Source organism: Mesorhizobium sp. J8, assembly GCF_016591715.1.
Lineage (GTDB): Bacteria > Pseudomonadota > Alphaproteobacteria > Rhizobiales > Rhizobiaceae > Mesorhizobium.
In genome coordinates this window covers 4,675,782-4,731,919 of the sequence record NZ_AP024109.1, presented here as the reverse complement: position 1 = coordinate 4,731,919, position 56,138 = coordinate 4,675,782, and the positions used below count along the sequence as shown (strand labels likewise).

54 protein-coding genes (2 of these 54 cut by a window edge) are annotated in these 56,138 nt (G+C 64.3%); 33 read left to right on the top strand and 21 right to left on the bottom strand.

What is annotated here, in order from left to right:
- Positions 1-597 carry the 5' portion of an ABC transporter substrate-binding protein gene (locus MJ8_RS22645; protein WP_201410941.1) on the bottom strand. Its footprint begins 393 nt before the window's first position, so only the first 597 of its 990 coding nucleotides appear in the window; the start codon lies at positions 595-597; its stop codon lies off the left edge, out of view.
- 37 nt (positions 598-634) lie between these two features.
- Entirely contained in the window at positions 635-844 is a 210-nt protein-coding gene (locus tag MJ8_RS22640; protein ID WP_201410940.1) for a hypothetical protein, read from the bottom strand.
- Between the two features lie 290 nt (positions 845-1,134).
- Here MJ8_RS22640 and MJ8_RS22635 point away from each other — a divergent pair, with 290 nt between their 5' ends.
- Positions 1,135-1,515: a c-type cytochrome gene (locus MJ8_RS22635; RefSeq protein WP_201410939.1), complete on the top strand. Its 381-nt coding sequence runs from the start codon at positions 1,135-1,137 to the stop codon at positions 1,513-1,515.
- Between the two features lie 139 nt (positions 1,516-1,654).
- Here the strand turns inward: MJ8_RS22635 and MJ8_RS22630 are convergent, their stop codons facing one another.
- Positions 1,655-1,831, bottom strand: a complete 177-nt coding sequence (locus tag MJ8_RS22630) for an HAD hydrolase-like protein (RefSeq protein ID WP_263649707.1) — start codon at positions 1,829-1,831, stop codon at positions 1,655-1,657.
- An 89-nt stretch (positions 1,832-1,920) separates the two neighbouring features.
- Here MJ8_RS22630 and MJ8_RS22625 point away from each other — a divergent pair, with 89 nt between their 5' ends.
- Together MJ8_RS22625 and MJ8_RS22620 are read left to right on the top strand one after the other, a co-directional pair.
- A complete protein-coding gene (locus MJ8_RS22625; RefSeq protein ID WP_225247995.1) occupies positions 1,921-2,118 on the top strand; it encodes a hypothetical protein in 198 nt (65 codons plus the stop codon).
- A 226-nt stretch (positions 2,119-2,344) separates the two neighbouring features.
- Entirely contained in the window at positions 2,345-2,545 is a 201-nt protein-coding gene (locus MJ8_RS22620; protein ID WP_140755991.1) for a hypothetical protein, read from the top strand.
- 45 nt (positions 2,546-2,590) lie between these two features.
- On the opposite strand, the gene MJ8_RS22615 is transcribed toward MJ8_RS22620, so the two are convergent.
- The 6 genes from MJ8_RS22615 to MJ8_RS22590 form a co-directional block, all read right to left on the bottom strand.
- Entirely contained in the window at positions 2,591-3,220 is a 630-nt protein-coding gene (locus MJ8_RS22615) for a hypothetical protein (protein ID WP_201410938.1), read from the bottom strand.
- Positions 3,220-4,080, bottom strand: a complete 861-nt coding sequence (locus MJ8_RS22610) for an ABC transporter permease (protein ID WP_201415537.1) — start codon at positions 4,078-4,080, stop codon at positions 3,220-3,222. The genes MJ8_RS22615 and MJ8_RS22610 overlap by 1 nt, the downstream gene beginning before the upstream one ends.
- An 11-nt stretch (positions 4,081-4,091) precedes the next feature.
- Positions 4,092-4,844: an ATP-binding cassette domain-containing protein gene (locus MJ8_RS22605; protein WP_225247994.1), complete on the bottom strand. Its 753-nt coding sequence runs from the start codon at positions 4,842-4,844 to the stop codon at positions 4,092-4,094.
- A 111-nt stretch (positions 4,845-4,955) separates the two neighbouring features.
- Positions 4,956-5,396, bottom strand: a complete 441-nt coding sequence (locus MJ8_RS22600; protein WP_201410936.1) for a hypothetical protein — start codon at positions 5,394-5,396, stop codon at positions 4,956-4,958.
- A gap of 32 nt (positions 5,397-5,428) precedes the next feature.
- Positions 5,429-6,355 (bottom strand): YVTN family beta-propeller repeat protein, encoded by a 927-nt coding sequence (locus tag MJ8_RS22595; RefSeq protein ID WP_201415536.1) that lies wholly within the window; start codon positions 6,353-6,355, stop codon positions 5,429-5,431.
- A gap of 67 nt (positions 6,356-6,422) precedes the next feature.
- On the bottom strand, positions 6,423-7,670 hold the full coding sequence (locus MJ8_RS22590) for an ABC transporter substrate-binding protein (RefSeq protein WP_201415535.1): 1,248 nt from the start codon (positions 7,668-7,670) through the stop codon (positions 6,423-6,425).
- Between the two features lie 400 nt (positions 7,671-8,070).
- On the opposite strand from MJ8_RS22590, the gene MJ8_RS22585 reads away from it, so the two are divergent.
- The 5 genes from MJ8_RS22585 (at position 8,071) to MJ8_RS22565 (ending at position 13,074) form a co-directional block, all read left to right on the top strand.
- Entirely contained in the window at positions 8,071-9,198 is a 1,128-nt protein-coding gene (locus tag MJ8_RS22585) for an S-(hydroxymethyl)glutathione dehydrogenase/class III alcohol dehydrogenase (RefSeq protein ID WP_201410339.1), read from the top strand.
- A 68-nt stretch (positions 9,199-9,266) separates the two neighbouring features.
- The gene (gene gfa, locus MJ8_RS22580; protein ID WP_201410935.1) at positions 9,267-9,836 is read left to right on the top strand and encodes an S-(hydroxymethyl)glutathione synthase; all 570 of its coding nucleotides are present in this window, start codon (positions 9,267-9,269) and stop codon (positions 9,834-9,836) included.
- 478 nt (positions 9,837-10,314) lie between these two features.
- Positions 10,315-11,298 carry an ABC transporter substrate-binding protein gene (locus MJ8_RS22575; protein WP_201410934.1) on the top strand — a complete coding sequence of 328 codons (984 nt, stop codon included), beginning with the start codon at positions 10,315-10,317 and terminating at the stop codon, positions 11,296-11,298.
- 91 nt (positions 11,299-11,389) lie between these two features.
- Positions 11,390-12,193, top strand: a complete 804-nt coding sequence (locus MJ8_RS22570) for an ABC transporter permease (protein WP_201410933.1) — start codon at positions 11,390-11,392, stop codon at positions 12,191-12,193.
- A gap of 122 nt (positions 12,194-12,315) precedes the next feature.
- Positions 12,316-13,074, top strand: coding sequence for an ABC transporter ATP-binding protein (locus MJ8_RS22565; protein WP_201415534.1), 759 nt, complete (start codon positions 12,316-12,318; stop codon positions 13,072-13,074).
- 81 nt (positions 13,075-13,155) lie between these two features.
- On the opposite strand, the gene MJ8_RS22560 is transcribed toward MJ8_RS22565, so the two are convergent.
- Entirely contained in the window at positions 13,156-14,775 is a 1,620-nt protein-coding gene (locus MJ8_RS22560) for a GMC family oxidoreductase (RefSeq protein ID WP_201410932.1), read from the bottom strand.
- Positions 14,776-14,794: 19 nt separating this feature from the next.
- A complete protein-coding gene (locus tag MJ8_RS22555) occupies positions 14,795-16,426 on the bottom strand; it encodes an amidohydrolase (RefSeq protein ID WP_201410931.1) in 1,632 nt (543 codons plus the stop codon).
- Between the two features lie 307 nt (positions 16,427-16,733).
- Here MJ8_RS22555 and MJ8_RS22550 point away from each other — a divergent pair, with 307 nt between their 5' ends.
- The 5 genes from MJ8_RS22550 to MJ8_RS22530 are packed head-to-tail and all read left to right on the top strand — an operon-like array spanning position 16,734 to position 21,630.
- Entirely contained in the window at positions 16,734-18,005 is a 1,272-nt protein-coding gene (locus MJ8_RS22550) for a flavin-containing monooxygenase (RefSeq protein WP_201410930.1), read from the top strand.
- A gap of 35 nt (positions 18,006-18,040) precedes the next feature.
- Positions 18,041-18,457 (top strand): RidA family protein, encoded by a 417-nt coding sequence (locus MJ8_RS22545; protein WP_201410929.1) that lies wholly within the window; start codon positions 18,041-18,043, stop codon positions 18,455-18,457.
- A gap of 6 nt (positions 18,458-18,463) precedes the next feature.
- Entirely contained in the window at positions 18,464-19,138 is a 675-nt protein-coding gene (locus MJ8_RS22540) for a DUF1028 domain-containing protein (RefSeq protein WP_201410928.1), read from the top strand.
- A 21-nt stretch (positions 19,139-19,159) separates the two neighbouring features.
- A complete protein-coding gene (locus MJ8_RS22535; protein WP_201410927.1) occupies positions 19,160-20,650 on the top strand; it encodes an aldehyde dehydrogenase in 1,491 nt (496 codons plus the stop codon).
- Positions 20,651-20,700: 50 nt separating this feature from the next.
- A complete protein-coding gene (locus MJ8_RS22530) occupies positions 20,701-21,630 on the top strand; it encodes a LysR family transcriptional regulator (protein WP_140751585.1) in 930 nt (309 codons plus the stop codon).
- Positions 21,631-21,633: 3 nt separating this feature from the next.
- Here the strand turns inward: MJ8_RS22530 and argE are convergent, their stop codons facing one another.
- Entirely contained in the window at positions 21,634-22,791 is a 1,158-nt protein-coding gene (gene argE / locus MJ8_RS22525) for an acetylornithine deacetylase (RefSeq protein ID WP_201410926.1), read from the bottom strand.
- Between the two features lie 278 nt (positions 22,792-23,069).
- On the opposite strand from argE, the gene MJ8_RS22520 reads away from it, so the two are divergent.
- From MJ8_RS22520 to MJ8_RS22490, 7 genes are all read left to right on the top strand, one after another.
- The gene (locus MJ8_RS22520) at positions 23,070-25,139 is read left to right on the top strand and encodes an NAD(P)-binding protein (protein WP_201415533.1); all 2,070 of its coding nucleotides are present in this window, start codon (positions 23,070-23,072) and stop codon (positions 25,137-25,139) included.
- Positions 25,140-25,301: 162 nt separating this feature from the next.
- A complete protein-coding gene (locus MJ8_RS22515; RefSeq protein WP_201410925.1) occupies positions 25,302-26,342 on the top strand; it encodes a proline racemase family protein in 1,041 nt (346 codons plus the stop codon).
- Between the two features lie 223 nt (positions 26,343-26,565).
- Complete coding sequence (ftsZ, locus tag MJ8_RS22510) at positions 26,566-27,558, top strand: cell division protein FtsZ (protein ID WP_201410924.1); 993 nt, start codon at positions 26,566-26,568, stop codon at positions 27,556-27,558.
- Between the two features lie 219 nt (positions 27,559-27,777).
- Positions 27,778-28,065 carry a YciI family protein gene (locus MJ8_RS22505; RefSeq protein WP_201410923.1) on the top strand — a complete coding sequence of 96 codons (288 nt, stop codon included), beginning with the start codon at positions 27,778-27,780 and terminating at the stop codon, positions 28,063-28,065.
- Positions 28,066-28,079: 14 nt separating this feature from the next.
- A complete protein-coding gene (locus MJ8_RS22500) occupies positions 28,080-29,141 on the top strand; it encodes a maleylacetate reductase (RefSeq protein WP_201410922.1) in 1,062 nt (353 codons plus the stop codon).
- A gap of 32 nt (positions 29,142-29,173) precedes the next feature.
- Positions 29,174-30,082: an intradiol ring-cleavage dioxygenase gene (locus MJ8_RS22495; RefSeq protein WP_201410921.1), complete on the top strand. Its 909-nt coding sequence runs from the start codon at positions 29,174-29,176 to the stop codon at positions 30,080-30,082.
- 87 nt (positions 30,083-30,169) lie between these two features.
- A complete protein-coding gene (locus MJ8_RS22490; RefSeq protein ID WP_201410920.1) occupies positions 30,170-31,861 on the top strand; it encodes an extracellular solute-binding protein in 1,692 nt (563 codons plus the stop codon).
- A gap of 118 nt (positions 31,862-31,979) precedes the next feature.
- Here MJ8_RS22490 and MJ8_RS22485 read toward each other — a convergent pair whose 3' ends face one another.
- The 7 genes from MJ8_RS22485 to MJ8_RS22455 form a co-directional block, all read right to left on the bottom strand.
- Positions 31,980-32,786 (bottom strand): SDR family NAD(P)-dependent oxidoreductase, encoded by an 807-nt coding sequence (locus MJ8_RS22485; protein WP_201410919.1) that lies wholly within the window; start codon positions 32,784-32,786, stop codon positions 31,980-31,982.
- Positions 32,787-32,796: 10 nt separating this feature from the next.
- On the bottom strand, positions 32,797-33,654 hold the full coding sequence (locus MJ8_RS22480) for a sugar phosphate isomerase/epimerase family protein (RefSeq protein WP_201410918.1): 858 nt from the start codon (positions 33,652-33,654) through the stop codon (positions 32,797-32,799).
- 11 nt (positions 33,655-33,665) lie between these two features.
- Positions 33,666-34,463, bottom strand: coding sequence for an SDR family NAD(P)-dependent oxidoreductase (locus MJ8_RS22475; RefSeq protein WP_201410917.1), 798 nt, complete (start codon positions 34,461-34,463; stop codon positions 33,666-33,668).
- 71 nt (positions 34,464-34,534) lie between these two features.
- On the bottom strand, positions 34,535-35,512 hold the full coding sequence (locus tag MJ8_RS22470) for a sugar ABC transporter substrate-binding protein (RefSeq protein WP_225247992.1): 978 nt from the start codon (positions 35,510-35,512) through the stop codon (positions 34,535-34,537).
- Positions 35,513-35,599: 87 nt separating this feature from the next.
- Entirely contained in the window at positions 35,600-36,583 is a 984-nt protein-coding gene (locus tag MJ8_RS22465) for an ABC transporter permease (protein WP_201410916.1), read from the bottom strand.
- 4 nt (positions 36,584-36,587) lie between these two features.
- Positions 36,588-37,553, bottom strand: a complete 966-nt coding sequence (locus MJ8_RS22460) for an ABC transporter permease (protein WP_225247991.1) — start codon at positions 37,551-37,553, stop codon at positions 36,588-36,590.
- Between the two features lie 35 nt (positions 37,554-37,588).
- The gene (locus MJ8_RS22455; RefSeq protein ID WP_201410914.1) at positions 37,589-39,091 is read right to left on the bottom strand and encodes a sugar ABC transporter ATP-binding protein; all 1,503 of its coding nucleotides are present in this window, start codon (positions 39,089-39,091) and stop codon (positions 37,589-37,591) included.
- A 322-nt stretch (positions 39,092-39,413) separates the two neighbouring features.
- On the opposite strand from MJ8_RS22455, the gene MJ8_RS22450 reads away from it, so the two are divergent.
- The 6 genes from MJ8_RS22450 to MJ8_RS22425 all read left to right on the top strand — a co-directional run bounded on the left by MJ8_RS22450 (position 39,414) and on the right by MJ8_RS22425 (position 47,197).
- A complete protein-coding gene (locus MJ8_RS22450; RefSeq protein WP_201410913.1) occupies positions 39,414-40,412 on the top strand; it encodes an ABC transporter permease in 999 nt (332 codons plus the stop codon).
- 37 nt (positions 40,413-40,449) lie between these two features.
- A complete protein-coding gene (locus tag MJ8_RS22445; RefSeq protein WP_201410912.1) occupies positions 40,450-41,466 on the top strand; it encodes a sugar ABC transporter substrate-binding protein in 1,017 nt (338 codons plus the stop codon).
- Positions 41,467-41,478: 12 nt separating this feature from the next.
- A complete protein-coding gene (locus MJ8_RS22440) occupies positions 41,479-43,596 on the top strand; it encodes an ABC transporter permease (RefSeq protein WP_201410911.1) in 2,118 nt (705 codons plus the stop codon).
- Positions 43,593-44,687 carry a strictosidine synthase gene (locus MJ8_RS22435; protein WP_201410910.1) on the top strand — a complete coding sequence of 365 codons (1,095 nt, stop codon included), beginning with the start codon at positions 43,593-43,595 and terminating at the stop codon, positions 44,685-44,687. Before MJ8_RS22440 ends, MJ8_RS22435 begins: the two co-directional genes overlap by 4 nt.
- Positions 44,688-44,690: 3 nt before the next feature.
- Positions 44,691-46,187, top strand: a complete 1,497-nt coding sequence (locus MJ8_RS22430; RefSeq protein ID WP_201410909.1) for a sugar ABC transporter ATP-binding protein — start codon at positions 44,691-44,693, stop codon at positions 46,185-46,187.
- A 113-nt stretch (positions 46,188-46,300) separates the two neighbouring features.
- Positions 46,301-47,197, top strand: coding sequence for a LysR family transcriptional regulator (locus MJ8_RS22425; RefSeq protein WP_201410908.1), 897 nt, complete (start codon positions 46,301-46,303; stop codon positions 47,195-47,197).
- 15 nt (positions 47,198-47,212) lie between these two features.
- Here MJ8_RS22425 and MJ8_RS22420 read toward each other — a convergent pair whose 3' ends face one another.
- On the bottom strand, positions 47,213-48,709 hold the full coding sequence (locus MJ8_RS22420; protein WP_201410907.1) for an aldehyde dehydrogenase family protein: 1,497 nt from the start codon (positions 48,707-48,709) through the stop codon (positions 47,213-47,215).
- A gap of 142 nt (positions 48,710-48,851) precedes the next feature.
- Between MJ8_RS22420 and MJ8_RS22415 the strand changes: the two genes are divergently transcribed.
- The 6 genes from MJ8_RS22415 to MJ8_RS22390 all read left to right on the top strand — a co-directional run bounded on the left by MJ8_RS22415 (position 48,852) and on the right by MJ8_RS22390 (position 54,764).
- Positions 48,852-49,595, top strand: coding sequence for a glucose 1-dehydrogenase (locus MJ8_RS22415; RefSeq protein ID WP_201410906.1), 744 nt, complete (start codon positions 48,852-48,854; stop codon positions 49,593-49,595).
- A gap of 28 nt (positions 49,596-49,623) precedes the next feature.
- Entirely contained in the window at positions 49,624-50,715 is a 1,092-nt protein-coding gene (locus MJ8_RS22410; protein WP_201410905.1) for an isocitrate/isopropylmalate dehydrogenase family protein, read from the top strand.
- A 4-nt stretch (positions 50,716-50,719) separates the two neighbouring features.
- Positions 50,720-51,868 carry an alpha-hydroxy acid oxidase gene (locus MJ8_RS22405; RefSeq protein ID WP_201410904.1) on the top strand — a complete coding sequence of 383 codons (1,149 nt, stop codon included), beginning with the start codon at positions 50,720-50,722 and terminating at the stop codon, positions 51,866-51,868.
- A gap of 110 nt (positions 51,869-51,978) precedes the next feature.
- Positions 51,979-52,812: an S-formylglutathione hydrolase gene (gene fghA / locus MJ8_RS22400; RefSeq protein WP_201410903.1), complete on the top strand. Its 834-nt coding sequence runs from the start codon at positions 51,979-51,981 to the stop codon at positions 52,810-52,812.
- Positions 52,813-52,978: 166 nt separating this feature from the next.
- Entirely contained in the window at positions 52,979-53,431 is a 453-nt protein-coding gene (locus tag MJ8_RS22395; RefSeq protein WP_201410902.1) for a DUF2231 domain-containing protein, read from the top strand.
- Positions 53,418-54,764, top strand: coding sequence for a PQQ-dependent sugar dehydrogenase (locus MJ8_RS22390; RefSeq protein WP_201410901.1), 1,347 nt, complete (start codon positions 53,418-53,420; stop codon positions 54,762-54,764). The genes MJ8_RS22395 and MJ8_RS22390 overlap by 14 nt, the downstream gene beginning before the upstream one ends.
- Before the next feature lie 9 nt (positions 54,765-54,773).
- Here MJ8_RS22390 and MJ8_RS22385 read toward each other — a convergent pair whose 3' ends face one another.
- Positions 54,774-55,643: a LysR substrate-binding domain-containing protein gene (locus MJ8_RS22385; RefSeq protein WP_201410900.1), complete on the bottom strand. Its 870-nt coding sequence runs from the start codon at positions 55,641-55,643 to the stop codon at positions 54,774-54,776.
- Positions 55,644-55,793: 150 nt separating this feature from the next.
- Between MJ8_RS22385 and MJ8_RS22380 the strand changes: the two genes are divergently transcribed.
- On the top strand, positions 55,794-56,138 hold the 5' end (the start) of the coding sequence (locus MJ8_RS22380; RefSeq protein ID WP_201410899.1) for a 2-aminoethylphosphonate--pyruvate transaminase. Its footprint extends 858 nt past the window's final position; the window shows 345 of its 1,203 coding nt (coding positions 1-345); the start codon lies at positions 55,794-55,796; its stop codon lies off the right edge, out of view.

Here is a 56,138-nt window from a genome sequence, read left to right as displayed (position 1 = left end):
GCCGCCGGCCTCGAGCCGGGCGCAGAAATGCCAGAAGTTGAGCGCCGCATCGAGTTCGCCCTGGATGGCCTTTTGCGAAATTAGCGGCGGCGCGCCAAACACGACGTCGGTCACCGCCGGCAGGTCGAGGCCGTGATCGCGCCTGGCCAGCGCCTGTATCAGCAGCCAGCTCTTGTCGAGCGCCCCGCCGGCGACGCCGATCTTCTTTCCCTTGAGGTCGGCGATCGTGCGGATCGGCGATGCGTCCTCCACCATGATCGCGCCGACGGAAGTCGAATAGGGGGCCAATGTCACGTCGCCGCCCTCCGAACGCTGGCGCGACACCCACAGCCAATCGGTCACGATGATGTCGATCGCGCCTGCCAGCATCGCCACGTTGGTCGCATCCTCGCCGGCGAAATTGACGACGTCCAAATCGATCCCGTTGGCCGCGTCGAAACTATGTTGCTTCAGCGTATCAAGCTCCCAGCTTACCGTGCCGAACTTCAGCACGCCGATGCGGACCTTGGACGCGGCGGCGGCAATGGACTGTGCGCCGAGAACCGCCGCCGTTCCAAGAGCCGCCAAACGAAGCGTTTCCCGCCGCGAAATCATCATGCGTTCTCCCGGGGTTGGAACAAACCAGCGGCGCCGGTCAGATCGCCCGGTCCTTCGTCGGGAAAGCGCATTTCCAACGCCTGACCTTCAAGGCCGGGTGTTCCTGCGACCATTTCGCGATTTCGCTGGGCGCCAGCATCATGCATTGGAACAGGGAGCCGCGGCTTTCAAAATAGAGATGCTCGTCCCGGCAAGCGCCGGGATTGGCACTCAGGCAAACCGTCAAGATGAGGTCGACCATGTTCATTCAGCACCTCTCGCGCGCGACGACGCCCGCTCCAGCGAAATGCCGCCTACCCCATTGCCTGGGCAAATCTCAGCCTGGATCGAGCCAGCCTGACCGATGTCCCGAGGTGCCCTTGGAAATCCAACAACGATCCGAGGCTACGCGCTCGTCCCGGGACCGTCAACAAAGGCGAAAGTACAGGATCGACTCGGTCGAATGCCGGAGACTGGACCTTCGTACGATTGACTTCCGCCTGCCTCCGGTTAGCTTTTTGCGGGCGCCGGGCATTTGACGATTAATGAGGAATTGCCATGCGCGTTATCGCATTTTTCGCCGCCATTTTCCTGGTTACTTTCATCACGGACGAATCCTATGCGCAGGACGCGGCGGCCGGTGAGAAGGTCTTCACCAAATGCAAGGTCTGCCACGTCGCGGACAAGGACCAGAACAAGGTCGGTCCGTCGTTGAACGGCGTCATCGGCCGCACGGCCGGCACGCATCCGGGTTTCAGCTATTCCCAGGCCATGGTCGCGGCTGGAAAGTCCGGCGTCAAATGGGACGAACCGACGCTGACGACCTATCTCCACGATCCAAAGGCCATGGTTAAGGGCACGAAGATGGCGTTTGTCGGCCTCAAGGACGACAAGGACGTGGCCAACGTCATCGCCTATCTCAAGCAGTTCTCAAAGTAGGGCAGTTCTCAAAGCAGGGGCAATTCTCAAAGCAGGGCAGTTCTCAAGTCGAGGCAGCTCTCGAAGTGACGGCTTCGCCGGTGGTTCGCTTTTTCGATCGGCTAGTTTAGGCGACTGGCTGGGTAATCGACACCGCCTGTCAGGCCGCGGCTTGCAGCCTCTGCATGGCGGAGGGCAGATCGAGCAGGCTGTCGCAGACAAGATCCGCGTCCAGCTCTTCTACGGGCACATGGGTGTAGCCACCGCGCAGCAGAGCGATCGGCATGCTGGCCGCGCGCGCCGCGCCGACATCGCTGATGCTGTCTCCAACCATCAGCGCTTCGTGCGGTTCGACCTGAAGTCTCCGCCCGCACGATCGCAGCGGAAACGGGAACCGGCCGGCTCGTCATCCTCGACGTGGCCGGCATGCCGATCCGCCGTCAATGGTTTTCGGTGATGCGAACCGATCACGTGATGTCGCCGGCCATGGCGACCTTCAACGATTTCCTGATGCGCAAAGGTGCGACTTACCTGCCCCTACTCGGCAAGCTGTATCCACGCGCCGAAGCGGATGAAGCAGCACGGACGCAACAGGCGAGGGCACCCGGAACGCGGCGCGGGTGAAGCACCTTACATATCCGCCGTCGAGGTCGTGCGAAAAGGTCCGGAAGGGGGTGGACAACCGGGTCGCCGCAGATGGTGACTCCCAAGCTCGCATGTTATGCTGCGACGCGGGAAGGGCAGGGGCAGTCGCTTCACACTCGCGGTAAGACGGAAGGGCAGCCAAACCCTGCAGGCAAATCGCCTTGCGTCCCGGCGTGGGGTTCGGGATTTCGAAGGGGAAGGGGCAATGCTTTATACAATCGTGATGATGGTCTGCATGTCAGCCGTGCCGCAGACATGCGAGCAACGCGAGGAAATGGCGGACGGCTTAGCCATGAATCCCGGAGTGGCCTTCATGCAGGCGCAGCCGCTGGTCGCGCATTGGCTGGAGACGCATCCCGGCTACTTCGTGCAGCGCTGGCGCGTGCTGCCCGGCCGCAGCAGCTGACGGGACGCGTTTTTCGAGACCGGTGTGCGTTTGGGGGGCCATGCGTTATTTCTTCGCCGCAAGCGTCTCCGAGACGGTCTTGGCCAGCTGGTAAAGCCGCTGCTCGATGATGTTCGGCACGTCGCAGACGTAAGTCAGCGATTGCGCGCGCTCGGTGAAGATCCGCGTCGCGAAATTCAACTGGTCGGTCCGGCGCTCGACCTCGTCGGGATCCGCGCCGGGCTTTGCGCGCAACGCATCGACATCGGACGCTTGCTTGCGCAAGTCGGCGGCCATTTCGAGCTGCCTGTGGGCATAGCGAGCGATGCCGGCAATCACGTGCGAGCGCTCGGCGTCCATGTGGTCGAACATGCCCTGCACGACCATCGCCATTTTCGGCGCAAGCTGCTCGGCCGGCAGGGACGCCGCGAAATCCCTGATCTTCTTCTGGGCGTCGGCGAGCGGCAGCCGCCGTGCCGCGACGTCCTCGACAAGGGCGGAGACCGACGCGTCGTCTGACCAGTCCTTGGCCGACGGCGGAAGGTCTGGCCCGTTCCAGACCTGGCCGAGCGACAATTGCGGCACCTTGCGCTGGACGCATGGCCAGTCCGGATCGGCGGTCGCCGCGCCGGCGTTTGTTGCCGGCGCGAACAGGCCAACCATAACCACGCTGACAGCAAAGGCTGTTCTCGCCATCAGGCATTTCCTCCCGTGTCCTGCTTGCGGGTCATCAGCCCGCGCGAGGGGTCGTAGGCGATGATGGCTCCGGCCAGAAACAGCAGCGTGCATCCGGCGACCACGCCCAGCGACACCCAATCGACCTGCCCGTAAAAGGCAAAACGGATCAGCTCGACGGCATAGGTGAACGGATTGACGAGACAGATCTTGTAGAGGAGAGGGCTGGCTTCCTGGATGCGCCACAACGGATACAGGGCGGGTGAGGCGAAATAGCCGGGAAAGATGACGAAGTTCATGATGCCGGCGAAGTTTTCGAGCTGCTTGATCATCGAGGACAAAAGCATTCCGAGGGCGCAAAGCATCATGCCCGACAAGAACAGCGCCGGCAGCACGAACAGGTAGCCGAGGGGCGGCGCCTTGACGCCCCAGAACCACGCCACGATCAGGAACGCATAGACCTGGGCGATCGATACGGCGACGCCGGCGAGCATCTTCGACACCAACAGGAACCAGCGCGGAAACGGGCTGACGAGCAGGATGCGCATATTGCCCATCTCGCGGTCGTAGACCATCGACAGCGAGGACTGCATGCCGGAGAACAAAAGGATCATGCCGCACAGGCCGGGCGTGATGTAGACCTCGTAGAGCACGTAGGTCTTGTAGGGTGGGATGATCGAGACGCCGAGCACCTGGCGAAAGCCGGCGGCGAAGATGAACAGCCAGACGAGCGGCCTGACCAGCGAGGAGACGAAGCGCTCGCGTTGATGCAGGAAACGCAGGCACTCGCGCAGGACGACGCCCTTGAGGCAGATGAGATAGTGACGGAGGCCGAATGCGCCGGACCGCACCGGTGTGATGGAGGCGACCTTCTGCGGCATCGCGGACGTGCTCATGGCGAAATCCCTGCAATGCCGGCCGTCTCGGCCCGGTTGAGCTTCGAGAAGGCGTCGCGGATCGAATCGGCGCCGCTGGCATGGATGAGATCGGAGACCGTGCCGCTGGCGACGAGGTTTCCCTGCCGCAGCACGACGGCATGGTCGCCGTCGTCGACCTCGTCGATCAGGTGCGTGGCCCACAAAACGCCGATGCCTTCGGTGTCGACGAGCCGGCGGATGGTGGCGAGGATGCCGGCGCGCGACTGGATGTCGAGGCCGACCGTCGCCTCGTCGAGCAGCAGCAGGGCGGGGCGGTGCAGCAGCGCCCTGGCGATTTCGATCCGTCGCATCTGGCCGCCGGAGAGGGAGCGGGCCTTGTCATGGTCACGGCCCTGCATATCGACCGTTTCGAGCAGGGTGGCGATGCGCTGCCGGGCCTCACGTCCACCGATACCGTGCAGCGAGGCGTGGTAGGAAAGGTTCTGGTGCACGCTGAGGTCAAGGTCGAGGGTGCGTGCCTGGAACACGATGCCGACGCATCTGAGCGCTTCGCCGGAAGCGCGGCGGATGTCATGGCCGAAGATGCGGATCGATCCGTGGCGCGTGTCGTAAAGACGGCTGATCAGCGAAAACAAGGTTGTCTTGCCGGCGCCGTTGAGGCCGAGCAGGACGGTGAAAGTCGCCGGCGCGATCGAGAAGGATACGTTGTTCAGCGCCCGTTTGGGACCGTAGGAATGGCTGACGCCGGCGACGTCGAGCGCCGCCACCTCATTTCCCGAACCGCCTGTCCGCAGATGCCGCACGCCGATCACCCTGTCCTCATGTGTGCGCCGGTTTCATTCGCCCGCTCTCGTTTGCCAGGTCTCATTTGCCAGCTCTCATTTGATCGTGATCTTTCCCTTGAGACCCTTGTCGGCAAGATCGGGGACGGACCAGCTGTACTCGCCGGGGCGCACGGTGTGGAACTGAACCAATATGGTTCCCGCGTCGTCGAATTCGAGCCAGGCCGGCGCGCCGGCCATGTGCACTTCGAGATCGTTTATCACGATCTGGTCGATCCAGACGTTTCGCCAGAGATCGGTCATGAATTTGTATTCGAAGCCGCCGTGAGACGTGATCTTCCAGCGATAGCCCTGGCCGGCGATCAGCTCGAAATCCGTCCGGTTGACGTCGTAGCTGGATTGGTCCGAGCCCAGGACCAGCTCAGGGAGGGTCTTGCTGGATCGCGTCACCTTCGGCGCATCGTCGGCGCTGGCCCTGAGCGGAGCAACCGTCAGTCCGGCCAGAACGGCGACGGCAATCGTTCGGTTGATCGTCATGGAATGAACCTCCCGATCTGCTTGGGACATCGCTAGTTGGGCGATATGGCCACGCCCCACGGCTGCTGGCCGACGGTGAGCGACTGGACCGGTTCATCGGTCGCCGTATCGATGAAGGTGATGTCGTTCGAATTGCCGTTCGTGGTGATCAGCGTCTTCTGGTCCGGGGTGAAGGCCAGGTGCCAGACGCGCTGGCCGACGAGGATGTATTTCTCCACTTCATAGGTTTCGGTGTTGACCACCGCGACATGGTTCGCCGGACCGAGCGCGACATAGGCCTTCTTGCCGTCTACGGTTATGGCAATGCCCACAGGTTGGATGGTTTCAGCCCGCAATCCATTGATCGCGAACTGGATTTTCTTCACCACCTGGCGCTTGGCGTTGTCGATGACGCTGACCGTGCCGCCGACCTCGGCGCTGACCCAGACCTGGGAGCCATCGGGCTTGAATTCGGCGAAGCGGGGGCGCGTATCGACGAGCACGTTGTCGGTCACCTCATGGCTTTGGGTGTCGATGAAATGCGCCATGCTGGTGGTTTCGGAGGTGTTGACCATGGTCTTGCCGTCAGGGCTGACGCCCATGCCTTCCGGCTCGACGCCGACCGGGATCTCCGAAAGCACCGCCTTGCTCGCGACATCGACGACGGTGACCAGATTGTCGTCCTCGTTGGCGATATAAAGCGTCTTGCCGTCGGGCGAGAGCACGAACAATTCGGGATCCGGTCCCGAGGGCAGATCGCCAACGACCTCAAGGCTCGACGTATCGATGATCTGCACCGTGTCGTCGTCGCTGGCGCACAGATAGACGAACTTGCCGTCGGGCGAAATCGTGATGCCGCGCGGCCTCTGCCCGACATCGACGGTCTTGATCACCTTCATCGTCGCCGTGTCGACGACGGTCATGGTGTTGTCCTTCTCGTTGGAGACATAGGCCGTATAGGCCGATGCCGGACCGACCATGAGGCCGGTCGCGAGAATGGCGAGTGCACAAGCTCGTCCTTGCACCGAAACTCCTCCCGATTGCTTGCTACTTAAGGGCGCATTTGGTCTCCGGTTGGTCGACGCCGAGCGTGTCGAGCTCGGAAACCTGGTGGAGATAGCCCTCCTGCGGCGAGGTCGAGACGACCGACTTGGCGTCGCTGAGCAGGATCGGCTGGCGCAACTGCAGGTTCCATTTGCGGAAGGTCAGCTTCTGGCCCTTGAAGGCGGCGACCGAGAAATCGTCCGAGCGGATGTAGTCGCTGATCTTTTTCGGATCGTCGCCATTGGTCCGCGTGGTGGCTTCGCCGACGGCCCGCACGGCCGTCCAGGCCGACATGTCCTTGGACAACATCTGCCGGCCCGTCGTCCTCAGGAAGCGGCTCTGCATCTGGATGCCGCCCCACTGTTCGCTCGAGGGATGCCATGACGAGGCGACAAGTCCGGCCGTGCCCGCGACCGGCCGCGGCGTCCAGGTGCGGTAGGGCACATAGGTGCCGAATACCTCGCTCTCGTCGGCGACCAGCACCACGTCGTGCTCCGGCAGGTCCTGCGTGAATACGGAAATCTGCTGCTGGATCTGCGTGGCGCCCGTGTCGGTGCGCCTGGCGGTGCCGTTGTCCTTGAACTCCTTCTCCGCCACGATCTGGCCGCCGAAACGGGCGGCCGCGCGGCGCAGCGCATCGGCGTAGAGATGGTCCTGCTCATGCGAGCCGTAGAGCAGCACCCAGTTCGGCCATTTCTTCACCATGAGGTACTGCGCCAGCGCGTCCGCCAGCATGCTGCGCGTCGGCGCGATGTGGAAGACGTTTATGCGGCAGTCCTCCTCGCGCAGGCTGTCGTCGGTGGCGCCGATGTTGAAGATCAGCACGCCCTTGTCGCGGGCAATGTCGGCAATGGACAGCAACTGCTTGGCCGAGAGGTCGGCGACCACATAGCGGTCGCCCTTGGCGATCAGGCCGTCGAATGCCTGGACCGCGTCGGAGTCGGGCTTCATTTCGGTGATGTCGAGGCTGAACTTCTGGCCGAGGAACGCTCCCGTCGTGTTGTTGTCGCCGATCGCCACCTTGGCGCCGGCAACACCCTCGTCCCTCGGCGGCTGGTCGAGCAAGGAAAGCGTCAGTTGCGGCGCATATGCCCGCAAATAGCCTATCTTGATTTCTGTGATCTTCTTCTCAGGCTTGGCCGTTGCAGCCGGCTGCTTGCTCGCTTCCTCGGCTGCCACACCGCAAAAACTGGCGGTTAGGAAAAGAAAGCACAAAAAGGACCTGAGAGTGCTCGGCACCGCGCTTGCCATCGACAACATTACCCACTCTCGCGTCGCGTCCAATCGTGCCGGACCAGCGCCAAGCCAAGGTGCCCCGCGGAAAACTTAGCGGACGTGTTGGATTTATCAAACCCCGTGGGCCGACCTGTCGCTTCTGCTTTAGTCCTACTTGCCAGCAGCAGGAGACTGGCGATCAAGCGGATTACGACATGCCGAAAACTGTGCGGAAATTCCCGGTCGATCCCTCGATATCAGCCAATACATCTATCCGGGTGGTGAGGGGTGGGGGGACCTTGGTAGAATAGACTTATGAGGGAGACCGTTCGATTATTGCGACCTCACTGCGGCTTGGAAACGGTATTTTTGTTGCCCGGCGGACTTCAAGTCCGCCGGAACATAGGTTTTTCGACTGCCTTGGGAGGAGTGCCTCATGAAGACCCGTGCCGCCGTTGCTGTTGGTGCCGGAAAGCCGCTGGAGATCATGGAGGTGGACCTGGAAGGCCCGCGCGAGGGCGAGGTGCTGGTCGAGGTCAAGGCGACCGGCATCTGCCACACCGACGAGTTCACGCTGTCGGGCGCCGATCCGGAAGGCATCTTTCCGGCGATCCTCGGCCATGAGGGCGCCGGCATCGTCGTCGATGTCGGCAAGGGCGTGACCTCGGTCAAAAAGGGCGACCATGTCATCCCGCTCTACACGCCCGAATGCCGGCAGTGCCCGTCATGCCTGTCGCGCAAGACCAACCTGTGCACCGCCATCCGCGCCACGCAGGGGCAAGGATTGATGCCCGACGGCACCTCGCGCTTCTCGGTCGGCGGCGAGAAGCTGTTCCACTATATGGGCTGCTCGACCTTCTCCAACTTCACCGTGCTGCCGGAGATCGCGGTCGCCAAGGTCAATCCCGACGCGCCCTTCGACAAGATCTGCTACATCGGCTGCGGCGTCACCACCGGCATCGGCGCCGTCATCAACACGGCCAAGGTCGAGCAGGGCGCCACCGCTGTCGTCTTCGGCCTCGGCGGCATCGGTTTGAACGTCATCCAGGGTCTTCGCCTTGCCGGCGCCGACATGATCATCGGCGTCGATGTGAACAACGACAAGAAGGCCTGGGGCGAGAAGTTCGGCATGACGCATTTCGTCAATCCGAAGGAGATCGACGGCGACATCGTGCCTTACCTGGTCAACATGACCAAGCGCGGCGCCGACCAGATCGGCGGCGCCGACTACACCTTCGACTGCACCGGCAACACCAAGGTGATGCGCCAGGCGCTCGAAGCATCGCATCGCGGCTGGGGCAAGTCGGTCATCATCGGCGTTGCCGGCGCCGGCCAGGAGATCTCCACACGCCCGTTCCAGCTGGTCACCGGCCGCACCTGGATGGGCACCGCCTTCGGCGGCGCGCGCGGCCGCACCGATGTGCCGCGCATCGTCGACTGGTACATGGAAAAGAAGATCCAGATCGATCCGATGATCACCCACACGCTGAAGCTCGAAGACATCAACAAGGGTTTCGAACTCATGCACGAGGGCAAGTCGATCAGGAGCGTCGTGGTTTACTGAAGCAAACCCATCGGGCCGCAGGCCAGCAAGCCCGCGACCTCTGTGGTCAAACATGGGAGGAAGTGTAAATGGCCGAGAAACTGCATCCGAAGATCGACAATGGCCTGCCGAAGGAGAGCGCATCCTTTGCCGGCGGCACGCTGGTCTGCCTGTGCGCCAGCAAGCCGGTGAAGGTGAAGGTCAAGGGCCAGATCGCCCACAACCATGCCTGCGGCTGCACCAAGTGCTGGAAGCCGGAAGGCGCCATCTTCTCGGTCGTGGCCGTTGCCGGCAGCGGCGACGTCACCGTCACCGAGAACGGCGACAAGCTCAAGGTGGTCGATCCAAGCGCGCTGATCCAGCGCCATGCCTGCACCGGCTGCGGCGTCCACATGTACGGCCCGGTCGAGCGCGACCATCCCTTCAAGGGCCTGTCCTTCATCCATCCCGAACGCTTCGAGGAGGACGGCTGGTCGCCGCCGGGCTTTGCCGCTTTCGTCTCCTCGATCATCGAATCCGGCGTCGACCCGGACCGCATGGCCGGCATTCGCGGCCAGCTGAAGTCGATCGGGCTGGAGCCCTATGACTGCCTCAGCCCCGGCCTGATGGACTATATCGCCACCTGGACCGCGAAGAAGTCGGGCGCCTTGGCGGCCTAGTCCGCCCTGCCGCGCCGAGGAGCGCGGCTTGCGCCGAAATCCGGGATGCGGCCGATGAGGCCGCATCCCTTGCCGACCCCTCGAAGCGCCCAGTTTGCCATTCGTCCTCGCGCGGCCGTCGATTTTCCCGACGGCTCGGGAAACACCTCCGGTTGGGCAAACCATCCTCCAGAATCCCTCGGCCAGCCAGCCGTCCACGGTCACCGGCGCATCTGTCGGCGCCACCGGAACCGCTGTCGCCCGGCGCACCGGTTCAGGCGCATCAGCCGGAGCTCTGCCCGCTGCTTCGGTTTCAGCGAAGCAAAGGACAGAAAAAGACTTCTTTTTGCGATCCGGCCCGGATGCTCTGTTGCAAGCCTAGAACACACTAGGCCCGCCCGGGAGGCGACGCATAACAAGAGAGCGGCTGCCAAACGCCGCTTGGCATAGGCCGTTTGAATGGGGCCGATGCCGGCAACAGCCATGGGGAACCACGACAATGAAGACATTCCGAAACTGCCTGATGACCGCGGTCAGCGCAGGCCTGCTCAGCCTGGGGCTTGCCGCTCCCGCCGACGCCGGCGCCATCCGCCTCGGCATGACCACCTGGGTAGGCTACGGGCCGCTGTTCCTTGCCCGTGACCTCGGCTACTTCAAGGAAGCCGGCGTCGATGTCGACCTGAAGATCATCGAGGAATCAGCGCTCTACATGGCGGCGGTTGCCGGCGGCGACCTCGACGGCGCAGCGTCCACCGTCGACGAGCTGATGAAGTACCGCTCCGACGAGCTCTGTTTCAAATATGTCGTCGCGCTCGACGACAGCCACGGCGGCGACGGCGTCGTCACCCAGGCCGACGTCAAGTCGCTCAAGGATTTGAAGGGCCAGCCCGTCGCCCTGAACGAGGGCTCCGTTTCCGAATTCTGGTTCAACGTGCTCCTGAAGAAGGAAGGCATGACGGAAGACGATGTCAGCGTCACCAACATGACCGCCGACGATGCGGCGACCGCCTTCATCGCCGGCCAGGTTCCCGCCGCGGTGACCTGGGAGCCGCATCTCACCGAAGTCCGCAAGGGCGGCAAGGGCAAGGTGCTGATCGATTCCACGACCACGCCCGGCCTGATCGTCGATGTGATCGCGCTCAAATGCGACCTGATCGAGAAGCACCCCGAAGACGTGAAGGCCCTCATCAAGGGCTATTACAAGGCGGTCGACTACATCAAGGCCAATCCGGACAAGGCCTATGAGATCATGGCCAAGGGCATTGGCGGCTATCTCGAGAAGCCCGAGGATTTCGCGGCCGGCGCCAAGGGCGTGCGCTACTACGACCGCGCCCGCAACCTGGAATTCTTCGGCACGCCGGAGAAGAGCGAAGCGGCCGACCTGGTGAACTTCGCGCAGGACATCTGGGGCAAGGCCGGCAAGCTCAAGATGACGATCGACTCGAAAACCATCCTCGACACAGACTTCATCAAGGAACAGTAAGCCTTCGGGATCGTCGGGGTCGGTCAATCCGGGCCGACCCCGTTTTTCTCCAAGCCAGGTTTTCGCGTTTAGATTCTACGGAGGCCATCCTATGGCACAGAGGCGGACGGCGTGGACACGCCTGACGACCCCATTCGCCAACATTCCCGCCAGCACCGCAACCACGCTCGCGCTGGCGATGTGGGTAGCCGTGATCGGCGGATGGGCTCTTCTGTCCTACGGCCGCGTCGTGCCGAACATGTTCCTGCCGACGCCGGGAACCGTGCTGCAGACCGCCTATCGCATGTCGCTCGACGGCAGTCTTTTCTATCACACGTTCACCAGCGCCAAGGTAGTGATCCTGGGCTTCATCGTGTCCTCGCTGATCGCGGTGCCGCTAGGGCTTTGGATGGGCACCTACCGGGCGGTGCAGGCGCCGCTGGAACCGCTGGTCAATTTCATCCGCTATCTGCCTGTCACCTCTTTCGTGCCGCTGTTCATCCTTTGGATCGGCATCGGCATCGAGCAGCGCATAGCGGTGATCTTCTTCGGCACCTTCTTCCAGCAACTGGTGATGATCTCCGATTGCGCGCGCAGCGTCTCCAGGGATCTGGTCAACGCCTCCTACACTCTGGGCACCAAGCGCTCGGAAGCCGTGTGGCATGTCATTTTCCCCGCCGCGCTTCCCTCGATACTCGATACGCTTCGCGTCACCATGGGCTGGGCCTGGACTTATCTGGTCGTGGCCGAGCTCGTCGCCGCGTCTAGCGGCCTCGGCTATATCAGTCTCAAGGCGATGCGCGGCTTCCAGGTCGACGTGATCTTCATGGCCATCGCCGCGATCGGACTTCTCGGCCTGATCACCGACACGGCATTCCGCATTCTCCGGGCAAGGGTCGCGCCATGGGCACCTTGATCTTGAACGCCTCCTCGCCAACCGCAGCCGGATCAAGGGTAGTGATGACCGAAACCGTCCAGGCGAACAATCCGGCCGGCAAGGCCCATACGGCAAGCGATGCCCGTTCGGCCGGCACCACCATGGCCATAGAGGACGTGACACTGCGCTATGGCGATGCCAATGGCGTGCTGGCGCTGGACGATGTGTCGCTCGAGGTGGCGAAGAACGAATTCTGCGTCATCGTCGGCCCGTCGGGATGCGGCAAATCCAGCCTGCTCTACCTCGCCGCCGGCCTCAATGACGCGACCTCGGGCATCATCAAGGTCGACGGCAGGGAAGTCATCGAACCGGGTCCCGACAGGGGCATGGTGTTCCAGAGCTACACCTTGTTTCCATGGCTCACCGTGCGCGCCAACATCGAATATGGCCCGAAGCGTAAGGGTCTTCCCGCGGAGCAGCGCCGGCAGATCGTTGATCAGTATCTGAACGAGGTCGGCCTCACGCCTTTCGCAGACCACTATCCCGCCCAGCTTTCCGGCGGCATGAAGCAGCGCGTGGCGATCGCGCGGGCGCTTGCCAACGACCCGGCGGTTCTCTTGATGGACGAACCATTCGGCGCGCTCGACAGTCAGACGCGCGGCACCATGCAGAAGCTGCTCCTGCGGGTCTGGGAGCGGCAGCAGAAGACGGTGCTCTTCGTCACCCACGACATCGACGAGGCGCTGGTTCTGGGCGATCGCGTGCTGGTGATGACGGCCCGGCCCGGCAAGATAAAAGCCGAGATCAAGGTCGACATCCCGCGGCCGCGCTCGATGGACGTGATCCTCGAACCCGACTTCATCGCGCTCAAGCGCCGCATCCTCGGTCTCCTGCACGACGAGATCGACGAGGATCACTGAGAGCAATATCGAGCCGTCACAAATGGTTGAGGGCAGTTCTGCGTACGAACGGTGAACTGTCCTCAAACGTCGAGGACTGCCTTACCTTTGGCCGTTCTGCGTCGAGCCGAGGATCATCTCGGAAGCCTTCTGTCCGATCATCATGCTGGGCGCGTTGGTATTGCCGCCGATCAGCTTCGGCATAACCGACGCATCCGCGACCCGAAGCCTGTCCACGCCGCGTACCTTGAGGGTCGCCGGATCGACGACGGCCATATCGTCCGTTCCCATCTTGCAGGTCCCGACCGGGTGATAGACGGTCAGCGCCTCGGCACGCAGATAGGCGAGGATCTCGTCGTCGGTCCGGACATCCTTACCCGGGAGCATCTCCTTGCCGCGCACCGTGTCGAATTCGGACGAGGCAAAGATCCGGCGCGCGATCTTGATGCCCTCGACCAGCACCATGGCGTCGTCTTCATGCGTGAAGAAGCGGTGGTCGATCAGGACGTCGCGGTGGGAATTGTCGCGCGACAGCCTGATCTCGCCCACGCTTTTCGGCCTTAGAACGCAGGTGTGAATGGCGTAGCCGTGGCCGTACTCGATCAGCCTGCCGCGATGGCTGCGATAGCCCGGCACGAAATGGAACTGGATGTCGGGAAGGCCGTTCGCATGCCTGGTCTTCGCGAAGCCGCCGGCTTCGACGTAGTTGGTGGTGAGCATGCCCCTGCGGCGCGCGAAATACTGGAAGGGCGCGGCGGCGATGCGCGGCAGGTTGGCAAACGAAAGGCCGAGCGTCCTGGTGCTCCTGGAGCGCACGGTGATCATGCCGTCGACATGATCCTGCAGGTTCTTGCCGACGCCGGGCAGGTCGAGGACCGGCGTGATGCCGATCGCTTGGAGTTCGGCAGCCGGACCGATGCCGGAGGCCATCAGAACCCTGGGCGAGTTGATGGCGCCGGCCGAAAGCACGATCTCGCGGCTGGCCGAGAGCGTCTTCTGCTGACCGTCATGCAGTACGCGCATTCCCGTAGCGCGCCCTTCGGCGATGACAAGGTCGATCACCTCGCATTCGCTGAGCAGCATCAGGTTCTTGCGATGAAGCACCGGACGCATGAAGGCGCTGAAGCTGCTGAACCGCTGTCCGCGGTCTTGCGTGACGTTGTAGATGCCGACGCCGAACTGGCTCTCGGCGTTGAAGTCGGTGTTGGCGGGCAGACCGGCATTTTCCCCAGCCTTGACGAACATGGCGGAAAGCAAGTTCGGATCACGCGGATTGTCGACCAAAAGCTCGCCGTCTGTGCCGTGATAGCGCGGATCCTGGCCGAGCAGGTTGCGCTCCAGCTTCCTGAACACGGGAAGCACGTCGCGATAGGCCCATCCGGCGCAGCCGAGCCCGGCCCACTCGTCATAGTCTTCGGCGGCGCCGCGAATATAAACCATCGAGTTGATCGAGTTCGATCCGCCCAGCGCCTTGCCGCGGTTGACCGGAATCCTGCGATTGTTGAGATGGGGTTGCGGCACGCCGACGAAACAATAGTCGTAATTCGGATTGCCGTAGAGGGAGAGGATGCCCGCCGGCACCTTGACGCGCAGGCTGTTGTCGCTGCCGCCGGCCTCGATAAGGCACACGCTGACGGACGGATCGGCGCTCAGCCGATTGGCGACCACGCAACCGGCCGACCCAGCGCCGACGACGATGTAGTCAAATACCGTCGCTTCCATCCAACCCCCAGGACGCGCCTCAAGCCGCAGGTTCTTGCCAAACCGGTTTGCCGCCGACGATCGTTTTCAGCACCTTGATATCCGCTATTCTGTCCGGCTCGACCCGCAGCGGATCGTCGGAAAGGACGATGAAGTCGGCGAGCTTCCCCGACGCCAAACTGCCTTCGTCGTTCTCCCGGTGACCGGCAAAGGCTGCCCCCAGCGTGTAGGCATGGAGCGCCTGCGCGACGGTGATCCGCTGCTCCGGAACCCAGCCGTCTTTCGGCTGGTGGTCCCGGCTTTGCCGCAGCACCGCGTTGCGTATGCCGATGAGTGGATTGAGATCAACGATGGGCCAATCGGTTCCGAACGCGACGGGGCCGCCGGCTTCCAGGATGGAGCGGACGGGAAAGGCTCGTGGCAAGGATTCGGAGCCGACCCGCACTTCCCAAAGTCCTTCCATCCCGAGCCATTGGTCGCGTGGGTAGATCATGGCGGGCTGGAAGCTCGCGATCGCTCCGATCTGGCCAAACCGTTCGATGTCGCGCGCGGTGGGTATCTCGCAATGCTCCACCCGCGGCCGGCGCTGCCGCGAGCGCTCTCCGTCCGCGGCATAGGCGTCGAGCGCCATCTCGATGGCTCCCGTGCCGATCGCGTGCGTCCAGACCTGAAATCCCTCTTGCTGCGCACGGCTGACGGCTGCGTTGTAAGCCGATGCCTTCCACAGGCAGGTTCCGGTTTCATCGGGTTTGTCGGCATAGCCCTGAGGCATGAAGCCGGTGTGGGACTCCAGCACGCCGTCCAGGAAGAATTTGATGACACGGCCGTCGAGAAAGTCAGGGTCGAGGTCCTCTCTCCATCCCGATACGCGCGCAATCACCTCGTCGAGGTTCGAATCGGGATTGACGATGCTCGAAAGCGTGAAGCGCAGGCTCAGCTCGCCATTCGCCAACATCTCCGCCAGCAACGGGACCGCTTCATCATCCATCCCCGCGCTTTGGACCCGCGACAGTCCAAAGCGGTTCGCTTCCTTGACGGCGCGGAGTAGTGCTGATCGCATAGCGGATTGCGAGGCTTGGGGGACCAGTGCTTCAAATGTGGACCACGCCTTCTCCTTCAGCCATCCGGTCGGCTCGCCGCTCGCATCCCTGACGATCTCGCCGCCTTCGGGATCGGGCGTGTCGCGTGTGATGCCGGCAAGTTGCAGCGCCTTGCTGTTTACCCAGGCCGCATGCGCCATGCCGGAGCGGAAAAAGACGGGGCGATCGGCGATGGCCTGATCGAGAAGCGATTTGTGGAAGCCGCCGTCGGGGAGATCGGGGTAGCCGTAGCTGAACTCGCTGCCCACGATCCATGCCCGGTCGGGATGAGCCTGCGCATAGGCCTTCAGCCGGTCGAGAACGTCGCCAAAGGTCTTTGCTTCGCGCAACCGCACCTCATCGAGGTATTTGCTCCCCCAGGCGAAATGGAGATGGGAATCGATGAAGGCGGGCATTGCGAACCGGCCTTGGAGATCGATGATTTCGGCGTCTTTGGATGCTTGCGCCTTGACGGACGACCAGGAGCCGACAGCCGCGATGCGCTCGCCGCGAACCAGCATCGCCTCGGCATGGGGGTTCGCCGCATCGACCGTATAGAGCGCGCCATTTGCGTAAAGGGTCTCTCGCGCCATTTGACTTTCAGCGGCCGTCGCTCTCATGCGGGTGATGGAGGCAAGGAACCACCAAATCCGGAGAGCAAGAATAATTTTTTCCGGTACCCGTGCTTAGGGTTTGCCTAAGGCTGATGCTCGGTGTTCGGAGGTGATGCCATCGACCTTTGTCGTGGGAATCCGCAACAGCTCCGCGATCCGTCTCAGCGTTTAGGGATAAGCTAAGCACTGACACATGAAATCGTAATTTTCGCTTCCCCAGCCCGTCACTAAAAGCAAACCGGACCCCCATCGCAGCGGCGAAAGCCCCATCGGAAGAGACGTGGATATGTCGGTTGAGAAGATAGACACGCTCGTTGTCGGTGGCGGCCAGGCCGGGGTGGCCATGAGCGAGCATCTGAGTAAATGCGGGGTGCCTCATCTCGTGCTCGAGCGCGGCCGGATCGCCGAGCGCTGGCGCTCGCAGCGCTGGGACTCCCTGGTCGCCAACGGTCCGGCGTGGCATGACCGGTTTCCGGGCATGGAGTTCCCCGTGACGGGTCCCGACGGCTTTCCGCCCAAGGAAGAGATCGCCGACTATTTCGTTGCCTATGCAAAGCAGATCAACGCGCCGATCCGCTGTGGCGTCGAGGTCAAGCTCGTTGAGAGGAATGTCGGCCGTCCGGGGTTTCGCGTCGAGACATCGGATGGGGTGATCGAGGCCAACAGCGTCGTCGCCGCAACAGGCCCTTTTCAAGTTCCCGTCATCCCACCTCTCGTTCCCGCCGATGCCGGTATCCTGCAAATCCACTCCAGCGCTTACCGCAATCCAGCGCAACTGCCGAAGGGTGCGGTGCTGGTGGTCGGCGCGGGATCCTCGGGCGTGCAGATCGCCGACGAGCTGCAGCGCTCAGGCAGGAGCGTCTATCTCTCCGTCGGCGCGCATGACCGTCCGCCGCGCGCCTATCGCGGGCGCGACTTCTGCTGGTGGCTGGGCGTCCTAGGCAAATGGGATCTCGAGACGCCAGGACCCGGGACGGAGCATGTCACGATCGCGGTGAGCGGCGCGCGCGGCGGCGAGACGATCGACTTCCGCCGCCTGGCTGCGCAGGGGCTTGCGCTCGTCGGCATGACGAAGGCATACCAGGACGGGGTGATGAGTTTTGCGCCGGATCTCGCGAAGAATATCGCCAGGGGCGACGCCAACCTGATGTCGTTGCTGGACGAGGCCGACGCCTATGTCGCGCGCAACGGCCTCGACCTTCCGGAAGAGCCCGCCCTTCGCAAAATCGGCCCGGACCCGGACTGCGTGACCAATCCGATCCTCGAACTCGATCTGGCCGAGGCCGGGATTGCGACGATCATCTGGGCGACAGGCTTTACCGTCGACTACAGCTGGCTGAAGGTCGACGCCTTCGACGAGAAAGGCCGGCCAAGACATCAACGCGGCGTCTCGGTCGAGCCCGGGATCTATTTCCTGGGACTGCCCTGGCAGTCGCGCAGGGGGTCGAGCTTCATCTGGGGCGTCTGGCACGATGCCAAGCACGTGGCCGACCGTATTTCGACGCAGCGTAAATATCTCGCCTACCACGCCGCCAAGCGCGAGCCCGTGGACGCCTGACCAGAGCTGCGAGCCCGATCCCGATGGAGACCAAGATGGCGCATACGCGAATTCGCAAATTCAACACCAAGGACACCTATCCGGAGCAGAAGCTCGACAACGACCTCTGCCAGGCCGTCGTCACGCGCGGCGGCCGCACCGTCTATCTGCGGGGACAGTGCCCGCAGGACCTCGACACCGCCAAGAACATCGACAGCCACGATCCGGTCGAGCAGACCCACAAGGTCATGCAGAACATCAGGCAGCTCATCGAGGAGTGCGGCGGCACGATGGAGCATCTGGTGAAGGTGGTGGTCTACATCACCGACGTCCGCCATCGCGAGGCCGTCTACCGGACGATGGGCGAATACATCAAGGGCGTCCACCCGGTTTCGACCGGCCTGGTCGTGTCGGCGCTGGCGCGGCCGGAATGGCTGGTCGAGATCGACGGCACTGCCGTCATCCCGGATTAAAGCGCCATGACTTTCTCCATCGTCGCGCGCTGCCGGCGCACAGGCATGTTCGGGGTGGCGGTGTCCTCGTCGTCCCCCGCGGTCGCGGCGCGCTGCGCCTATGCGCAGGCCGGCGTCGGGGCGGTCGCCAGCCAGAACGTCACCGACCCGACGCTCGGGGTCCGGGCGCTGGAGCTGATGGCGCGCGGCGCCTCAGCCACCGAGGCCGTCGCGATCATCAAGCGCACGGCCGCCTTCAGCGAATACCGGCAGGTGCTGGCGGTTGACGCGGCCGGCGGCAGCGCAATCCATTCGGGACCGAAAGCACTCGGCATCTGGGCCGAGGCGCGCGGCGAAGACGTCGCCTGCGGCGGCAATTTGCTCGCGAATGACGGCGTCCCGCGTGCCATGGTCGACGCCTTCCTTGCGTCCGAAGGCGAGCTCGGCGACCGGCTGATTGCCACGATGCGCGCCGCGCTCAAAGCCGGCGGCGAGGCGGGGCCCGTCCGCTCCGCCGGCATGAAGCTGGTGCGCGATGTCTCATGGCCCGTCGCCGACCTGCGTTGCGACTGGACGGAGGCGTGTCCGATCGAGCAGCTGGCGGGACTGTGGGAAATCTACAAGCCCCAGCTCGATGCTTATGTCACCCGCGCCCTCAACCCGTCCGACGCGCCGAGCTACGGCGTTCCCGGCGACGAGTAATACCGGCAGTCTGGAGCAAGCATGAGCGAACTCAGTCATAAGGACTGGATGGGCAAGGCGTCCGCGATCCGTTTCCGCGACAAGGCGTTCATAGACGGCAAGGCGGTGCCGGCGCGCTCCGGCCGGACCTTCGCCAGCATCAATCCGGCCACGGGAGCGACGCTGGCCGAGGTCGCCTCCTGCGGCGAAGAGGATATCGATCTTGCCGTCGCCGCTGCGCGACGCAGCTTCGAAGCCGGCGTCTGGTCGCGAACCAGTCCCGCGTATCGCAAGCAGGTGCTGCTGCGGCTGGCGGAACTGCTGCGCGAGAACCTGCAGGAATTCGCGCTGCTGGAATCGCTCGACATGGGCAAGCTGGTCAAGGACGCGGCCACCATCGACGTGCCGGGCTCCGCGGCGATCTTCCAGTGGTATGCCGAAGCGATCGACAAGGTCTATGACGAGGTGGCGCCGACAGGGCAGGGCGATCTCGCATTGGTGCGGCGCGAGGCGCTTGGGGTCGTAGGCGCCGTCGTGCCGTGGAATTTCCCGCTCGACATGGCGACCTGGAAATGCGCGCCGGCGCTGGCGGCGGGCAATTCGGTGGTGCTGAAGCCGGCCGAGCAATCGCCTTTCTCAGCACTCAGGCTGGCCGAGCTCGCCATGGAGGCGGGCCTGCCCGCCGGCGTGCTTAATGTAGTGCCGGGCCACGGCGAGACCGCGGGCCAGGCGCTTGGCCGGCATATGGACGTCGATTGCCTCGCCTTCACCGGCTCAACCGCCGTCGGCAAGCTGTTCCTGCAATATTCCGGCCAGTCGAACATGAAGCAGGTATGGCTGGAGACCGGAGGCAAGAGCCCCAATCTGGTGTTCGCGGATTGCGCCGATCTCGATGCGGCGGCCGACATGGCTGCCTTCGGCATCTTCTTCAACCAGGGACAGGTGTGCTCGGCGAATTCCCGGCTGCTGGTCGAGCGCCGCATCAAGGATGCGCTGGTGGAGAAGCTGGCCGAGCGCGCGGCGGCGACGCAGCCGGGCGACCCGCTCGACCCGGCATCCCGCATGGGGGCGATGGTGGATGCGCGCCACGCAGCGACCGTCATGCGCTTCATCGATGGCGGCCGGAAGTCGGCCAGGCTGGTGGCCGGCGGCGACCGGGTGGCCGTCGATGGGCGCGGCAGCTTCGTGCAACCCACCATCTTCGACGAGGTCTCGCCTGAAGATCCGCTCGCCCGCGACGAGATTTTCGGCCCGGTGCTGTCGGTGATCGCCTTCGACAGCGAAGAGGAGGCGCTGCGGATTGCCAATGACAGCGTCTATGGGCTGGCGGCTTCGCTGTGGACGGACAGCCTGTCGCGGGCGCACCGCATAGCGGAACGGCTGCGCGTGGGCACGGTCTCGGTGAACACCGTCGATGCGCTGAGCCCGATGACGCCCTTCGGCGGCTTCAAGCAGTCCGGCTTCGGGCGCGACCTGTCGCTGCACGCGCTCGACAAATACACCGCGCTGAAGACCACCTGGATCAAGTACTGAGGAGCGGCCCCGACTTGATTGCAGCGACCAAACGGGCATCATAGACGCCCATGCCGCTCCGCTTCACGCTCAGACAACTCGAATACTTCGTCGCCGTCGGCGAGGCGGGCTCTATTGCCAAGGCGGCCGAGCAGGTGAACGTCTCGCCGCCGTCGATCTCGGCCTCGATCGCCCAGCTCGAAGCGGAGTTCGGCGTCCAGCTCTTTGTGCGCAAGCATTCGCACGCCCTCGCACTCACTGCGGGCGGGCGCCTGTTTCTCAAGGAAGCCGCGCGGCTGCTCAACGACGCGGATGCGCTGCACGACATTGCCGGCGATATCGCCGAAAAGGTGCGCGGACCGCTGGCAATCGGCTGCCTTCTGACGTTCGCGCAGATCGTGCTGCCGGCGCTGCGCCGGAAATTCGAGGACGCCTATCCGGATGTGCGCGTCCGCCAGTTCGAGCGTAACCAAGGGCAATTGTTCGAGATGCTGCAGCGTGGCGAAATAGACGCAGCACTTACCTACGACCTCGAATTGTCGCAGGACATGACCTTCGAGCCGCTGATGCAACTGCCGGCCTATGTGATGCTGCCAGCCGCGCATCGCCTGGCGGGGAGGGCGGGTATCACGCCCGAGGAACTGGTCGACGAACCGATGGTGCTGCTCGATCTGCCCTATAGCCGCGAATACTTCCTGTCGGCTTTCCAGGGCCTGCGGCCCAGGATCGCCGAGCGCACCGGCGACATCGCCGTGATGCGCTCGATGGTCGCGAACGGTTTCGGCTACGGCATTGCCAATATGCGGCCGCTGAACGCCATGTCGCCTGACGGCAAATTGCTGGTCTTCGTGCCTTTGCTGGGCGACATCAGGCCGCTGATGATGGGCATTGCTCTGCCCAATGCCGAGCATCGCACGCTGACGGTGCAGGCCTTCATCGACCATTGCCGTCGCTTCGTCGTCGAGCAGGGCGTCTTCGGCACCGAACGGATCGTCAAGTAAGATTCACGGCCAGCCTTCGGCGAGCCGCGACAGCAGTCGCTCCAGCATCTCGTCGCAGCGCCGCATTTGCTCGACGCTGACATATTCGTCCGGCTTGTGCCCCTGCGCCATCGAGCCTGGACCGCAGACGACGGAAGGCGTGCCGAGATCGCGGCTGAACAATCCCCCTTCCGTGCCGAAGGCGACTTTCACTGTGCTGTTGGCGCCGGTCAGCGATTTGACGAAAGCGACCGCTTCCGAAGCGGCCGGCGTATCGAGACCCGGATAGGCGTTGGTGATCTCGATGTCGATTGCGGCTTCGGGTGCGATCGAAATGGCACCCGCGGCAATGCGCGCGGCGGCGTTGCGCAGTCTGTCGAGAATGCCGGCCGCATTGTCGGCGGCGACGTTGCGGATCTCGAAGTCGACCACGCAAAGGTTGGGCACGATGTTGAGCGCGACGCCGGCATTGATCTTGCCGACATGCACGGTCGTGTAGGGAATGTCGTAGTCGCCGTCGCGCGCGCCTTCGCGGGCGAGCCGGTCCTGCTCGTCGCGCAAGGCGCGCACGAAATCGCAGCCGAGATGGATGGCGTTGAGCGCTAGCGGAGCAAGCGCCGAATGGCCTTCGCGTCCCTTGCATGTGGCGCGTGCCGCAAGCTTGCCTTTATGCCCCGTCGCCACCTGCATGTTGGTGGGCTCGCCGACGATGCAGAGCAGCGGGCGTTGCGGTGCCGCGCCCAGCATCTCGATCAGGTCGCGCACGCCGAGACAGCCGACCTCCTCGTCGTAGGAGAGCGCGAGATGCAAGGGCGTGCGCAGCGGCATCTTCGAGGCCTTGAGGCAGGCGACAAGCGCCGAGGCCACGAAACCCTTCATGTCCGCCGCGCCGCGCCCGTACAGCTTACCGTCACGTTCGGTCATCGCGAATGGCGGCAGCGTCCAGTTCTGGCCGTCGACGGGAACGACGTCGGTATGGCCGGACAGCATGATGCCGGGCCTGTCGGCCGGACCGATGGTGGCGAAGAGGTTGGCCTTGTGGCCGTCGGCGCTGTGGATGAGCTGGCTGGCTATGCCGCTCGCGCGGAGCAGCTCCGCAACATAGCCGATCAGGTCGAGATTCGAATCGCGGCTCACCGTCGGGAAGGCGATCAGCCGCTCGAGTATCCTGATGCTGTCCATGTCTCTTGCCTTGTTGCCGCAGCCGGTTGTCTACATCGTGCGGACGCCGCCCTGAAGTCGAATTTGGCTCAGCCCCGGTTCATCGCAAGCTAATCACCGGATGCGCGGTTAGGCGCGTCCTAATCCGCGCAGAAGAATTCCGTAGTTTTCCCGCGCCGGCGCCAACTTATGAGTAGTTCTGGTATGGAGCATGATCTTTTCCGAAAACCGGTATCCACTTTTCCGGATCATGCTCCTGAGCGGATCGGCAGGACCGAGCCGGCATGAAGGAAGCTATTATGCGCGACCCACGCTACGACATTCTGTTCGAGCCGATGAAGATCGGTCCGGTGACGGCCAAGAACCGCTTTTATCAGGTTCCCCATTGCAATGGCGGCGGCTACCGCGATCCGTCGGCGGCGGCCGAGATGCGCCGCATGAAATCCGAGGGCGGATGGGGCGTCATCTTCACCGAGCAGACGGAGATGCACCACACGTCCGAGATCACGCCCTTCATCGAGCTCAGGCTCTGGGACGACGCCGACATTCCGGCGCTCGCCAAGATGGCGAAAGCCATGCACGAATATGGCGCGCTCGCCGGCATCCAGCTCGCCTATTCCGGCATCAACGGTCCCAACCTCTACACGAAGGAGGTGCCGCGCGGTCCCTCGGCGCTGCCGATCCGCACCTTCACCAACGATCCGGTGCAGGCGCGCGCCATGGACAGGCAGGATATCCGCGACCTGCGCCGCTGGCACCGCAATGCCTTCAAGCGTGCCAGGCAGGCGGGCTTCGACCTGGTCTGCCTCTACGGCGCGCATGGCTTCGGCATCATCCAGCACTTCCTGTCCACCGCCACCAACCAGCGCAGCGACGAATATGGCGGCTCGCTGGAGAACCGCTCACGGCTGATGCGCGAGCTGATCGAGGAAGGGCGCGACGCGATCGGCGACACCTGCGGCCTCACGCTCAGGCTGTCGCTGGACGAGATGATCGGCGAGCTTGGCTTCGCCAATTCGGAAGTCCGCGACATGATCGAGATGCATGCCGACCTGCCGGATCTCTGGGATCTCGCGCATGGAGCCTGGGACGATTGCTCCGGGCCGTCGCGCTTCAAGGAAGAGGCGGCGCAGGAGAGCCTGGTGTCCGGCATCAAGAAGCTGACCTCTAAACCGGTGGTCGGCGTCGGCCGCTTCACCTCGCCGGACGTGATGGTGCGGATGATCAAGTCAGGCACGCTCGACTTCATCGGCTGCGCGCGCCCATCGATCGCCGATCCCTTCCTGCCGAAGAAAGTCGAGGAGGGCCGCATCGAGGACATCCGCGAATGCATCGGCTGCAACATCTGCATCACCGGCGACATGACCATGTCGATCTCGCGCTGCACGCAGAACCCGACCTTCATGGAGGAATGGCGCAAAGGCTGGCATCCGGAGCGCATGCAGCCCAAGGGCGACAGCGACAGCGTGCTGATCGTCGGCGCCGGACCCGCCGGACTTGAGGCGGCACGCGCGCTCGGCCTGCGCGGCTATCAGGTGGCGCTGGCGGAAGCCGGCAAGGCGCTTGGCGGACGCGTGGCGCGCGAGTGCCTGCTTCCGGGCCTTTCGGCCTGGGGCCGGGTGCGCGACTATCGCCAGTACCAGCTCAGCCAGATGCCGAACGTCGAGATCTATTTCGAAAGCCGGCTTACGGCGGACGACATCCTGTCCTTCGGCTTCCAGAACGTCGCCATCGCCACCGGGTCGGCATGGCGGCGCGACGGCGTGGCACGCGCCCATGTCGTGCCGATGCCGATCGACGCCGCCATGCCGGTCTACACGCCCGACGACTTGATGGAGGGCAAGGTGCCATCCGGCAATGTCGTGCTGTTCGACGATGACCACTACTACATGGGTGGCGTGCTGGCCGAGCTGATGGCGCGGCAGGGCGCAAGCGTGACCCTGGTGACCCCTTCGGCTTATGTCTCAGACTGGACCCGCAACACATTGGAGCAGGGGGCCATCCACCGCCGCCTGGCGGAGCTGGGCGTCGATATCGTCCTCAACAGAACCGTCACGAGCATCGCGTCCGGCGGCGTCGTCACGGCCTGCGTCTATACCGGCGGGCGGCGGGAACTGGCGGCCGACGCCGTCGTCCTGGTCACGTCGCGCAATCAGGACGATGCCGTCTGGCGCGAGCTGAAAGCCCGGGAGACCGAGTGGGGCGGCAACGGCATCCGTTCGATCAGGGTCATCGGCGATGCCGAAGCGCCGGGACCGATCGCCTGGGCAACCTATGCCGGCCACCGCTTCGCCCGCGAGCTGGACGAAGCCGACATCGGTGACGCGCTGCCTTTCCGGCGCGAGGTGACGGCACTGGCGGACGGGTAACGCCGTTCAGGCACGGCAACTTCGGCGCTATCGTTTCCTATCTCGACAAGCAGCGGAAAAACACCCGCGGTCGGGATTCTCCTTGAGGCTGGCGCGCGGATTGGTCAGTTTGTCCTCGAGCGAGACCACTTGCCAGGCTGCGGCGGACAGGGAGAACAAGCAATGCGCACCAAGACCAGCATCCGCGTCGTCGGCTGCCATGCCGAGGGCGAGATCGGAGATGTCATCGTGGGCGGCGTGCTGCCGCCCGCGGGCCGCACGATGATGGAAAAGATGATCACCATGGAGCGCGATCACGATCATATAAGACGCATGCTGATCTGCGAGCCGCGCGGCAGCGTTGCCCGTCACGTCAATCTGCTGGTGCCCTCGACGCGCGATGATTGCGCGGCGGGCGCCATCATCATGGAGCCGACCGAATATCCGCCGATGTCCGGCTCCAACACGATCTGCATCGCCACGGTGCTGCTCGAAACCGGCATGGTGCCGATGCAGGAGCCTGAGACACGCTTCAAGCTGGACATGCCGGGCGGCGTCATCGAGATCAGCGCCGAATGCCGCGACGGCAAATGCCTGTCGGTCACCTTCCGCAACGCGCCAGCCTTCGCCGAGCGCCTCGATGCCGATATCGAAATCGAGGGGCTGGGGACGCTGAAGGTGGACATCGCTTACGGCGGCATGTTCTACGCCATCGTCGATGCGCCCGCGCTAGGCTTCTCGGTCACGCCCGACGAGGCGCGCGAACTGGCCGTGGCCGGCGAGAAGGTTCGGCGCGCGGCGCGCGAGCAGCTCGATGTCGTGCATCCGCAGTTCGACAATGTGCGCGGTGTGTCTATCGTCCAGTTCGCGATGCCGTTCCGGGGGCCCGGCAACGTCACGCGCAACACCTGCATCGTCTCGCCCGGACGCTCGGACCGCAGCCCGACCGGAACCGGCACCTCGGCCCGCATGGCGGTGCTGCAGGCGCGGGGCCAGATGAAGGAAGGCGAGGTGCTGATCCATGAATCGATCATCGGCTCGCGATTCACCGGCAAGATCCTCGAACTCACCGAAGTCGCCGGGCGCAAGGCGATCGTGCCGCAGATCACGGGCAGGGCCTGGATCACCGGCGAGCACAATTACTATGTCGATCCGACGGATCCGTATCCGCAAGGCTACGTGCTGTCGGACACCTGGGGCACCTCGACTTCGGTGACGCAATAGAATTTCCTCAACCGGCGTCGGCTCGGATCACACGAGGGCCCGCGCGCTTTCCATCTCTCGGCAGGGGCATTCGCGCCTGGATAGATGTGAGCGGACCTTGCAGGGAGGCGTCTCCTCTGATTCCCTGCGCTTGGTGGGGATCGCCTGATTCGCGTGCTTGTCGTTCCGGTCCCGCATGGTCTTGGGGCAGGGCAGCAGGTGCTTTGGTAGAAAGATGAAAAAAATGACCGCCAAGCCGGAAATCCTGGAGATGAGGCCCAAGATCACCGTCGTCGGGGTCGGCGGCGCCGGCGGCAACGCCGTCAACAACATGATCGCCGAAGGGCTGCAGGGCGTCGAGTTCGTCGTCGCCAACACCGACGCGCAGGCGCTCACCATGTCGAAGTCGTCGCGGCTGATCCAGTTGGGCGCGCATGTGACCGAGGGCCTGGGCGCCGGATCGCTGCCCCAGGTCGGCAGCGCCGCCGCGGAGGAATCCATCGACGAGATCATGGATCACCTGGCGGGAACGCATATGTGCTTCATCACCGCCGGCATGGGAGGCGGCACCGGGACCGGCGCGGCGCCGGTGATCGCGCGTGCCGCGCGCGATGCCGGCATCCTGACGGTGGCCGTCGTCACCAAGCCTTTCGTCTTCGAAGGCAAGCGCAGGACCCAGGCGGCCGAGGAAGGCATAGAGCGCCTGCGCGAGAGCGCCGACACCGTGATCGTCATCCCGAACCAGAACCTCTTCAGGGTCGCCGACGCCAAAACCACCTTCGCCGATGCATTCGCCATGGCGGACCGCGTTCTCTACGCGGGTGTCGGCTGCATCACCGATCTCATCGTCAAGGAAGGCCTGATCAATCTCGATTTCGCCGACGTGAAGTCGGTGATGCGGGACATGGGCCGGGCGATGATGGGAACCGGCGAAGCTTCCGGGGAGGGACGCGCCAAGATCGCGGCCGAGGCGGCGATCGCCAATCCGCTGCTCGACGAGGCCTCCATGTCGGGCGCCAGAGGGCTGCTCGTATCGATCTGCGGCGGCATGGATATGACGTTGTTCGAGGTCGACGAAGCCGCGACGCGGATCAGGGAGGAAGTCGACGCCGATGCCGACATCATCGTCGGCGCCATCTTCGACCAGGCGCTGGCAGGAAAATTCCGCGTATCCGTCGTCGCGACCGGCCTGCGCAAGAGCGCGGACATCACCCAGTTCGAGCAGCGGATCGCCTGAGAACACGGCGATCTCGCGGCGGCGCTCCCGGACCGCGCGACGTGGGGCGGCACCCTTGCGCGCTTCTTCGCCGCAGGCCATCACGACAGCATCGGCCCGTGTCTGTCCAGATTGGACTAATTGACCAGCCTGTTCGACGGGAGTCGATTTAAGTTCCATCGGGGAGGAGTAGACTTGGCGGCGATCGATCAAGCGTCGCGCCTACCCGGGAGGATTACCTTGCTCTTTGCCGTGCACTGTCTCGACCATGCCGATGCGCTTCCGCGCCGGCTCGCCAATTACGATGCCCACAAGGCCTATCTTGCCGGCGGCTCGGTCGCGACCGTGATCTCCGGGCCGCTTGTCGCGGCGGATGGCGCAACCATGATCGGCTCGCTGTTCGTCTTTTCCGCCGACAGCATCGAGGAGGTGAAGGCATTCAACGCCGCCGACCCGTTCAACGCCGCCAATGTCTGGCAGAGCGTCAGCATCAATCCCTTCCTGCTGCGCGTCGACAACCGGGCCTGACGGGGAGGGGCTCGATGAGAAGCTTCGTCTATAACGGCCAGCCGGCGCGCGTCGTCTTCGGGTCGGGAACGATCGCAAGGCTGCCGGAAGAGATAGATCGGCTGGGACTGAAACGCGTGCTCGTGCTGGCGACGCCGCCGCAAGAGGCCGAGGCCCGGCGTTTGGCCGGTTCGCTCGACGGCGCGGCGGCAGGCGTCTATGCCAAGGCGACGATGCACACGCCCGTGTCCGTCACCGAGGATGCGCTGAAGGTCGTGGCGGAGCTTCAGGCCGATGGGCTGGTCGCGGTCGGCGGCGGCTCCACGACAGGCCTCGCCAAGGCGATCGCGTTGCGCACCGACCTGCCGCAGATCGTGATGCCGACGACCTATGCCGGCTCGGAAATGACACCCATCCTCGGCGAGACCAAGGATGGCGTGAAGGTCACCCAATCGAGCCCGAAAGTGCTGCCGGAAGTGGTGATCTACGATGTCGACTTGACGATGACGCTTCCTGCCGCGTTGTCGGGAACAAGCGGCATGAACGCCATCGCCCATGCGGTCGAGGCGCTCTATGCCAGGGAAAGAAACCCGGTGATAAATCTGATGGCGACCGAGGCCATCGGCGCATTGGTGAACGCCTTGCCGGTCATCGCCGGGAACCCGCATGACCGCGACGCGCGCTCCGAGGCGCTCTATGGCGCCTGGCTCTGCGGCATCTGCCTCGGCTCGGTCGGCATGGCGCTGCACCACAAGCTTTGCCATACGCTGGGCGGCAGTTTCGATCTGCCGCATGCGGAGACCCATACGATCGTGCTGCCGCATGCACTGGCCTACAATGCCCCCGCCGTTCCGGCGGTCATGGGGACCCTGCGGACCGCGCTGAAGGCCAACGATCCTGCCATGGCTCTCTACGATCTCGCCGGCCGGATCGCCGCCAAGCGCGCGCTTTCCGAAATCGGCATGCCGTCTGACGGAATCGATATCGCGACGGACCGCGCGCTGGCCAATCCCTACTGGAACCCTCGAGCGCTGGAACGGGAACCGATCCGGGCTCTCATCGCACGCGCCTATGCCGGCGAGCCGCCGCAGGCCTGAGAAGCCCGAACGTCTTTGGAGGAGTTATCGCCATGACAGGCACCGCGGACGCTGCCCGACCAAAATATCCCTATTTCGAGGAAGAGACTTCGGTCGACGTGGTCAACGCGCGCATGGGACCGGATGTCGACCCGCGCCTGCGCGAGGTGATGAGCGTGCTGGTGAAACATCTGCATGCCGCCATCAAGGAGATCGAGCCGACGCATGAGGAGTGGCTGCAAGGCATCAAGTTCCTCACCGATGTCGGCAAGATGTGCTCCGACTGGCGGCAGGAGTTCATTCTGCTTTCCGATACGCTCGGCGTTTCGATGCTGGTCGACGCCATCAATCACCGGCGTCCGAACGGCGCCACGGAAAACACCATCCTCGGACCGTTCTATGTGCCCGAAGCGCCGCGCTACGAGCATGGCGCGAATATCTGCCTCGACGGCAAGGGTGAGCCGATGGTCGTGCGTGGTCGCGTGCTCGACACGCAAGGCAAGCCGATCGCAGGCGCGCTGATCGATGTCTGGCAGACCAATGACGACGGTTTCTACGATGTCCAGCAGAAGGACGTGCAGCCCGACTGGAACCTGCGCGGCGTCTTCACCACCGACGAGAAGGGCGAATACTGGTACCGCTCCGTCAAGCCGCGCTACTATCCGATCCCCGACGACGGGCCGGTCGGAAAGATGCTCGCCGCGCTCGGGCGTCATCCGAACCGTGCGGCGCATGTACACTATATCGTCAGCGCGCCCGGTTACGATCCGGTCATCACGCACATCTTTGCGCCCGACTGCCGCTACCTTGCCGAGGACGCCGTCTTCGGGGTGAAGGATTCGCTGATCGCCGATTTCACCCGAGTCGCCGACCCGAAGAAGGCGAGCGAGTTCGGTTTCGAAGCGCCGTTCTGGTCGGTCGAGTGGGATTTCGTGCTGGCTCCCAAGAGCGCTGGAACTTGAGCTGCGTATCTTTGTCCAAATTGGACAAAAGCTGGCGTCGAGTCGCATGATCGGCGTATCCTTCCTGCCTGGAAGGAGAATGTGCGTATGAACGATCACGAGTTCCTGCGCGTCTATGATTTCGTGGATCGCCTGCGCAGGCCTTTCCTCGGCGTTGCGGACGTCGAGGACGAGGCTGCCTGGCGCATCATCCACTACCTCATGCGCTCGGAGCTCGAGGGCTATCCGGTTACGATCAGCAAGCTGGCGCTGGTCTCGAATCTCCCTCACGGCACGGCGATCCGGCGCATCCAGGGCATGATCGACGGCGGATTGATCGAGAGGCGGGCGGCTTCCGAAACGGCCAAGCGGTTCACGCTTCATCCGACGGCGCGCCTGTCGAACCTCGCCATCAACTATGCGGCGGAAACCAAGGCCCTGATCGCCGAGATCGTCGGCGGCCGCAACAATGAGGAGCACGAGGCCGACTACTATTTCGGCGCGCCGCAGCGCGGTAGCCCGATCATCCCGCCGATCAACCTGTTGACCAACAGGGTCACGAAGGGCGTCGAGCTGCAATTTCTGCTGAACGACGACAATTACTTCGCCGCCATGCGCAACATGTGGTCGGACTTCCGCAACAATCTGGCGAGCGCCAAGAGCTTCAAGCTGGTCCACCAGAATGATCTTTATCGCGAAGGTCTGGCGAATGGCGCGCGCGCCGTTTCGGCCTACGACATGATCGCGATCGACATGCCTTGGCTCGGAGAGTTCGCGAGCAAGGGGCTCGTCCTGCCGATCGGCGAGGTGATCCGCGAATCCGGCATCAATCCGATGGATTTCCATCCCTCGATCTGGTCGACGACGACCTGGCAGCGCGTCGAATACGGCGTGCCGATCTATTGCACGATAGAGGTGCTGGCCTGCCGGTCGGACCTCTTCGAACGCGAGGGGCTGGCGCTGCCGCGCACCTTCGACGACGTCATCAGCGCCGGGCGCGCGTTCCACAACCCGGCCGCCGAACGCTATGGCATCGCCTGGAACGCGGCGCACAGGCCGCTGGCGTCGAGCTTTATGTTCTTCCTCGGCTGCTGCGGCCAGAGCGTGCTGTCGATCCGCCGCACGCCGACCGGTTATTCCACCGAAAACCTGGATGCGCAGCATATGCGGCCGCAGATCGACAGCGAAGCGGGCCTGCTGGCGCTCGACTATATGCATCGCATGTTGGAAATCGCCCAGCCCGACGCGCTCGACGCGCATTGGGACGATTCCTGCGCGGTCTTCCTGCGCGGCCAGAGCGCCATGGGCTACGTGTGGACGATGCGCGCCGCGCAGTTCGAGGCCGAAGTCCGTTCCGCGGTCAAGCGCCGCGTCGCCTATGTCCCGCAGCCATCCGGGCCGGGCGGCACCAACACCTCGCCGATCGGCGGGTTCCTGTTGTGCATCCCTTCCAACATCGATCCGAAGCGCCTGCCGCTTGCGGCAGAAGCGCTGGCCTGGATGGCCTCGCGCGAGGCCATGAAGGAGCATGTGAAGAACGGTTTTCCGGTCGCGCCGCGCTTCTCGGTCAGCGCGGATCCGGAGGCGATCGGCAGCTCGCAGCTCGTGCGCTTCGTCGGCAGCCTCGCCAACCGCAATTTGCTGCGCAACTGGCAGCGCCCGCCGGTGCCGTTCTACACCGACATGGAGCGCATCATCGGCGAGGAAGTGCACGACGCGCTTTCCGGCCGCAAGTCCGACCGCGCGGCCCTGAAAGACGCCCAGGACCGCATCGAGCGGATCGTCGACCGCGCCGGCTGAATCCGTCTCGTTGCGACGCGCGTTGAAGGAGTTCAGCGGTTGATCGAATCGCCCGCTGCAACTCGTTGTTTTATTTAATTCCAGAAGGAGAACCGCACCGCGGTTCTCCTGGAATCGCTCAGGCGATCGCCCGTATCGAGCCGCCGTCGACACCCCAGACGGAGGAGGTGACGAAGGAGGCGAGATCGGAGGCGAGGAAAACGATGACGTTGGCCACTTCCTCCGGCTTGCCGAGGCGGCCGAGCGGTAGTTGGCGCAGCGACATCTCGTGCTCGACGGCCTTCTGCGGCTCCATATTGTGGAACTTGCCCATGGTTTCGGCAAAGCCGCCCGGCTGCGTCCAGAACGGCGTCCAGATCGGGCCGGGAGCCACGGCGTTGATGCGGATATTGTTGGCGCCTTCGGTGCGCGCCAGCCCCTTGGTCAGCGCGAGCACCGCCGCCTTCGATGCAGAATAGTCGATCGGAACGCCTTCCGGCTGGCGCGCGAGATCCGAGCCGTTGTTGACGATTGCGCCATGTCCCTGCTTACGCATCACCGGCAGGACGACGCGCGTCGTGCGGACATAGCTCATGAAGTTGAGCGAGAAGGTCTTGTCCCACTCGGCGTCGGTCAGCTGGTCGAACGTGCGCACCGCGCCGGCGCCGACATTGTTGACAAGGACATCGACCGTTCCGCCGAAATGGGCGATCGCGGCCGTGACCTTCTCCTCGATGTCTTTGGCCGAGGACAGATCGGCCTTGAACGTCGCGGCCGTGCCGCCGGCCGCCGTGACCGCGGCCGAGGTCTCGGCGAGTGCTGCTTCGTCGATGTCGAAGAGCGCGACGCGGCTTGCCTCGCGGCCGAAGGCGATCGCCGTTTCGCGGCCGATGCCCTTCGCCGCTCCGGTGATCAGCACCACCTTGCCCTTGAGATTGGTTTCCATTTGATCCTCCTTATCTTGCGGCGAATTGCGCCATGGTGGTTTCGAACGAGCGTCGCGCCGCCTCTTCGAGCGGCAGTACGCGGTGCCTCTTGGAGATCACCTCGACCGAATAGAAGCTGTCGAAGCCGGTCTTGCGGATCGCGTCGATGAAGGCGGGGGGATTGAGCACGCCCTCGCCACAGAGCCGGCGTTCGTAGATCGTGTCTTCCCAAAGCGTGCCGACGACCTTCTCATCCGCGTCGTCGAGCTCGACCGAGACGACGTACTGCTTCGGCACGGCGGCGACGGCCTCGTAGGGGATGCCGCCGCGGCCGACATGCCAGATGTCGAGCAGCAGGCCCCCATTGGCTCGCGCCGCACCCTCGACGATGGCGCGCGCGGTTTCCAGCGTGCGCACGTTCGAGAACGGCATCACCTCCAGCGCGATCTTGGTGCCGTAACGGGCGGCGTCGTCGCAGATCGCGGCGAAGCTGTCCGTGACCTGCGCAAGGTCGATGGTGTCGGCATCGAATTCCGGCGCGATCTTGACGTCGCGGGCGCCGAGCGCCTCGGCAGCCTCGAAGAGTTCGCGGCGTACCTTGTCCGATGCGGCGCGCAGGGCGCCGGACGCGAACCAGTGGGTGATGAACTCCAGCTCGACATGCGGCATGCCGTTGGCGTCGAGGATGCGGCGCATCTCCTTGAGGCCGATCTTTTCACGGGTGGCCTGCAGGTCGGCATGGATCAGGCCCACGCCTTTGTATCCGGCCCTGGCTGCCGCCTCGACGCGCTCTGCGAAAGGAAACGGACTGATCTCGTTCGGCGCGAACGGATAGACGTCGCCCGAGATGGTCCAGTAGGCGGCGACGAGTTCGATGGGGTTGCTCATCATCTTTCTCCTCAGACCGAAGCGCCTTCCGACCCGGTGCGGAAGTCGAAGCTGGTCGTCAGGCCGCCGTCGGCGATGATCTCGGCGCCGTTGAGGGCCGTGGAAGCATCGGAAAGCAGAAACAGGCCGGCGCGCGCGACCTCGGCCGGATCGAGGATGCGGCCGGCCGGCTGGCGGTTGGCGCGCGCGGCAAGGAAACGGTCCGGGTCGTTGGCGGATTTCATGTGCCGCTCGAACAGGCCGGCAAGCATCGGCCCGGGGCTCAGCACGTTGGCGCGTATGCCCTGGCGCGCATGGTCCATGGCGACGGTGCGGGTCAACTGGCGGACAGCGCCCTTCGAGGCAGCGTAGACGGCGAGTTGCTGCTCGGCGAAGGTGGCGTCGATGCTGGCGACCGCCACGATCGGACCGCCGCCGCGCGCCGTCATCAGCGGCAGCATGGCGCGGAAGGCGAGCGCCGTGCCGATGAAATTGACCGACATGGTCTTTTCCATCGCTGCTTTGTCGAAGTCGAGGATGGTGCCGACATTGAGCATCGCCGCCGATGTCACAAGGCCAAGCGTTCCTGGGTTTTCCCTGGTGATGGTGTCGGCGACGCCGGCCCATGTCGTCTCGTCGGTGACGTCGCCCCGGACATGCGAATAGAGTTCGTTCGCAAGGCTGTCGGGCGCCGGCGCCAGGTCCACGCCGATCGTGCGCACGCGGCTTTCGGTCAGCAGCCGTGCGATGTTGGTACCAAGACCAGAAGCCGTTCCGGAGACCACGACAAGGTCCGGCAAGGCGTTGCTAAAGACTGGCTCCGTGGCCATGGGGCATTCCTCTTTTCTGACGTCGGGAAGGATGAGGCACGGCGGCTGCCGCCGTGCCTCGGATGCGGGTATCAGCGGCCGAGCGCGGCGTTGCAGTCGGCGACGTTGGCCTTGGTGATGATCTCGTGCGGCAGGAAGATCTGCTTCTCGACCTTCTTGCCATCGAGAAGATCGGCGACCGCCTGCGCGGCATATTTGCCGTCGTCGATCGGCGACTGCAGGACGGTGGCGTATTGCGTACCGTCATTGATCTGGTTGACGCCCTCGATCGAGCAGTTGGAGCCCACCAGGACGAGGCTTGCCGGATCGATGCCGGCGCGCTTGGCGGCGACGATCACACCCGACATCATGTTGTCGGCCTGCGCGTAAACGCCCTTCACGTCCGACCCGAGCTGGGTGAATAGGGCGGCGGCGGCATCCGTCGCCTTGGTCTGGTCCCAGTTGCCGTTTTGCTTGCCGGCCACCTGAATGCCGCTCGCCTTCTTGCCAAGCACATCCTCGAAGCCCTGCGAGCGCTGGATCTGCGGCGGCGTTCCGGGAACGCCCTCGACGATGAAGACCTTGCCTTCGCTGCCGAGCTTCTTATCGGCGAAACCCTTGATCATGGCTTCGCCGGCGGACTCGCCGTTGCCGATGTCCGACGGGCCGGTGAAGACGTCCCAGAACTGCGAATATTTCTCGTCTGGCTGCGAGTTGGTGATCACCAGCGGGATGCCGGCCTGCTTGATCTTGCGCAGCGACGGCACGATGGCGCTGGCATCGGCGGGCCAGAGCACGATGGCGTCGGGCTTTTGCGCAATCGCCTGGTCGACCTGCGAGGCCTGTTCGGCGGCGTCGTAGTTGTTGATCTTCACCTCGAGATTGATGCCTGCGGCGGCCGCGACTTCCTTGAAGGCGCGCTGGTGCAGGGCGCAATATTCGCACTCTTCCGTGACCGTCAGCAGGATCACCTTCGCGCCCTTGGCAGCGGCGAAGGCCACTCCCGGCGCCATCAGCCCTCCGGCGACCGCGGTCGTCAGCAGAAGTTTGATGAGTTTTGCGAAGTTCATTTGGTTACTCCTCCCGTTTCAAGGTTGCACGTTCCCCCGCGCCGCCGATCGCTCGGCGGCGTTGCAAGGGTCCGTCGGTTGTTTCCGCTAGGCGGAATTGGCGGCCCGCGACATTGCGAGCCGTTCGCTCATCCATGCGCCCAACTGACCGTCGAGCAGCACGATCCCCATCAGCACGAGGCCGTTGGCGAAGAGAATCCCCGTCGCCGCCATGCCGATCAGACTGAGGCCATTGTTCATCACCGTCAGGATCAGTGATCCAAGCAGCACATGCGCGGGCGTGCCCGAGCCGCCGGTCAGCGCGACGCCGCCGACGATCGCGGCCGAGACGGCCTGCAGCATCAGCGTGCTGCCGGTTGTCGCGGCGGCGCTGGCGAGGCTCATCGACAGCAGGCTTCCCGCGAGCGCGGCCGTGACGGCGGAAATCACGAAGACGATCACCAGCGAGCGGCCGACCCTGGCGCCGCTCGCCGCGGCGACCTGGGGCTTGCTGCCGACGACGCGGATGTCGCGTCCCATCAGCGTGTAGTGCATGAACAGGCCGACGAGCAGGAAGGCGGCGAGCGTCACGAGACTGCGCCATGACAGGACGGTCAGCAGCGGATCGTCCAGCGCCATGCCGAGGTCGAAATTGTCGGTGCTGATGACCTTGCCGCCGGCGAGCCAGAAAGCGAAGCCGGAGAGGGCCATCATCGAGCCGACCGACACGACGAGCGAGGACACTTTGAAGCGGCTGATGACGATCGCGTTGACCAGGCCGACAAGCACGGCGAACGCGAGCGCAGCGGCCATGCCTTGGACCAGATTGCCGGCGCCGACGACGAGCGTGATCAGGCCGCCCACGGCGACCATGGAGCCGACGCTCAGATCGAACTCGCCGGCAATCATCGTCAAGGACAGGCCAAGCGCGACCATGCCGAGCAGCGCGAAGGACTGCATGAGGGCATAGAGATTGCGGCCGCTGATGAAAGCCGGATTCCAGATCGCGAAGGCGACGACGAGGGCGGCGAGAAGAGCAAGGCGCAGCAGCGTCGCGCCGGAGATCGTCCTGGACTTGCGGATCGCAGCCATCGTCTTACCTCCGGAAACCGAGCGCCAGCGCGCCGAGGATGACCGAGCCGATCACCACCAGGCCCTTGACGATTAGCTGGATTTCCAGCGACAGGCCCTTGAGCAAAAGGATGTTGGAGATCATCGCCAGGAAAACAGCGCCGATCGCCGCGTCGAGGACGCGGCCTTGGCCGCCCTTGATCGCCACGCCGCCGACCAACACCGCGGCGATTGCGTCGAAATCCAGCCCCGCGCCGAGCTTGAGGTTGCCCTGGGCGGCCTGCGAACCATAGAGCGCGCCGGCAAAGGCCGCGGCCATGGCGGCGAACAAATAGGCGAGCACCAAAGTGCGGCCGACGCGAAGGCCGGTGAAGCCGGCGGCCTTCGGGTTCAACCCGATGAGGCGCAGTTCGCGGCCGAAGCGGGTCCGTTCGACGATGAAGCTCAGCACGATCGCCGCCAGCAGGAAGAGCAGGATCTGGTTGGGGAGGCCGAGGGTCCGCCCGACTCCCAGCCAGCTTGCGTCTCCCTGGCCAACGACCGTCAGGCCGCCGGAATAGAACGAGCCGGCGCCGGTGATGATCGAGGCCATGGCTATGGTGGTGATGATCGGATTGGTTCGGAACACGCCGACGGCGATGCCCTGGGCCAGACCGAACAGCCCGCCGATCAGGACCACCAGGATCACGCTCGCGAGCAAGCCGAAATGCAGGAAGGAAGCAAAGAGGATGGTGGAGACGGCGGCCGTCGCGCCCATCGACAGCATGAAGAGATTGCCCGACAGCGTGATGAGCGACATGCCGACCGCGGCGATGCCCACCGCGGACGTGGAGTACATGATCGCGGACACGTTGGCGCTGGAGGAGAAACCGGGAACTGCAAATGAAGCCCACAAAGCGAACAGCACCGTTGTCGCCCATACCGCAGTGGACTGGATGCGCTCCGGCCGTATCAGGCTGGCGCCGAGCGCCGTGGCATCGAATCCGGCCAAGGCTTTGCCTCCGCTCCTTATGTTACCGTTGATGCTCATGCCGCTCTCCCCATAGCCCGGCCACGCACCACGTCGCCCAGGATGGAATCCATGGTCGTCTCCTCGACCGGCAGGTCGCGGACGATCTCACCGCGGAAGACCGTGATGACGCGTTGCGAGAGCTCCCGGATTTCCTCCAGATCGGTCGAGAAGAAGAGGACGACCAGACCCTCGCGGGCAAGCGCCTGGATTTCGCGGTAGATCTCGGTGCGCGCGCCGACATCGACGCCGCGGGTCGGCTCGTTGAGCACCAGGATCCTGGGTGAGAGCGCGACGGACTTGGCGATCGCCACCTTCTGCTGGTTGCCGCCGGAGAGCGTCGATGCGGCGGCCGGCAACCGGCGGACGTCGATTTGGAACCGGCGGGCAAGGTCGCTCGCCTGCTTGCGCGCATCGGCTAGCGTCAGCACGCCGAAGCGGTTGAGGCGGTCGAGGATCGCGGCGGTGAGGTTGACCTCGATGGGGGCTCCGAGGAAGAGGCTCTTGCCGCCCCGGTCTTCCGAGACATAGGCGATCCCAGCGCGGCTCGCAGCGGCGATCGAGGTGACTTCGACCACAGAACCGCCGACCCTGATCGTGCCGGCATAATGCCGCTCCAGGCCAGCCAGCGTTTCGACCAGTGCATTGGCGCCGGAGCCGAGCTGGCCGATGATGCCGACTATCTCGCCGGCGCGGAAGGCGAGATCGACGGGACGGTATTTCCCCGCGACGCCGAGCCCCGCAAGCTCGATCACCGTCGCAGCCCCAGGCCCCGCCCGGTCGCGCGTGGCATGCGCCGAGGTCACCTCGCGGCCGATCATCTCGGCGACGAGCTCGTCATTGGTCCATTGCGCGGTCGGTTTGGTCAGGATGCGCTGTCCGTTGCGGAACACGGTCGTGCGATCGGTGAGCGCGAAAATCTCCGGCAGGCGATGGCTGATATAGACCACGGCGGTTCCCTTGGCGCGCAGCCAGCGCACCGTCGCGAAAACCCGCTGGATCTCGGCGTCGGAAAGGCTCGCGGTCGGTTCGTCGAGGATCAGCACGCGCGCGCCGCGCATCACGGCCCGGCAGATTTCGAGAAGCTGCTGCTCGGCGATCGACAACCTGCCGGCCTCGACGTTGAGCGGCACATCGGACAGGCCAAGCTGGTCCAGAGTCTCGCGTGCACGCGCCTTGTAGCGCCCGCGGATATAAAGCTGGGAGATGTCGGGGTCGCCAAGAAGCACATTGTCCAGCACGGACAGATGCGGAATGATCGATAGTTCCTGATAGACGACGGAAACAAGTTTCGGATTGGTGAGCTCGCCGGGCCGCAGAAGCTGTCCATCGACGCGGACTTCGCCTTCGTCCGCAGGCATGAGGCCGGCGATGATACGGACCAGCGTGCTTTTGCCGGCGCCGTTCTCGCCGCAAAGCGCATGGATCTCACCGGCATGAAGATCGAAGTCGATGCCCTTCAGCGCATGGACCCCGCCGAACGACTTGCGCAGATTCGTGACCGTCAGAACGGCTTTCATGGCTCGTGAAACCTCCCAACACCGCGCCTCCGAGCGGTGCCAAAAGGCTTAAACGACAAGTTCGCCCGGGATCGTGAATAAATGGTCCATATTGGACTTCACGCGGCGCGCTTGGGTCCCGGGGGCCACCCCCTAACCGCGACCTGCCTTATCCTCGGTCTCGGAGGCAAACTGCACAGCGTATCAGAAAAACGAAATTGTCCGCTGACGCTCCAGCCGTAATTGTCCGAACCAGGCGAACGGCTGGGTTTCTTGGGAGGATTCCGGAGCGGCTGGTCACCCGAGGAAGGCGCCGACCACTAGGCTGCCTGGGAGGAGGAAAATGCCTGGTTCGGGCAAATCGGACGACAGGCGCCTTGGCTTCAAGGCGTCCCAGGAAGTCGTCGTCGTTGCGATCTCGGTTGTGCTGTTCGTCGTCTTCTCGGCGACGCTCAACAATTTCCTGAGCCAGGGCAACATCATCGCCATCCTCAAGAACGTGTCGATCCTCGGTACGCTTGCCGTCGGCATGGGCTTCGTCGTCGTCGGCCGCGGCATCGACCTCACCATGGTGGCGGTGATGGTCGTCGGCGTCGCCTTCAGCATCTGGGTCTCCACCTGGGGCATCGATTTCACGCTCGCCGTGATCTGCGGCGCCATCCTGGTCGCGGCCATCGGCCTGTTCACCGGCGTCATGGTGGCGGTCGCGGAAGTCCCGCCGATCTTCGCCACCTTGGCCATCGCCTCGTCGGTCTACGGCTCGGGGCGCATCGTCTTCGCCTCGGACGTGCTCTATGCCCCGCCGGACATCGCGTGGCTGAAATTCGTCGGCAATGGCAGCGTGCTCGGCGTACCGATGTCCGTCGTCATCTTCGGAGCGGTGGCGGCCATGATGGGTCTGTTCCTGAGGAAGACGCGCTTCGGCCGGCTGGTCTACGCAACGGGCGACAATCCGAACGCGGCCCGCACCACCGGACTGCCGACGCGCCCGATCATCGTGACGCAATACGTCATCAGCGCGCTGATCGCGTTCACCGCCGGCATCATCATGACCGGGCTGGTCACCGGCATCGACACGCGCCTCTACAATTCGAGCCTGATCTACGACGTGCTCCTGGTTGTCGTGCTTGGCGGCATCGGCCTGTCGGGCGGGCAGGGCGGCGTGCGCAACGTGATCGCCGGCACGATCCTGGTCGGCATCCTGACCAACGGCATGACGATCCTCAACTTCTCCTACACCAGCCAGAACCTGATCAAGAGCGTGATCCTGCTCGGCGCCCTTGCCATCGACGCCATCATCAATCCGCGTGACGAGCAGACCTCGCAGAGCGGCGACATCTGAAACAACAACTCGAACCATCAAATCAGGGAGGAAACCTATGAAGCTATTCAATAAATGTCTGTTGGCGGGCATGACCGCGCTCGCGCTTCTGGGCGCCGCGCAGGCCGCAGGCGCGCAGGAGACCGACCAGGTCGGCCGCGCGCCCTATCTGGAATCGCTCAAGGGCAAGAAGGTCATCTTCGTGCCGATCTCGCAGGGCATGGACCTCAACCAGGCCTGGGTGATGGTGTGGCAGCGCCATGCCGCCCGCTACGGCTTCAGCCTCGAGGTGCGCGATCCCAACGGCGACACCAATGCCGGCATCCGCGCCATGCAGGGCGCGATCGCCGAGAAGCCCGACCTGATCATCGTGCAGAACCCGGACGTGCAGACCTATGCGCGCCTGTTGAAGCAGGCGCAGGCCGCGGGCATCAAGGTGCTGCAGGTCAACATGCAATCGGCGACCCAGACCGACTCCTATGTCGGCAATGACTGGATCGAGATGGGCCGCCTGGAGATGGGCGAACTGGCCAAGCATTGCACCGGGCCGAACGCCGTCTCGCACAAGGTGGTGTGGCTTGCCGGGGTCCAGACGGGCGCCGCCAACATCTATATGCGCACCGGCATCGACGAGGTGCTGAAGGCCAATCCAGAGCTGCAGCTCGTCTCCGACCAGCCGGCCGACTACATCAGCGAAAAAGCCCGCCAGATCACCGAGACGGTGCTGCAGCAGCATCCCGATCTCTGCGGCATCATGGGCATCTGGGACAATGCCGAAGTCGGCGCGGGCGCGGCTGTAGCGGCTGCCGGCAAGCAGGACCAGGTCACCATCGTCACCAATGGCGCGGGCGCAGCGACGGGCTGCGAGAGCATCAAGAACGGGCTGCTCGACGTCATCTTCAACTTCAACGCGCCGATCCAGGGCGAAATCGCCGCGCAGCAGATCTCCGAGCTGCTGCAGCACCCTGATCGCAAGGCCGGCAGCGAGAAGACCATCTTCTTCGGCCCGATCACCCGCGTCGACAAGACCAACGCGACCGGCCGGAACTGCTGGAAGCCCGAAGACATCAAGTAAACGGACTTTCCGATGAGCATGGCCGAAAGCCTTGTGCGCTGGCGCTACCGTCTGCTCCCCGACCACGTGGTCGGGGAGATCCTGGCCAAGAAATGGATCGACAGCGTCATCCCCTTCACCGCGCTGGTGATCCTGTGCGCGATCTTCGGTTCGATCGTGCCGGGCTTCTTCGACGTGACGACGCTGACCAATCTCAGCGGTCAGACCGCCGAGCTCGGCCTGGTCGTGCTCGGCATGACCATCGTGATGGTGTCTGGCGGCATCGATCTCTCCGTCGGCTCGACCTTCGCGCTGGCGGTGCTCGTCACGCTCTACGGCATGAATGTCGAGCAGTGGAGCTTCGGAACCGGCCTGCTGGCGTGCCTGGGTCTCGGCGTCGTCTGCGGCGCCATCAACGGCTTCCTGGTCGGCTTCCTGCGCATGCGGGCGTTCCTCACCACGCTCGTCACGCTCATCATCTACCGGTCCACCTTCGACATCGTCTTCCCGCATGTCTCGACGGCGATCGTGACCAGCGGCCCGGATTCGCCGACCTATGATTTTCTCGGTTTCGGAACGGTCTGGGGCGTACCGACCTCTTTCGCGGTCTTCGTGGTCATTGCGATCGTGATCCACCTGGTGCTGTCGCGCGCCCGCTATGGCTGGCGGCTGTTCGCGGTCGGCGGCGCGCGCCGCTCCGCCTACAATGCCGGCATCAATGTGCGCTTCACCTTGTTCAGCGCCTACGTGCTCTGTTCGGTGCTGGTCGCGCTCTCCGGCTTCTTCTTTTCGGCCCGCATCGGCAGCGCCGCCTCCGACATCGGCACCGGGCTCGAATTGCAGGTGCTGACCGCCACCGTGCTCGGCGGCATCTCGCTCGGCGGCGGCCGCGGTTCGGTCGCCAAGGCGCTGATGGGCACGCTCTTCGTGCTCGTGCTGTCGAACAGCCTGCTTGCGCTCGCCGTGCCCGGCCCGGTCAACTATCTGATCCTCGGCCTCGTGCTGCTGTTGTCCGTGCTTCTCGACGTGCGCTGGGTGAAGAACCGCCACAAGATCCTGCGCAGCGTCTATATCTCGCCGACCTTCGCCAAGATGCCGCAGTCGATCTCGACCGCGCCCGGCGCGCCGATGGCGGTGAACGACCGGCTGAAGGATGTCGGCGTCATCGGCCTCGGCTTCCTCGACGGCGCCGAGGACGTGATCTTCGACCGGCAGGACCGGCTCTATACCGGCAGCCGGCAGGGCGACATATTGCGCTTCCAGCCGCCGCACTACACGGAAAGCGAAGTGTTCGCCCATATCGGCGGCTCGCCGCTCGGCATGGCCTTCGACCGTGACGACAATCTGGTCATCTGCGTCGCCGGCATGGGCCTCTATCAGGTCTCGCCGGCGGGCGAGGTGAAGCTGCTCACCGCCGAGACCAACCGCTCGCTGACATCGGTCGTCGACGACTCGACCATGAAGCTCGCCGACGACTGCGACATCCTGCCCGACGGCCGCATCGTCTTTTCCGAGGCCACGGTGCGTTTCGAGATGCACGACTGGTACGCGGACGCGCTGGAGAGCCGCGGCAATGGGCGCATTATCGTCCACGATCCGAAAACCGGCTCGACCCGCACGCTGCTGTCGAACCTCGTGTTCCCGAATGGCATCTGCACGGCCTTCGACGGCCAGTCGGTGCTGTTCGCGGAGAGCTGGGCCTGCCGTATCAGCCGCTACTATTTCGACGGGCCGAAGAAGGGCAAGGTGGAGCGGGTCATCGAGGGGCTGCCCGGCTATCCCGACAACATCAACCGCGCCTCCGACGGCACCTACTGGCTGGCGCTGATGGGCATGCGCACGCCGGCGCTCGACCTATCGCTGGAAATGCCGGGCTTCCGCCGCCGCATGGCGCGGCGCGTGTCGGAGGACGCCTGGCTGATGCCCAACCTCAACACCGGCTGCGTGCTGCGCTTCGACGAGAAGGGCCAGATCCTCGAGAGCCTGTGGGACCAGGCCGGCGAGAAGCACCCGATGATCACCTCGATGCGCGAGCACAAGGGCATCCTCTATCTCTGCGGCATCTTCAACAACCGCATGGGAACCCTGCCGCTGAAAGGCGCCGATCCCAACTGGTTCAGCTCGGATTCCTACTGGGGCAAAAAGGCATGAGCGCCATGAGCCGGCTTTTCGACCGCTTCCTCGGCCGCGGCGACTGGGCGGTGACCGTGCCGACGCTCGACGGGCCGCTGCTGCCCAACCAGGACCTCGAGGAGGCGGAAACCTTCGCCAGCCTCGCCGACGCCGACAATCTGGTCCGGACCGAAAAGGGCATGCTGGCGAGCAGCGCGAACCGGCTGCTGCGGTTCGATGCCGACGGCAAGGCCGAACTCCTGCAGGAATTTCCTGGCGAGATCACCGCGCTCGCCCATGCCCGCGGCATGACCGCTCTGGCCATCGAAGGCAAGGGCGTCATCATGCGAGGCGGCTTGCATGACGGGCGCGAGGCGACGGGGGACGAGGCCCGCAGGCTCTCCTGCGTCACCGCGCTCACTTTCCTCGACAGCAACACGCTGCTGGTGGCCAACGGCTCGGCCTCGCTGCCGGCGAGCGGCTGGCGCCGCGACCTGATGCAGAAGAATGCTTCCGGCTCGCTGTGGCGCCTCGACCTGAAAAGCGGCCGGCTGGAACTGATCCGCGAAGGTCTCGCCTGGCCCGCCGGCATCGCCACCACCGGCTCCAACCGCGTCTACGTCACCGAGGCCTGGCGCCATCGCGTGCTGGCGATCGACCTCGCCAGCAAGGCGCCGGTGCCGGTGCTGGAACATCTGCCGGCCTACCCGGCGCGGATCGCGCCCGCCTTCAACGCCGGCTACTGGCTGACCTTCTATTCGGTGCGCAACCAGCTGGTGGAGTTCATCCTGCGCGAGGAGACCTATCGCAAGCGCATGCTGGCGGAGATCCCGGAAGCCTACTGGATGGCGCCGTCGCTCGGCTCATGGCGCGACTACCGCGAGCCGATGCAGGGCAGCCAACTGAAGCAGATGAACGTGCTGAAGCCCTACGCGGTCACCCGGTCCTACGGGCTGGTGGTCCATTGCGACCAGAACATGAAGCCGCTGTCGAGCTTCCATTCGCGCGCCGACGGCACGGTGCACGGCACGATCAGCGCCTGCGAGGTTGACGACGACCTGCTCGTCGCCTCGCGCGGCGGGTCGAGGATCGTGCGCCTGGCCAAGGCCGCCAGCGGCAAGCGGGGTTAAGCGATGTCGGGCAACATCATCGAACTCAGGGATGCGACCAAGGCGTTCTCGCGCATCCCGGCCTTCAAGAACGTCAATTTCGACCTCCGCAAGGGCGAGATCCACGCGCTGCTGGGCGAGAACGGCGCCGGCAAATCGACACTGACCAAGGTCATGGCCGGCGTGTTCAAGCTGACCGAGGGCAAGCTGTTCTTCGACGGCAAGGAGGTGTCTTTCGCAACGCCCGCCGAAGCGCTTCGCGCCGGCATCGCCATGGTGTTCCAGGAGACCAATCTGGTGCCGGCCATGACGGTTGCGCAGAACCTCTATCTCGGCGAAGAGAAGATGTTCAACCGGCTGCGCGGCCTCTACATCCAGGCGCGGCAATTCCTTGCCGGCATGGGTTTCCAGGTCGATCCGACCGCGCAGGTGAGCACGCTGGGCGCTGCCCACAAGCAGATGGTGGAAATCGCGCGCGCCGTCCACCACAAAGCGCGCGTAATCATCTTCGACGAGCCGACCGCTACGCTGACCCCGGAAGAAAAGCGCCATTTTTTCAACCTTCTGCAGCGGCTGGTGAAGGAAGGCATCGCCATCATCTTCATCACCCATGCGCTCGAAGAGGCGCTCGCCGTCGCCGACCGCATCACCGTCATGCGCGATGGCGAGATCGTGGCTTCGGGCGAGGCAAAGGGCTTCACCCGCGCGTCCATCGTCCAGGCCATGGTAGGCCGCACGCTCACCGAAACGTTGCATGGCGAGGTCAAGCGCACCGCGCGGCCCTATGGCGACAAGGTGCTGTCGGTCGAGAACCTCTCCTGCGCCGGCCTGGTGCGCAACTCGTCCTTCTCGGTGTTCTCTGGTCAGGTCACCGGCATGTTCGGACTGGTCGGCGCCGGCCGCACCGAGATGGCCAAGGTCGTGGCCGGGCTGCTGAAGCGCAATCTCTTCCATGGCGGTGAAATCCGCCTGCTCGGCAAATCGGTGCGCTATCGCGTGCCGCGGCCGGCGGTGCGCGACGGCATCGTCTATGTGACGGAGGACCGCAAATTCGACGGCTTCTTCGAGACGATGACGGCGGGCGAGAACCTGCAGATCGGAGAACTGACCGATAAATCCAACCCGGTGTCGATCGTGTCGCTGGCGCGCGCCAGGGAACTCGCCAAGCAATGGGGCGAGCGGCTGAGGCTGAAGCAGATCAGCGATCGCGCCAGGATGATCGAGCTTTCCGGCGGCAACCAGCAAAAGGTCGTGATTGCCAAGTCGCTGATCCAGCAGCCCAAGCTGGTGATCTTCGACGAGCCGACGCGCGGCGTCGACGTCGGCGCCATCGTCGAGATCCACCAGCTCATCGGCGACCTTGCCGATCAGGGCATGGCCGTCGTCGTCATCTCCTCCTATCTGCCGGAAATCCTTGCTGTTTCCGACCGCATCCTGGTCGTGAAGCGCGGCCGCGTGGTCGAGGAGATGATGCTGTCGGACGCAACCGAGGAACGGGTCATGTTCGCGGCGGTCCACTGACCCAGAAATAGATTGGCTGGCTAAGCCAGAACCGGCGCTTGGGCCGGCTATTGCCTTGCAATCGGTTCCGCGTCTGAATAGGTCAGGAGGCCTGATCACCTGCCTGAGCGGACATGTCCAGCATCAACCTCAAACTTCTGCAGACGTTCCTGCTTGCCGCGGAAAACGGAAGCTTCCGGCGCGCGGCCGAAGAAAGCAACCGCTCGCCGTCGGCCGTCTCCATGCAGATACGCGACCTCGAGGAGCAGATCGGCATTTCGCTCTTCATCCGCACGGCGCAACGCGCCAGCCTGACGCCGGAGGGCCAGGTGCTGTTCGAGGAGATCGCCAATGCGATGTCGCAGGTGCAGACCAGCCTCGACCGGCTGACCGAGATCGCCGCGCGGCGCAAGGGCAAGGTGCAGATCGCCTGCGCGCCGACATTGGCGGCGAGCCGGCTGGGCGACATATTGGCGACGTTCAAATTGCGCTATCCGCGCTCGATCGTCGAGGTCATCGAGACCCCGCCGCAGGCGGCGCTCGCGCTGTTGCAACAGCAGGGCGTCGAATTCTATCTCGGCCCGGAACTGCCGAACCTCAACGACTTCCAGTTCGAGTCGATCCTTGACGATCCGCTGATGGCCTGCATCCCGACGGAGATTTATGTCGGCGAGAAGAAGCTCAATCTGTCAGACCTGAAACGCTTTCCGCTGATCCTGCTCAACCGCAAGACGGCGGTGCGCGGACTGCTCGACCGGCTGACGGCGGCGGAAGGGATCGAGCTCAAGCCGCAATACGAAGTCGAAAGCGCGCAGACCGCGGTGGCGCTGGTGTCGTCGGGGCTGGGCGTCTGCGTGGTGCCGGGCATCGCCATATCGCGCAATGACGAGCGCATGCGTGTGGTGCCGATCGACCATCGCGACGCCCACCGTTCCGTCGGCATCATCACCGCGCGGGGCTATGTGCACCACTCCTTCTCCGAGCAGCTGATGAACCTTATCCGCACCAATCTGCGCGAACTGGCGCACTGACGGTTCTGCAGCGGCTTAGTCGGTCTGGATCCAGACCGCTTTCGTCTCCAGATATTCGTGCAGATGCTCGACGCCGCCCTCGCGGCCATAGCCGGACATCTTCATGCCGCCGAACGGCACGGCCGGATCGATGGCATGGTACATGTTGACCCAGACCGAGCCCGCCTTGACGCGGCGCGCGAGCTTGTGCGCGGTGCCGAGATTGGTGGTGAAGATGCCGGCCGCCAGGCCGTAAGGCGTTGCGTTGGCGCGCGCGACCACCTCGTCCAGCGTGTCGAAGGGCATCGCCGAGATGACCGGGCCGAAGATCTCTTCGCGCGCGATGGTCATCTTGTCCGACACAGCGCCGAAGACGGTCGGCGCGATGAAGTTGCCGCCGTCATAGAGCTCGCCCGTCAGCCGTGATCCGCCGGCGACCAGCCTGGCGCCTTCGTCGCTGCCGGCCTTGATGTAGCCTTCCACCTTCCCGGCCTGTCTGGCGTTGATCAGCGGGCCGATCTCGGTCTCCGCCTCGATGCCGTGGCCGATGCGCAGCTTGCCGGCGAACTCGGCGACGCGGCGCACGAACTCGTCATGGATCTCGCGCGCCACGAACAGCCGCGAGCCGGCGATGCAGATCTGGCCCGAATGCACGAACACCGCCATCGCCGCGACCGGCACGGCTTTGTCGATGTCGGCGTCGCGGCAGACGATGATCGGCGACTTGCCGCCGAGCTCCAACGAGACGCGCTTGAGGTTGGCGACACCGGCGCGCGCGATCGCCTGGCCGGTCAGCGTCGAGCCGGTGAAGACGATCTTATTGACATCCGGGTGCTCGGCGAGCCGCGCGCCGGCCTCGGCGCCGGTTCCGGTGACGATGTTGACGACGCCGTCGGGCACGCCGGCCTCCTGCATCAGCTTCGCGATCAGGAGCGGCGTCAGCGATGCGTCCTCCGACGGCTTCAGCACGATGGTGCAACCGGTTGCGAGAGCCGGCGCGATCTTCCAGATCGAGGCGGCGGTGGGCGCATTCCAGGGGATGATCGCGCCGACGACGCCGACCGGCTCGCGCCGGGTGAAGGTGACGATCTCGCCGGGGATGGAATTATCGATCGCCTCGCCATGCAGCGCGGTCGCCATGCCGCCATAGAAGCGCAGCATGCCGATGACCCGGCGCCGGTTGGCCAGCGTGCGGGTGATCGGCAGTCCCATGTCGAGCGTGTCGGAGACGCTGAGCTCTTCCCAATGTTTTTCGAACAGGTCGGCGATCCTGAGCAGCACGCATTGCCGATCGTAGGGCGAGAATTTGGACCAAGGCCCCTCGAACGCGGCCCGCGCGGAGGCCACCGCCGCGTCGATATCTGCGGCTCCGCCGCGCGGCACCGTTGCCAGCACTTCGCCCGTCGCCGGGTTCAGCGCCTGCATGACCTCGCCGGACTGCGCCGCGACCCACTTGCCGCCGATGAACATCGGCCGAAATTCGCCATGGTAGAGCGTCGTGGCCTTCGCCCTCGGGTCGAAGTTCAGCGTCATCGTCTCCTCCTCACGAATTCCGACGCGACTATTACTCCCGCTGCCGGCGACCTCAAACAAGGAAAGCTAAAAGGGCGTTCAGATAATCGGACTGTGCAACGCGCGCATCTTCCCCGATGTTTCCGGCAACGGAGGAACAGACATGAGACTTGCTGGCAAGGTTGCCATCGTCACCGGTGGCGGTTCGGGATTTGGCGAGGGCATCGTCAAGAAGTTCATCGAGGAAGGCGCGTCGGTCGTGCTGATGGACCGCGACGAAGCGGCGGCCGCGCGCGTCGCTGGCGAAGCCGGCGACAAGGTGCGGCCGATCACCGGCGACGTCTCGACACTGGAGAGTTTTATCGCGGCCGCCGACCTGGCGCGCTCTGCCTTCGGCGGCCTCGACATACTGGTCAACAATGCCGGCGTCGCGCAGCCGCCGCTGCCCTTGGAGATGATGGACGAAGGTCTGTTCGACCGCATCGCCAACGTCAACATGCGCTCGATTTACAATGGCGCGCGCGCCGTGGTGCCGCATTTCAAATCGAGCAAATCCGGCGCTATCCTCAATGTCGCTTCGACGGGCGGCGTCTCGCCGCGTCCGAACCTCACCTGGTACAATGCCTCGAAGGGCTGGGCGATCGCCGCCACCCGCGCCATGGCGGTGGAGCTCGCGCCTTTCGGCATCCGCGTCAACGCGATCAACCCGGTCGCCGGCGACACGCCGCTTCTGTCCACCTTCATCGGCTCCGGCGAGGAAAACCGCGCCCGCGTCATCGCCACCATTCCGATCGGCCGGCTGTCGACGCCGCAGGACATGGGCAACGCCGCGGCGTTCCTCTGCTCCGACGAGGCCAGCATGATCACCGGCGTCGACCTCAATGTCGATGGCGGCAAATGCATCTGAATATCCGCGGTTCCCGAGGGATTTGGCGATGAAGGATGTCTATCAGATCGCGGTCGTGCACGGCGACGGCATCGGCCCCGAAGTGTGCGCCGCGGCGGTCGAGGTGGTGAAGGCGGCATTCGGGTCAGTCTGCCCTTTGCGCTTCACCGAATATCCGGCCGGCGCCGAGCATTTCCTGAAGACGGGGCAGAGCTTTCCCGAGCCGACCTTTGAGGCCTGCCGAGCGGCGGACGCGATCCTGCATGGCGCCGGCGGCCTGCCCGGCGTCGTCTACCCGGACGGAACGGAAGCGGGGCTCGACTTCACGCTGAGGCTCCGTTTCGAGCTCGACCTCTACGCCAACATCCGCCCAATCCGGCTCTTCGAGGGAGTGACGAGTCCGCTCGTCGGCGTGAAGGCCGGCGATATCGATTACGTCATTTTGCGTGAGAACAGCGAGGGGCTTTACGCGGCGCGCGGGGCAGGGGCGCTGTTGCGCGGCGAGGTGGCGGTCGACACGCTGGTGCAAACGCGCGCCGGCATCGAGCGCATCGTGCGCAAGGCCTTCGAACTGGCGCGCCAGTCGAACGGCGCGCCGCGCGACGGCGTTCGTCGGGTGACATGCTGCGACAAGGCCAATGTGCTGCGCAGCTACGCCTTTTTCCGCTCGGTGTTCGACGAGGTGGCGAAGGACTATCCCGATATCGCGACGGAACATGCGCTGGTCGACGCCATGGCCATGCATCTCGTGCTGAAGCCCGGCCATTTCAACGTCATCGTCAGCGAGAACATGTTCGGCGACATCCTGTCGGATCTGGCGGCGGCGACGGTGGGCGGCATGGGCATGGCGCCTTCGGCCGAGGTCGGCGACGCGAACGGCTTCTTCCAGGCTGCCCACGGGTCCGCGCCGGACATTGCCGGCAAGGGGATCGCAAATCCCTACGGGACGATCCTGTCGGCCGCGGCCATGCTCGAGTGGCTCGGCCGCGGACATGGCGACGAAAGGCTGCGCAGGGCCGCCGAACAGATCCGCCGGGTGACGGAAGCGTGCCTGGCGAACGGGCTGCTCAGCGCCGACCTCAAAGGTAGGTCGTCGACCGCCGAGATCACCGGGACCGTTTGCGACCGGCTCGCGGCCTGACGCGATGAGGCGGCTCGATCGCTGCGTATCGGTGGAGGATTTTCGCCGGTTGGCGCGCGGCCGGCTGCCGAAATCCGTCTTCGAGTTCGTCGATGGCGGAGCAGGCCAGGAACTGACCTTGCGCGAGAACCGCGCCGGCTTCGAGCGTATCCGGCTGCTGCCCCGTATTCTGACCGACGTATCCCGGCCTGACCTGACCACCACGCTATGGTCGAGAGCCTATCCGACGCCGCTGGTGATCAGCCCGATGGGATCCTGCGCGCTGGTGCGCCCCGGCGCCGACATTGCGATTGCCACGGCGGCAGCGGCGCGAGGCATACCCTACACGCTGTCGACCATGGCGACGACCGGGATCGAACAGATGGCAAGGGCGGTCGAGGGACCGCTCTGGTTCCAGCTCTATGTGCTGAAGGATTTCGATTTCAATCGCCGGCTGGTGCGCCAGGCTGAAGAGTTCGGCTATTCGGCGCTCGTGGTCACGGTCGACCTGCAGACGGGCGGCAAGCGCGAAAAAGACCTCAGAAACGGAATCTCGATCCCGCTCAGGCCTTCGCTGCGGCACATGATCGAAGGGATCGCGCATCCGGCCTGGGCGTTTCGCCTCCTGCGCGGCGGCTTCCCGCAATTCGAGAATGTTCGCGGCTATCTCGGCGACACCAGCGCGGGGCTGACGATCGCGGCGCGCGTCGGCCGCAACCTCCATGCCGGTTTCGATTGGAATGACTTCCGCACGATCCGCGACTGGTGGAAGGGCCCGCTGATCGTCAAGGGCGTCCTGCATCCGGACGATGCCGCGAGACTGATCGGGGAGGGCGCGGACGGGGTCTGGGTGTCCAATCATGGCGGCCGGCAGCTCGACGGCGCGATCGCAAGCGTCGATGCAACTGCGGCCGTGCATGCGGCCGTCGGCGGCCGGGTTCCGATCCTGATCGATTCCGGCATCCGCACGGGCATGGACGCCATCAAGGCAAAAGCATGCGGAGCAACCGCCTCGGCAATCGGCCGGGCCGCCCTGTTCGGCGCAGTGGCGGGACAGGCCGGCGTCGAGCGGGTCCTGGACATTCTGCTCGACGAAATCGCAACGGGTCTGAAGCTTTGCGGGGTGCCCGGTTTTCAGCAAATTGAGCCGGATTTGATCGCTCCGGCGGACTGACCGGGCGTAGCTTCGTCGCAATGCCTATCTGGTTTGATGAGGCGCAAGGTTGCGCGAGCCCCAGCCGGCGGTTATGCCGGGTGAGGATTTCCTGACGAGAGGCAGAGCTGATGAAGGTCGTTTCCACCTCCAGAGCACATGGCGGGATCCAGGGTGTCTATTCGCACGCTTCCGAAGTCTGCGCCTGCGACATGACCTTCGCCGTCTTCGTGCCGCCGCAGCCCAAGGACGGGCTGCTTCCGGTCCTCTGGTATCTGTCGGGCCTGACCTGCACGCATGCAAACGTCATGGACAAGGGCGAGTACCGACGGCTGGCGTCCGAGCTCGGACTGGTCATCGTGTGTCCCGACACCAGCCCGCGCGGCGCCGACGTGCCGGACGAGAAGGACAATTGGCAGTTCGGCTGCGGCGCCGGCTTCTACCTCGATGCGACGCAAGCGCCTTATGCGAAGAACTATCGCATGTATTCCTACGTCGCCGAGGAATTGCCGGCACTCGTCGCCGCCAATTTCCCGGCCGACATGTCACGCCAGGCGATCTTCGGTCATTCGATGGGCGGACACGGCGCGCTGACGATCGCGCTGAAGAATCCAGAGCGCTACCGGAGCTGCTCGGCCTTCGCGCCGATCGTGCAGCCGTCGACGGCCGGCTGGTCGCGTCCCGCTTTCGAAAAATATCTCGGAGGCGAGGAAAAGAGCTGGCGCGCCTATGACGCCACGCTGCTGATCGAGGACGGCCGGCGATACCCGGAATTCCTCGTCGATCAAGGCACGGCGGATGGCTTCCTGCAGGATGGTCTCCGGCCATGGCTCCTCGAAGAGGCATGCAAGAAGGCTGGCATCGACCTGACCCTGCGCATGCAGGAGGGCTACGACCACTCCTACAATTTCATCTCGACCTTCATGGACGATCACCTCAAATGGCATGCCGCGCGGCTTGCCTGATCATCCTCCGTAAAATGCGCGTCCGGCCGTTCCCGAACGGCCTGTTCCGCGTCAGCCATGGCTGACAATTGGGCGTTCACCTTCTAGTGAGCACAAGAATGTCCGGCGGAACATTCCCCTTTTCGCGCTGTTACATCCAAGCAACAGAGCGGAAAGGAGCTTCCGCATGGACAACCCGCGATCCACGGCAAGTATAGCCGGCCATCCCATCCATCCCATGCTCGTCACCATCCCGATCGCCTGTTTCGTCGGGACGTTGCTTACCGATATCGCCTATTGGCGAACGGCCGAAATGACCTGGGCCAACTTCTCGGCCTGGCTCCTGACCGTTGGCGTCATCGTCGGCATTCTGGCCGCCATAGCGGGGCTTACGGACTTTCTTGGCGGTCGCAAGATACGCGCTCAGCCGACCGCATGGCTGCATATGGCCGGCAATCTCGTCGCGCTTATTCTGTCCTTCTTCAACATGCTTATCCACACGCGCGACGCCTGGACGTCCGTCGTGCCGACCGGGCTGATCCTGTCGGCGCTGGTGGTGATCATCCTGCTCTTCACGGGCTGGCTCGGCTGGGGGTTGGTCTATCGCCATCATGTAGGAGTAGCCGATGAGACGGTTTGATAGCGCGATCAGATGGCCGATCGCGGCGCTTTGCTGCGCAATGGCCCTGGGGGTCGCGGGCTGCAGCGACGACAACACCGATCCGAACGCGCAGATCGGCCCGAATCCAAAACTGCCGGAGATAAATCAATATCTGTTCCCGCCAATGCATCTGGCCTCAGTGGTCGGCTGGAAAAATGACGAAAAGCCCGCCGTCGCCCAAGGCCTGCGGATCGAGGCGCTGGCGAAGGGCCTTCAGCATCCGCGCTCGCTTTACGTGCTGCCCAACGGCGACATACTGGTGGTGGAATCGACGGCGCCGAACGAAGCGTCGGTCAAGCGGCCCAAGGACATCGTCATGGGCTGGATCGAGAGCTGGGTCACCTCCGGCGGCGACACTGGCCCGAGCAATCGCATCACGCTCTTGCGCGACACCAACGGCGACGGCAAGCTGGACTATCAGGGCGTGTTCCTCGACCATCTCAATTCGCCCTTCGGCGTGGCTCTGGTCGGCAACGACCTCTATGTCGCCAATACGGACGCGATCGTGCGCTATCCCTATCAGCCAGGCGATACGAAGATCACGGCGCCCGGCAAGGTGCTGACGGAACTGCCCGGCGGACCGATCGATCACCACTGGACGAAGAGCCTTGTCGCAAGCCCTGACGGCTCATTGCTCTATGTCGGCGTCGGCTCGAACAGCAACATCACCGAGAACGGCATCCAGGCCGAGAAGGACCGCGCCGCGATCTGGGAGGTCGACCGCGCCACCGGCCGCTGGCGCATCTTCGCCAGCGGGCTGCGCAATCCCAACGGCCTGTCGTTCGAACCGGAAAGCAAGGCGCTGTGGACCGTGGTCAACGAGCGCGACGAGCTCGGACCGAACCTGGTGCCGGATTACATGACGTCGGTAAAGGACGGCGCCTTCTATGGCTGGCCCTACAGCTACTATGGCCAGCATGTCGATCCGCGCGTGATGCCGCAACGGCCGGACATGGTGGCCAAGGCGATCCCGCCGGACTATGCGCTGAGCTCGCATGTCGCGCCGCTCGGGCTTGCCTTCTACACCGCGAACAACCTGCCGCAATCCTATCGCGGCGGCGCCTTCGTCGGCGAACACGGCAGCTGGGACCGCTCCCGTTTCAACGGCTACAAGATGGTTTTCGTGCCGTTCAGCGGCGGGCATCCGAACGGCATGGCCCAGGACGTCGTCACCGGCTTCCTCAACGACAAGGGCGAGGCGAGGGGCCGCCCCGTCGGCGTTGCCGTCGACAAATCCGGCGCGCTGCTCATTGCCGACGACGTCGGCAACACGGTCTGGCGGGTGACGGCTGCCGCGCCAGGTTCCACGTAAGAACCGGACTCAATCCCCCGACATCGAGCGCGCCATGTCCAAAAAGGCGCGCACCAGCTTGCCGCCGCTGCGCTCGCGCAGGCAGATCAGCGCTTCGTCCATCAGCGTCTCCGGCGCGTCGATCGCGATCTCGGCCAACCGCGAATCGTGACCGAACTCGGCCGCCGAGACGAAGCCGACCCCGGCGCCGGAGGCGACGATCTCGCGCACCGCCTCGCGGCCTTCGGCCTCGATCGCGGGCTTGAGCTCGATCTCCAAAGCCGCGGCAAGATCCTCGAGCTTCTTGCGCGTCTTCGAGCCACGTTCGCGCATCACCAGCGGTTCCTGCGCCAACTGCTTGAGCGTCAGCGATTTTTTCGCCGCGAGTGGATGATCGGCCGACACGAAGGCGATGATCGGCGTGGAGTTCAGCTTCAGCATCTCGAAATCGCGGCCCGATGGTACTTCTGGCAGCACACCGATATCGGCCTCGTAGCTGTAGAGGCTGCTGATGACGGTGTCGGTGTTGCCGGAGCGCAGCAAAACCTGGACGCCGGGATAACGGGCGCGAAAAGCGCCGAGGATGTGCAGCAGGTGGTGCGCCGCGTCGGCGACGATGCGCAACGTGCCGGCCCGCAGCGCGCGCGATTCCGTCAACAATTCCAACGCCTGCTGCTCGGTCTCAAACATGCGGTGGGTGATCTCGAGCAGCCTCTGGCCCTGGGTGGTCAGCGTAACCTGCTTCTTGTTCCGGTTGAACAGGAGCACATCATATTCTTCCTCGAGCTTGCGCACCTGATCCGAAATCGCCGGCTGGGTCAGGAACAATGCCTCGGCCGCGCGCGAAAAGCCGCCGGAAATGGCGACCTGGTGAAACGCCCTAAGCTGGACATAGCGCATTCGCTTGGCTCCCTTGGCGGCGCGTCTGGCTTACGGTCGTAGCATCGATCAGATCGATACATCAATACAAAATAACGATTTTACAAATATGTCATGCCCGCTGAGAATGGCTGTCATATTCCGATGACAGGATCGAAGTGGGAGGGCAGCATGCGCGCTGAGACGAAATTTGCGGCGACCAAGCCGCTGGATGCGCCAGCGCTGGGCGAACCTTATCTGCTCACTCCCGGCCCGCTCACCACGGCTTATGCCGTCAAGCAGGCGATGCTGCGCGACTGGGGCTCCTGGGACGGCGATTTCCGCGCCATGACCGCTGAGCTGCGCCGCCGCCTTCTGGCGTTGACCGGTGACAGCCGAGGCGAATTCGACTGCGTGCCCATGCAGGGCAGCGGCTCCTTCTGCGTCGAGGCCATGCTAGGCTCGTTCGTGCCCAAGGACGGCAAGGTGCTGGTTTTGGCCAACGGCGCCTACGGCCTGCGCGCCGCGCAGACGATG

What these genes read in the sequence shown, in the direction of transcription:
- MJ8_RS22640 (WP_201410940.1), bottom strand. Translation starts at nt 844, where the DNA reads ATGAACATGGTCGACCTCATCTTGACGGTTTGCCTGAGTGCCAATCCC.
- MJ8_RS22635 (WP_201410939.1), top strand. Translation starts at nt 1,135, where the DNA reads ATGCGCGTTATCGCATTTTTCGCCGCCATTTTCCTGGTTACTTTCATC.
- MJ8_RS22625 (WP_225247995.1), top strand. Translation starts at nt 1,921, where the DNA reads ATGCCGATCCGCCGTCAATGGTTTTCGGTGATGCGAACCGATCACGTG.
- MJ8_RS22620 (WP_140755991.1), top strand. Translation starts at nt 2,345, where the DNA reads ATGCTTTATACAATCGTGATGATGGTCTGCATGTCAGCCGTGCCGCAG.
- MJ8_RS22615 (WP_201410938.1), bottom strand. Translation starts at nt 3,220, where the DNA reads ATGGCGAGAACAGCCTTTGCTGTCAGCGTGGTTATGGTTGGCCTGTTC.
- MJ8_RS22610 (WP_201415537.1), bottom strand. Translation starts at nt 4,080, where the DNA reads ATGCCGCAGAAGGTCGCCTCCATCACACCGGTGCGGTCCGGCGCATTC.
- MJ8_RS22600 (WP_201410936.1), bottom strand. Translation starts at nt 5,396, where the DNA reads ATGACGATCAACCGAACGATTGCCGTCGCCGTTCTGGCCGGACTGACG.
- MJ8_RS22595 (WP_201415536.1), bottom strand. Translation starts at nt 6,355, where the DNA reads ATGGTCGGTCCGGCATCGGCCTATACGGCCTATGTCTCCAACGAGAAG.
- MJ8_RS22590 (WP_201415535.1), bottom strand. Translation starts at nt 7,670, where the DNA reads ATGGCAAGCGCGGTGCCGAGCACTCTCAGGTCCTTTTTGTGCTTTCTT.
- MJ8_RS22585 (WP_201410339.1), top strand. Translation starts at nt 8,071, where the DNA reads ATGAAGACCCGTGCCGCCGTTGCTGTTGGTGCCGGAAAGCCGCTGGAG.
- gfa (WP_201410935.1), top strand. Translation starts at nt 9,267, where the DNA reads ATGGCCGAGAAACTGCATCCGAAGATCGACAATGGCCTGCCGAAGGAG.
- MJ8_RS22575 (WP_201410934.1), top strand. Translation starts at nt 10,315, where the DNA reads ATGAAGACATTCCGAAACTGCCTGATGACCGCGGTCAGCGCAGGCCTG.
- MJ8_RS22570 (WP_201410933.1), top strand. Translation starts at nt 11,390, where the DNA reads ATGGCACAGAGGCGGACGGCGTGGACACGCCTGACGACCCCATTCGCC.
- MJ8_RS22565 (WP_201415534.1), top strand. Translation starts at nt 12,316, where the DNA reads ATGGCCATAGAGGACGTGACACTGCGCTATGGCGATGCCAATGGCGTG.
- MJ8_RS22560 (WP_201410932.1), bottom strand. Translation starts at nt 14,775, where the DNA reads ATGGAAGCGACGGTATTTGACTACATCGTCGTCGGCGCTGGGTCGGCC.
- MJ8_RS22555 (WP_201410931.1), bottom strand. Translation starts at nt 16,426, where the DNA reads ATGGCGCGAGAGACCCTTTACGCAAATGGCGCGCTCTATACGGTCGAT.
- MJ8_RS22550 (WP_201410930.1), top strand. Translation starts at nt 16,734, where the DNA reads ATGTCGGTTGAGAAGATAGACACGCTCGTTGTCGGTGGCGGCCAGGCC.
- MJ8_RS22545 (WP_201410929.1), top strand. Translation starts at nt 18,041, where the DNA reads ATGGCGCATACGCGAATTCGCAAATTCAACACCAAGGACACCTATCCG.
- MJ8_RS22540 (WP_201410928.1), top strand. Translation starts at nt 18,464, where the DNA reads ATGACTTTCTCCATCGTCGCGCGCTGCCGGCGCACAGGCATGTTCGGG.
- MJ8_RS22535 (WP_201410927.1), top strand. Translation starts at nt 19,160, where the DNA reads ATGAGCGAACTCAGTCATAAGGACTGGATGGGCAAGGCGTCCGCGATC.
- MJ8_RS22530 (WP_140751585.1), top strand. Translation starts at nt 20,701, where the DNA reads ATGCCGCTCCGCTTCACGCTCAGACAACTCGAATACTTCGTCGCCGTC.
- argE (WP_201410926.1), bottom strand. Translation starts at nt 22,791, where the DNA reads ATGGACAGCATCAGGATACTCGAGCGGCTGATCGCCTTCCCGACGGTG.
- MJ8_RS22520 (WP_201415533.1), top strand. Translation starts at nt 23,070, where the DNA reads ATGCGCGACCCACGCTACGACATTCTGTTCGAGCCGATGAAGATCGGT.
- MJ8_RS22515 (WP_201410925.1), top strand. Translation starts at nt 25,302, where the DNA reads ATGCGCACCAAGACCAGCATCCGCGTCGTCGGCTGCCATGCCGAGGGC.
- ftsZ (WP_201410924.1), top strand. Translation starts at nt 26,566, where the DNA reads ATGACCGCCAAGCCGGAAATCCTGGAGATGAGGCCCAAGATCACCGTC.
- MJ8_RS22500 (WP_201410922.1), top strand. Translation starts at nt 28,080, where the DNA reads ATGAGAAGCTTCGTCTATAACGGCCAGCCGGCGCGCGTCGTCTTCGGG.
- MJ8_RS22495 (WP_201410921.1), top strand. Translation starts at nt 29,174, where the DNA reads ATGACAGGCACCGCGGACGCTGCCCGACCAAAATATCCCTATTTCGAG.
- MJ8_RS22490 (WP_201410920.1), top strand. Translation starts at nt 30,170, where the DNA reads ATGAACGATCACGAGTTCCTGCGCGTCTATGATTTCGTGGATCGCCTG.
- MJ8_RS22485 (WP_201410919.1), bottom strand. Translation starts at nt 32,786, where the DNA reads ATGGAAACCAATCTCAAGGGCAAGGTGGTGCTGATCACCGGAGCGGCG.
- MJ8_RS22480 (WP_201410918.1), bottom strand. Translation starts at nt 33,654, where the DNA reads ATGAGCAACCCCATCGAACTCGTCGCCGCCTACTGGACCATCTCGGGC.
- MJ8_RS22475 (WP_201410917.1), bottom strand. Translation starts at nt 34,463, where the DNA reads ATGGCCACGGAGCCAGTCTTTAGCAACGCCTTGCCGGACCTTGTCGTG.
- MJ8_RS22470 (WP_225247992.1), bottom strand. Translation starts at nt 35,512, where the DNA reads ATGAACTTCGCAAAACTCATCAAACTTCTGCTGACGACCGCGGTCGCC.
- MJ8_RS22465 (WP_201410916.1), bottom strand. Translation starts at nt 36,583, where the DNA reads ATGGCTGCGATCCGCAAGTCCAGGACGATCTCCGGCGCGACGCTGCTG.
- MJ8_RS22455 (WP_201410914.1), bottom strand. Translation starts at nt 39,091, where the DNA reads ATGAAAGCCGTTCTGACGGTCACGAATCTGCGCAAGTCGTTCGGCGGG.
- MJ8_RS22450 (WP_201410913.1), top strand. Translation starts at nt 39,414, where the DNA reads ATGCCTGGTTCGGGCAAATCGGACGACAGGCGCCTTGGCTTCAAGGCG.
- MJ8_RS22445 (WP_201410912.1), top strand. Translation starts at nt 40,450, where the DNA reads ATGAAGCTATTCAATAAATGTCTGTTGGCGGGCATGACCGCGCTCGCG.
- MJ8_RS22440 (WP_201410911.1), top strand. Translation starts at nt 41,479, where the DNA reads ATGAGCATGGCCGAAAGCCTTGTGCGCTGGCGCTACCGTCTGCTCCCC.
- MJ8_RS22435 (WP_201410910.1), top strand. Translation starts at nt 43,593, where the DNA reads ATGAGCGCCATGAGCCGGCTTTTCGACCGCTTCCTCGGCCGCGGCGAC.
- MJ8_RS22430 (WP_201410909.1), top strand. Translation starts at nt 44,691, where the DNA reads ATGTCGGGCAACATCATCGAACTCAGGGATGCGACCAAGGCGTTCTCG.
- MJ8_RS22425 (WP_201410908.1), top strand. Translation starts at nt 46,301, where the DNA reads ATGTCCAGCATCAACCTCAAACTTCTGCAGACGTTCCTGCTTGCCGCG.
- MJ8_RS22420 (WP_201410907.1), bottom strand. Translation starts at nt 48,709, where the DNA reads ATGACGCTGAACTTCGACCCGAGGGCGAAGGCCACGACGCTCTACCAT.
- MJ8_RS22415 (WP_201410906.1), top strand. Translation starts at nt 48,852, where the DNA reads ATGAGACTTGCTGGCAAGGTTGCCATCGTCACCGGTGGCGGTTCGGGA.
- MJ8_RS22410 (WP_201410905.1), top strand. Translation starts at nt 49,624, where the DNA reads ATGAAGGATGTCTATCAGATCGCGGTCGTGCACGGCGACGGCATCGGC.
- MJ8_RS22405 (WP_201410904.1), top strand. Translation starts at nt 50,720, where the DNA reads ATGAGGCGGCTCGATCGCTGCGTATCGGTGGAGGATTTTCGCCGGTTG.
- fghA (WP_201410903.1), top strand. Translation starts at nt 51,979, where the DNA reads ATGAAGGTCGTTTCCACCTCCAGAGCACATGGCGGGATCCAGGGTGTC.
- MJ8_RS22395 (WP_201410902.1), top strand. Translation starts at nt 52,979, where the DNA reads ATGGACAACCCGCGATCCACGGCAAGTATAGCCGGCCATCCCATCCAT.
- MJ8_RS22390 (WP_201410901.1), top strand. Translation starts at nt 53,418, where the DNA reads ATGAGACGGTTTGATAGCGCGATCAGATGGCCGATCGCGGCGCTTTGC.
- MJ8_RS22385 (WP_201410900.1), bottom strand. Translation starts at nt 55,643, where the DNA reads ATGCGCTATGTCCAGCTTAGGGCGTTTCACCAGGTCGCCATTTCCGGC.